The following is a 56,783-nucleotide window of genomic DNA, read 5'->3' as shown; positions in this document are numbered from 1 at the left end:
AGTGCCGGGCCAGCATTGCGCGCTGTTGCCAGATCGGTACCGCGAACGCCACGGTGACCGGGCCCAGCACGCTCATCAGCCAATGTGTGTTGCGGGCGTATTCGGCATAGGCGGTGTGCAACGGTACTGCCACTGCCAACAACAGTGCGGGCACCAGGATCAACGGCGACATCAGGTAACGCCCGGTACGCCGGTACAGCCAGCGGCTGCCCAGGTACGCCAACAGCGTCAGCGCCAGCCAGAACAGGGGCATGGGTTCAAGGCTCATGGCGCAGCCTCCAGCGGCACACCAGCTCCACGGTCAGGGCGGTCACCACCATGACCATCAGTGTGCTCACGGCAATCACCAACAGGATGCGCCAGCCTTCGTCGCGCACCAGGCTGCCGTAATCGAGCAGACTCATCAAAGCCGGGATGAAGAACAGCAGCATCTCGGCCATGAGCCAGCCGGCGCCCAATTGCAACGTAGCCGGTTTGATCACCCCGCAGGCGAACAGCAGCAACAGCAGCGCCAGGCCCATGACGCCGCCGGGGATCGGCCAGCCGAGCCAGTCGGCCAACTGGCCGCCGAACAAGAACAATGCAAGCAAGACCGCCAGCTCCACGAGCAGGCGCAAGGGCTTTTTCAATAACGCGGGTTTCATGGGGGTGTCCTCAACAGGCCTTCATTTTAAGAGCGGGCTGCCTAGGCCAGAAGCGAATTGTTAGACTTGCCTCCATTCCATAATGGAATTGTGAACATGGAATTCAAACAGCTGCGCAGCTTCATCGAAGTGGTCCACCGCGGGGGCTTCACCCAGGCCGCGCAGACCTTGCACATCAGCCAGTCTGCCGTGAGCAAACAGGTCGCCCAGCTTGAGCAAGATGTGGGCCAGCTCTTGCTCGAGCGCCAGGCTTCGCACCTGCACCTGACCGCAGCGGGGCGTATCGTGCTGGAACGGGGCGAAGCATTGCTGCGCCAACGCCAAGCGTTGCTCAGCGAACTGGACGACCTCAGCTATATGGCGCGTGGTGAACTGCGCCTGGGCTTGCCGATGCTGGGTAGCGATGCCCTGTTCGCCGGTTTGTTCGCCGAGTACCGTCGGCGACACCCGAACATTTCCATCCAGTTGCTCGAGGGGGGCAGCCGCAGCGTCGAGCAGGCTGTGCACAGCGGCGAACTGGAGCTGGGCGGCAGCCTCACGCCCAGTGACCCGGCGTTCGAATACCAGCCGTTCTGCAATGAGCCTCTGGACGCCATGTTGCCCACCGGGCATGAGCTGGCAGGCAAGCAGCAGGTGGCTCTGGGCGAGTTGGCCGCCACCCCCTTTCTGCTTTACCAACGCAGCTTCGTGCTCAATGACCGGTTGCTCAAGGCGTGCCAGCAGCAGGGTTTCACCCCGAAGGAAGGTGGCCGCAGTGGCCAAGCGGACTTTCTGGTCGCCTTGGTGGCGGCAGGCCAGGGCGTGGTGCTATTGCCACAGGTGGTAGCCAGGGCACTGGAACGCCCCGGGGTGGTGCGTCTGCCCTTGAGCGCGCCAGATTACCTGCGGTGGGACATTGCCTTCATCTGGCGGCGCGGGGCCTATTTATCACGCGCCGCCCAAGCCTGGCTGGAATTGGTGCGGACGGGGCCGGCCGGCCAGCAATGAGCCGCTCATGCCGGCCTCTTCGCGGGTGAACCCGCTTGCACAAGGCGCAGGGTTCAGGATGCCTCAGGCCTTGAGGGCCTGGGCAAACGCTGCCAACCACGGCTCGGCGTCGGCCTCTGGGGTCACGGTTTCGCTGGCATCGAGCTGCAGCATCGGTTGCACCTCACGCACACCCAGTTCGGCAAACAGCTCGCGCATCTGCTCGCCACCGCCACAGTAGGTATCGCCATAGCTGGAGTCGCCCAAGGCAATCACCGCACCTGGCAGGCCACGCCAGGCAGCGGGCAGCGTGTCACGCAGGGCGCTGTACAGCGGCATGAGGTTGTCCGGCAGCTCGCCCATGCCAGTGGTCGACGTCACCGCGAGCAAGGCATCAGGGGCGAAACCTTCGAGGTCCTGCTGGGTGGCACGGGCAGCGTGCCAGGCTTGCAAGCCTGCGGCCTTGAGCAGCGCTTCGGCATGGCGGGCGACTTCTTCGGCGGTGCCGTACACCGAGCCGGAAATAATGGCGACTTTCATCAGGAAGAGGATTCCGAAACTGACTGAAAACGTAGGATACTAGCATTCGGCGCTGGCAAAAGGCCGCCTATACCAACGTCCGCTTTTCGCTCCACGACCGAACATGATCAACGCGCAACTGCACGCTCGTCGGAATTCCAACAAGCGCACCTGAACCAAGCGCCCCAGGCACGGTCCATCCCGTTGAAGAAATCGCTACCTCCGAGTTCGATCATGCAAGCCGATGCGCTCCTGACCCAGGATGAGCTGGAATTCATCCAGAACATGCAGCATTCCCCGCAACTGAACCTGGCTGATCCCACGTCCAGCCTGCTGGTCAATGGCGACCCCGATATTCAGTCCCTGCTTACCCGCCTGGTGGCCAGCAAGCAGGTCACCTTGCAGGCACAGTTCAACAACCAGCAGATCAGCTTCCCGCTGCAGTTGGTAGAGGACGAATTCCACGCCGTACACCTGCAGATCGGCTCACCGGAAATCTACGAAGACGGCCCCGCGCAGCGCGCCTGGCGCCTGTCGATGGACCAGCCAAGCGCACTGCTGAACGCACAAGGTCACGCCAGTGGCCTGTTGGTCCGCGATATTTCCTTCAAAGGCGCGTTGGTGGAAATACGCGGCCCGTCGGAGGCCCCTGCGCGTTTTGACCTGCGCTTTGCGCCGGGCGGCATTGCGCCGATCGAACTGCACGGCAGGCTTCGCCGACGCATCGGCCCAGACCTGGCCGCCTACGACCTCAGCCGCAGCCCGGCCGATGAAATCGAGCGCTTGCGCCAATACATCCTACGGGCCCATCGCCAGGCCCATCCAGAGCTGCACGTGCAGCCGTAGACCCAGCGCTGGGCCAAACGCGCCCGATTCTTGCATGTGCACTTGCGTCGCCCACCACCCCGGGCCACGCAAACCAGGGGCCAGCTACCCGCCAGCCCCGCCGTCAGGAGATACACGATGTCTACCCCACCCGTCACCTTGATGGTGTCGCGGCGCGCCGCCCATGGCCGCTTCCAGGACTTGCTGGCCTGGCTTCACGAAGGCGAGCAGCTGGCCACCGACTTCCCCGGCTACCTGGGCTCGGGCATCCTGGCGCCACCCCACGATGGCGATGAATTCCAGATCATCTTCCGTTTCAGCGACGAACCCACTCTGCACGCATGGGAGCATTCCGCCTCGCGGCGCGCCTGGCTGCAGCGCGGCAACGGCCTGTTCGAGCGCCCCAAAGAGAGGCGCGTCAGCGGCATTGACGACTGGTTTGGCACCAATAGAGTGCAAAAACCGCCGCGCTGGAAGCAAGCCGTGGCCATCTGGCTAGCCTTTTTCCCTGTGTCGCTGCTGTTCAATGCCGTGTTCGGCCACTGGTTGGCGCCGCTGGAACTGATACCGCGCGTAATGCTTAGCACCCTGGCCCTGACGCCGGTCATGGTCTACCTGTTCATCCCCCTCTCCACCCGCCTGCTGGCCAACTGGCTGCACCCCTCGCCGCGTACCGGCGCCGCCCTGCGCAGCCGCTGAGGCCAGGCCATACAACTGCGAAACAGTTCGGGTATGCTGGGCGGCAACGACAGGACAGACAAGTTGACCGCCCGCACATGAATAGCCCAATTCTCGTTACCGGAGCCAGCCAGCGCGTCGGCCTGGCCCTGGCCCTTGAACTGGCACAGGCCGGCCATACCGTGGTCAGTGCCAGCCGCAGCCTTCAGCCGCAGCCTGCTCACCCCAATATCGTGCAGTTTCAGGCCGACTTGTGCCTGGCAGCCGACCGCCAGGCCTTGATCGACTACCTCCAGCAGCACTACGACGGGCTGCGCGCAATCATCCACAACGCCTCGCTGTGGCTCGACGACGGCCTCGATAACCTCGACACCATGTTCCGCCTGCACGTGGAGGCGCCTTACCACCTCAACCTGGCCCTGGGCGACCTGCTGGCCAAGGTCGGCAAGGCCGACATCATCCATATCTGCGACGAAACCTCCTCGCGGGGCAGCAAGAGCCATATCGGCTATGCCGCGACCAAGGCCGCCCTGCAGAACATGGTGCTGTCGTTCGCCGAGAAATATGCGCCCAAGGTACACGTCAACGGTATCCTGCCTGGCTTGTTGATCCTCAAGGAAGGGGGTGACGAAGCGTACCGTCAGCAGACCCTCAAAAAGGCCCTGCTGGAATTCGAACCCGGCGCCGCGCCACTGATCGAGACCGTGAAGTACCTGCTCGCCAGCCAGTACAGTACCGGTAGCCAGGTGGTCATCAACGGTGGCCGCCACCTGAAGAACCGCATGACCTGAGAGAACGCCCATGACTGAGCAACAACAGCTCGAACTCGAAGCCGCCGCCTTCCGGCGCCTGGTCGATCACCTGCAACAGCGCACCGATGTGCAGAACATCGACCTGATGAACCTCTCCGGCTTCTGCCGCAACTGCCTGTCCAAGTGGTACAAGGCTGCCGCCGACGAGCGCCAGGTCGACATCAGCCTGGATGACGCCCGCGAGGCGGTGTACGGCATGCCCTACGCCGAGTGGAAAGCCCAATACCAGAAAGAAGCCAGCACCGACCAGCAAGCGGCGTTTGAAAAAGGAAAACCTCGTGACTGATCTGAACACCCTGCGCGCCAGCCTGGCCAGCGGCGAACACGCGTTTGCCGACACCCTGGCGTTCATCACTGCCCACTACAGCTACCAGCCCCAGGCCTTTCGCAACGGAGGCGTGGAAAACGCCGCCGGGCAGAACGAAGGCTCGTGCAAGACCCTGGGCCTGGCTCTGCTGGAAGGCCTGAGTGACCAGGAGGCCTTGCTGGCCTTCGGTGAGCACTACCGCGATGTGGTGGCCACGCCTGAGGGCACGGACCACGGCAATATCCGTGCGTTGATCCAGCACGGCCTGGCCGGGGTCCAGTTCGCCGGCCAGCCGCTGCAACGCCTGGCCTGAACGCCAGTGGGCCGCTGAGCGGCCCACTCACCTGATGAGCCGTGTTTCCCACGGCTTTGGCACCTCGCCTCGCTGCAACCACTGCAGTGCAATCGGCCACAGGCTGTCGCGGAACCGGTCATGGAAAAACGCGAAATGGCCAATGTCATCGACCGAGATATCCACAGGCGCAATCCGCAGATGCAGCCGCTCGGCACCTTGCAGATACCCTAGCAATCGCTCTGTCGCCGCTACGGTGCCAAACGGGTCATCGGTGAGGCTGATTGCCAGCGTCGCTGCCCGCACCTGTGCAAAGGGCACCCTCTGCAACCTGCGCCCGCTGGGCCGATGCTCATAGCGCGGGGTACGGGTAGTCCAGTCATGTACGACACCGGCAGGGGTGTCTTCCATCCAGCCCAGGCGCTTGCCCGGGAAGTAACCGAATACCCGGGTCAGCAACGGCATCACCACGTGCCATTTACCGAACAGCCGCCAACGCTGATCGGCGGCGTAGTCGCGCCAGTAGGCAAACTGCGCACCGACCATTACCACCCGTCTGACCTGCCCAGCAGACGGCGCCAGCCCCACGGCGCAACCGCCGAAGCTGTGGCCAACGACATCCACGGGCTGCCCAGGAAACGCCTGGGAGGCGTAGGCCAGCATGGCTTCGAAATCCAGCTGGCCCCAGTCGCTCCAGGAGGCCTGGAAACCGCGCAGTTCAGGCGGCCGCGATTCGCCGATGCCACGGTAGTCATAGGTCAGTACGTCGCAGCCCTGGGCGAACAGGTAGTCGGCAAAGCGCGAGTAATAACGGCAGCGCACGGACGTGGCGGCGTTGATGATCACCAGCGGGCGTTGGGGGTTGGCCTGGGCATGACGCCAGTAGAAGCCGCCGAGGCTGTAGCCGTCGGCTGTGGTGTGGCGCAGAGGTGTGGCGGGCTGGGTGAGGCTGCTCATGGCGCGCTTTCCTGTTGTTGTGCGCCAACGCTAGCAAAAAAACTTTGGTCTGTACCGGCCGCTTCGCGGGGCAGGTCCGCTTCGACAGGTTTTGGCAGCGCCTACTTCCTGTGTGGGCGTGGGCTTGCCCCGCGAAGGGGCAAGCCCAGGTGCACCTTACAGCTCGATGCAGTCGAACTTCACATCGGTCGCTACGTCTTCGTCGTAGTTGACATCAGCGCGCTCGAAGCCGAACAGGTTGAGGAACTGCTTCTTGTAACCGGCGTAGTCGGTCAGCTCGAACAGGTTCTCGGTGGTCACGGCTGGCCACAGGGCCTTGCAGGCGCCTTGCACGTCGTCACGCAGCTCCCAGTCGTCCAGGCGCAGGCGGCCTTTCTCGTCGACCTCGGCAGGCTGGCCATCGGCACGGAACATACGCTCACGGAACATGCGGTCGAGCTGGTCCTGGGTACCTTCGTGAACACCCTTCTCCTGCATGATCTTGAAGACCATGGACAGGTACAGCGGCATGACCGGGATGGCCGAACTGGCCTGGGTCACCACCGACTTGAGCACCGCCACGTTGGCGCCGCCTTTCACGTCACTGGCCAGTTTCTGGTTCAGGCGCAACGCGGTTTCGTCCAGGTCCTGCTTGGCCCGGCCCAGGGCACCGTGCCAGTAGATCGGCCAGGTGATGTCGCTACCGATGTAGCTGAATGCCACGGTGCGCGCGCCTTCGGCCAGCACATCGGCGCCAGCCAGGGCGTCGATCCACAGCTGCCAGTCCTGGCCCCCCATGACGGTGACGGTGTCGGCGATTTCCTGCTCGGTGGCCGGCTCGATGCTGGCCTCGATGATGGTGTCCTTGTTGGTGTCGATGGCGGTCGACTTGTACGGCTCGCCGATCGGCTTGAGCGCAGAGCGGATCAGCTCACCGGTCTGCGGCAGCTTGCGCACGGGCGAGGCCAGCGAATAGATGACCAGGTCGACCTTGCCGCCCATTTCGTTCTTGATCAGCTCGATGACCTTGGCACGGGCTTCGTCGGAGAAGGCGTCACCATTGATCGATTTGCTGTACAGGCCTTCGGCCTTGGCGAACTTGTCGAACGCTGCAGCGTTGTACCAGCCGGCAGTACCGGCCTTGGTTTCAGTGCCTGGTTTTTCGAAGAAAACACCCAGGGTGTCGGCCTTGAAGCCGAACGCCGCAGTGATGCGTGCAGCCAGGCCGTAGCCGCTGGATGCGCCAATGACCAGGACCTTCTTGGGGCCATCCTCGCGCACGCCCAGCTTGCGGGTGGCTTCGATCTGGTCACGGACGTTGAGCTCGCAGCCCTTCGGGTGAGTCGTGGTGCAGATGAAACCGCGAACCTTAGGATGAATGATGGCCAATGTCTGTACCTCGTCAGGTTTATGCCGGGAAGCGCCGCCTTGGGCGATTCCAATTGATCAGAGGGTGAGACTACCCCCACAGGTTATCCGACACATATTACGGGGTGATTGGAGGGATGCAAAACGGCCATGGCCGGTTTCGCTGTTTGCCGCCGGGGCCGGTCGACGCACCGACCCCGCCGGGACGGCCCCCTATTCATTTGCTTTCCACATCAATCCCTAAGAAAAACAAACTTAACAAATGAGCCGAAGCCGCCGATGCTGGTAACACTGCGCCCATCCGGCGCCCACCCTGCACGGAGAACAACAAGATGAACGATGTGGTCATCGTCGCCGCAACCCGCACCGCGATTGGCAGCTTTCAAGGCGCCCTGGCCACCGTGCCCGCCGTTGACCTCGGCGCTGCGGTGATCAAGCAGTTGCTGGAGCAGACCGGACTGGCCCCGTCCCAGGTCGATGAGGTGATTCTCGGCCAAGTCCTTACCGCAGGCGCCGGACAGAACCCCGCCCGCCAGGCCGCGATCAAGGCCGGCCTGCCCTACACCGTGCCTGCGCTGACCTTGAACAAAGTGTGCGGTTCGGGCCTGAAGGCCCTGCACCTGGCAGCCCAGGCGATCCGCTGCGGCGACGCCGACGTGGTGATCGCCGGCGGCCAGGAGAACATGAGCCTGGCCCCATACGTGATGCCTTCGGCACGCACCGGCCAACGCATGGGCCACGGGCAACTGATCGACAGCATGATCACCGACGGCCTGTGGGATGCTTTCAATGACTACCACATGGGTATCACGGCAGAAAACCTGGTGGAGAAGTATGCGCTCACCCGCGAGCAGCAGGATGCTTTTGCCGCCGAATCGCAACGCAAGGCCGTTGCCGCAATCGAAGCCGGACGCTTCAAGGACGAAATCACGCCAATCGTACTGGCGCAAAAGAAAGGTGACCCCAAGGTCTTCGACCGTGATGAGCAGCCACGCCCGGACACCACCGCCGACTCCCTGGCCAAACTGCGTCCTGCGTTCAAGAAAGATGGCAGCGTCACCGCAGGCAACGCCTCCAGCCTGAACGATGGTGCGGCGGCCGTGCTGTTGATGAGCGCAAACAAAGCCCAGGCCCTGGGGCTGCCGGTGCTGGCGAAAATTGCAGCGTATGCCAGCGCGGGCGTCGACCCGGCGATCATGGGCATTGGCCCCGTATCGGCCACCGAACGTTGCCTGGCCAAGGCCGGCTGGCAACTGGCCGACCTGGACCTGATCGAGGCCAACGAGGCGTTCGCCGCACAGGCCCTGGCGGTTGGCAAGGCGCTGGAATGGGATGCTGAGCGGGTCAACGTCAACGGCGGGGCGATTGCCCTGGGCCACCCCATTGGCGCTTCGGGGTGCCGGGTGCTGGTGACCCTGCTGCACGAGATGATCAAGCGCGATGCCAAGAAAGGCCTGGCCACGCTGTGCATTGGCGGCGGTCAGGGCGTGGCATTGGCGATCGAGCGCTGATTCAGGCCTGACCTGGCCAGTATCGGCCCTGTCGTCGGCAAGCCGCGACAGGGCCGGGGCAGAACCTGCGAGGTGTCTCATTCAGAGCAGCAAGCTGCGCCCTCGGACATGACCCCACCCACGGCCTGCCGCACAATGGCACCCTGAACAACCCAGGTAACCCACAGCCATGAGCCTGCTGAAATCGGCGCTACGCGACAAAACCTTCGTCTGCGTCATGGAATTCGTACCCAAGCCCTCGGCGCAACGCTTCGCCGCCATGGAAGCAATCATGGCCCGCGGGCACCTGTGCGGCTGGCCAATGTCCCTGGCCGTCGGGGACCGCGTCAGCAGCCCGCTGGACCTTTCGCCGTTGGACGCGCTCTCCAGTTTCAGCAGCCCCTTCCCTGCCCTGCCGCACTTCTCTGGCAAGGACCGCGAACGCCACCACCTGCTTGCCCAGCTGCAACGCATGGATGCCGCCGGCCTCGATCAGCTCTTGCTATTGACCGGCGACCGTCTGCCCGGCCACCAACCCGGACAACGCCCGGTACGCTACCTGGAGTCGGTCGCTGCCCTGCAGATCGCCCGCCAGGCGTGCCCGCACTGGTTGCTCGGGGCCGCACTCAACCCTTTCAAATACCGTGAGGAAGAAGGCGGCGCGCAATATTTCAAGGCCGAGAAAAAACTCGCCGCAGGCGCTGACTTCCTGACCCTGCAATTGGGTTTCGATGCCAACAAGCACCAGGAAGCCATGCACTGGATGAGCCGCCAGGCCACGCCGAAACCGATGCTGGCATGCCTGATGAGCCTGACCCATGGCCGTGCGGCAATGCTTGACCACGTCGCCGGTGTCACCGTGACACCGTCGATGCGGGATATGCTCGAAGCCGAAACGGCGGTATCGAAGGCCTACGCCCAGGCACGCAGCGTCGACCGCCTGGCTCTGCAGATCATGGGTGTGCGGTTGATGGGGTATGCCGGGGTGCACCTGTCGGGGGTTCACGCGCTCAACCAACTGCTGGACCTGGAAGCGCGCCTTGAGTATTGGCAGGCACGTATCCATTCAATGCAGCAGTGGGCACCCGCCTGGGCTGAAAGCTGGCAGATGCCGGGCCTGCCCGCGGTAAGCTTTCATCCACCGCAGGCGGCCTGGCGCCAGGGTGAGTCCACCGTCCGTGCAAGCAGCAGGGAGAAACTGCGCTATCACCTGCTGCACGGGTTTCATGGCCTGCTGTTCAGCCGCGGCAACTGGCTGAGCCAGGCGTTCGGCTGGGCCGTGCGCCGACCATTGTGGGCCACGGCGCGGGGCGCTCGCCTGCTACATGGCCTGGAACGCAGCGTAAAACGCCCGCTGCTGGGCTGTGATACCTGCGGCCGCTGCCGCCTGGAAGACACGCTCTACATCTGCCCGGAAACCTGCCCGAAAGGCCTGGCCAATGGCCCCTGTGGCGGCACCGAGCTCAACCGCTGCGAGTTCGGCGACCGCGAATGCATCCACAGCGTCAAGTACCGCACCGCCAAGGCCGTGCAGCAAACCACGGTGCTCAGCGAGCGGCTGATCCCGTGCATCGAGGAGCAAAGCCGCCACCGCAGTTCATGGCCGCAATGGTTCGAGGCTCAGGCGCCGCACCGGCTCAGCCCGCAGCCAGCGCCTCGAACCCAGCCCGAATCTTAGCTTCGGGCAGATCATCGGCGATGAATACCATCACGCTTTCGCGCGTTTCGCCCTCGGCCCATTCGGCATCCCAGTCAAAGCCGTAGAGCTTGAGCACGCCCTGGAACACCAGACGGCGGTCTTCACCGGCAATGTTCAGCACCCCCTTGTAGCGCAAGAGTTGCTTGCCGTGGGTTTCCAGCAGCGCATTCATGAAGTCGCTGAGGCGGTCGATGTCCAGCGGGGCCTCGGTGCGCAATACCAAGGTGGAAATACGATCCGGCGTGGCGGGCTTGAGCACTGGGCGCAGGCCCGGCCTGAGGTTGGCGCCCAGGTCGGGGTTGAGATTGAAACCACGCACATCGAGCAGCTCGGCCAGGTCGATACGGCCCTGCTCGACCACGCCGATGGCTGCACGGCCATTGATGCGCCCCAGGCGCTCGCGCAGCGCTGCCACGGCGGCTGGCTCGACCAGGTCGGTCTTGCTCAGCAGCAGGCGATCGGCAAAGCCTACCTGGGCCTGGGCGATAGTCTGGGTCAGGTGCAGCTCGGCGTGAGCCGCATCGACCAGGGTGATGATGCCATCGAGGATGTAGCGGTCACGCAGGTCTTCTTCAATGAAGAAGGTCTGCGCCACCGGCGCGGGGTCGGCCAGGCCGGTGCATTCGATCACCAGGCGGTCGAACGCGATCTCGCCAGCGTCCAGGCGCTCGAGCAGCAGGTAAAGGGCGCGGGTCAGGTCGCCATGGATACTGCAGCAGACACAACCGTTGGCCAGGGTCATGACCTGCACCGGCTCGTCGCCCAGCAGTTGGCTGTCGATACCCGCCTCACTGAACTCGTTCTCGATCACGGCAATTTTCAGGCCGTGCTCGGCCTTGAGCATGTACTTGAGCAGGGTCGTCTTGCCGGCACCGAGAAAGCCGGTCAGGACGGTTACAGGGATAGGGGTGTGCACGCAGAAATTCTCCTGGGCGGAAAAACGGTGGCCTCATCGCCGACACGTCGGCTGCCACAGGTCCCCCTGGCCTCAAGGGCTGGGGAGCATCGGTGGCAGCCGGCGTGCCGGCGATGAGGCCGGGACAACCTGAAGCTAAGGGTTCAACAGCACTTAGGCCCGGACTTGCCACCGTAACGGGCTTCCTGGCGCTCGCGGAAGAACGCCTCGTAGCTCATCACCGGCTTGTCCGGGTGCTTGGTCTGCATGTGCTCGACATAGTTGTCGTAGTCGGGCATGCCGACCATCAGGCGGGCTGCCTGCCCCAGGTACTTACCCAGTCGACCCAGGTCGTTGAACATCGCAGCATTCCTCTCAAGCGTCAGGCAGGGCCTGGAACGGGGTTTCCTTGTCGGTGCGTTCCTTGCGGCCGAGGGCGGCATAGCCGACCTTGACGGCGAAGAACAGCACACTGAATACCACCACCAGGAACAGCACGGTCAGGCCGGCGTTGGTGTAGGCGTTGAAGATCACGTGCTGCATCTGCCCGATGTCCTTGGCCGGGGCCAGTACCTGTCCGGCGTCCAACGCGGTGCTGTATTTCTTGGCCAGGGCCAGGAAGCCAACCGCCGGGTTCGGGTCGAACAGTTTGATCAGGCCTGCGGTGGTGGTGCAGATCAACAGCCAAACAGCCGGCAGCAGGGTGACCCAGACGTAGCGTTGACGCTTCATCTTGATCAGCACCACGGTGCCCAGCATCAGGGCGATACCGGCCAACATCTGGTTGGAGATGCCGAACAGCGGCCACAGGGTGTTGATGCCACCCAGCGGGTCGATCACGCCCTGGTACAGCAGGTAGCCCCACAGCGCTACGCAGCCTGCGGTGCCAATCAGGTTGGCCGTCCACGACTCGGTACGTTTGAGCGCCGGTACGAAGCTGCCCAGCAGATCCTGGAGCATGAAGCGGCCGGCACGGGTACCGGCATCCACTGCGGTGAGGATGAACAGCGCCTCGAACAGGATCGCGAAGTGGTACCAGAACGCCATGGTGTTCTCACCCGGCAGCACCTGGTGCAAGATCTGGGCAATACCGACCGCCAAGGTCGGCGCACCACCGGCACGCGCCAGAATGGTGTGCTCACCGATATCGCGAGCCACGGCTTCAAGCTGCTCGGGCGTGATCAAGAAGCCCCAACTGCTGACCGTTTGCGCCACCGACGCGACGTCGGCGCCCACCACTGCGGCCGGGCTGTTCATGGCGAAGTACACGCCCGGTTCGATCACCGAGGCAGCGACCATGGCCATGATGGCGACGAACGATTCCATCAGCATGCCGCCGTAGCCGATGTAACGGGCGTTGGTTTCGTTGTCCAGCAGCTTCGGCGTGGTCCCCGAGGAGATCAGCGCGTGGAAGCCGGACACCGCGCCACAGGCGATGGTGATGAACAGGAACGGGAACAGGGTGCCCTTCCAGACCGGCCCGGTGCCATCGGTGAACTGGGTCAGCGCGGGCATTTTCAGCTCTGGCGCGATGATCAGGATGCCGATGGCCAGGCCGACGATGGTGCCGATCTTGAGGAAGGTCGACAGGTAGTCACGCGGCGCAAGGACCAGCCAGACCGGCAGCACCGCAGCGACAAAGCCATAACCCACGAGCATCCAGGTGATCTGCACGCCGGTGAAGGTGAACGCCGGGCCCCAGACCGGATCAGCGGCTATCTGGCCCCCCAGCCAGATAGACCCCAGCAACAGCACCACACCCACGATCGAGATCTCGCCGATGCGGCCCGGGCGGATATAGCGCATGTAGATGCCCATGAACATCGCGATCGGGATGGTCGCCATCACGGTGAACATACCCCATGGGCTTTCGGCCAGGGCCTTGACCACGATCAGCGCCAGCACCGCCAGGATGATGATCATGATCAGGAAGCAGCCGAACAGGGCGATGGTGCCAGGAATACGGCCCATTTCCTCGCGCACCATGTCGCCCAGCGAGCGACCGTTACGGCGTGTGGACAGGAACAGGACCATGAAGTCCTGTACCGCACCCGCCAGCACCACACCGGCGATCAGCCAGAGCGTGCCGGGCAGGTAGCCCATTTGCGCAGCGAGCACAGGCCCGACCAATGGGCCGGCGCCCGCGATGGCGGCGAAGTGGTGACCGAAAAGAATGTGCTTGTTGGTCGGGACGTAGTCCAGACCGTCGTTGTTGAGCACCGCGGGGGTGGCTCGGCGGGGGTCGAGTTGCATCACCTTGGTGGCGATGAACAGGCTGTAGTAGCGATAGGCGACCAGGTAGATGGCGACCGACGCGACCACGATCCACAAGGCATTGATCGCCTCGCCGCGACGCAGGGCAACCACACCCAGCGCGCAGGCTCCTATGACTGCCAGCGCCAGCCACGGAATGTGGCGTAGCAGGCTATTATTGTTGTTCATGGTTTACTTCCAGCTGGTGGATTGGAAAAGACCGCCCATCGAGTCTAGGGCCAGTCAAGGCGCATTGCCACACTTGCTTTGGTCTAGAGCCTCTGCGGCTAGATCGCGGTACCTGATGCACACACCCTAACTATAGTCAGGATGTCACTCGAGGATCCGCCCATGAGCGATCATGACGAACGCCGACGTTTCCAACGCATAGCCTTCGACGCCCCCACCGAACTGCGCCAGGGCGACCGCCGCTGGCCGGTCAACCTGCTCGACCTGTCGCTCAAAGGCCTGTTGATCGAGCGTCCGGAGCCCTGGGGTGCAGACCTGACCCAGGATTTCGACGCCATCATTCACCTGGATCACGCTGTGCGGGTGCAGATGCAGGTCGAACTGCGCCATGAAGAACCCACGCGGTTGGGGTTCGTCTGCCTCTACATCGATATCGAATCGATGAGCCATTTGCACCGTCTTGTGGAATTGAACGTGGCCGACAGCACCGAAATGATGCGCGAGTTGCGCGAACTCATCGAATAATGGGATCTCTTAGCTAGCTAATAGTTTTCCCACCTTTCGTTTCCTGTCTACCCAGACAGCTTTGTGGCTGGGTAGCCAGACTTTGTACACACCCCTCTAACACAGCCTCTGTCGACTTGGTACGCGATCTGCATTGTGTTCTTGCACACGCCACAAGCCTGCTTGTTCGCGCTCCGATCAAAATATTGTATACAATTGTTGTGGCAATCATTTGTCGGAAGTGTCTACAGTAGCGGCACAACAATAAACAGAGAGCCTGCTCAATGACTACGTCCCCTAGCACGTCTCCCGCCAAGCGCCCCGAGGACGAAAATCTCGGCCTTGGCGCCAACCTGGCTTATGGTCTGCAGCATGTGCTGACCATGTATGGAGGGATCGTCGCGGTACCCCTGATTCTGGGGCAGGCCGCGGGCCTGAACGGTGCCGAAATCGGTATGCTGATCGCCGCGTCGCTGTTTGCCGGTGGCCTGGCAACGCTGCTGCAAACCCTCGGCCTGCCTTTCTTCGGTTGTCAGTTGCCGCTGGTACAAGGCGTGTCGTTCGCAGGCGTGGCGACCATGGGGGCGATCCTCAGCAGTGAAGGCGGCGGTGGCTTGCCAGGTGTGCTGGGTGCGGTGATGGCGGCCTCGCTGATTGGTTTTTTGATCACGCCGGTGTTCTCGCGCATCACCAGGTTCTTCCCACCGTTGGTAACCGGCATCGTCATCACCACCATTGGCCTGACCTTGATGCCGGTGGCCGCACGCTGGGTGATGGGCGGCAACAGTGCTTCGCCAGAATTCGGCAGCGTGGCCAACATCGGCCTGGCGGCGCTGACCTTCGCCATCGTGCTGGTGCTGAGCAAACTGGGCAGCGCGACCATTTCACGGCTGTCGATTCTGCTGGCCATGGTGTTCGGTACGCTGATCGCCTGGGCGCTGGGCATGACCGACTTCAGCAAGGTTGCCGAAGGCCCGATGCTGGCCTTCCCCACGCCGTTCCACTTCGGTATGCCGACCTTCCACATCGCGGCCATTCTGTCGATGTGCATCGTGATCATGGTGACCCTGGTAGAAACGTCCGCCGACATTCTTGCCGTGGGTGAAATCATTGAAACCAAGGTCGACTCCAAGCGCCTGGGCAACGGCCTGCGCGCCGACATGGCATCGAGCATCCTGGCGCCGATCTTCGGCTCCTTCACCCAAAGCGCCTTCGCCCAGAACGTCGGCCTGGTGGCCGTGACCGGCGTCAAGAGCCGCTATGTGGTGGCCACCGGTGGCGTGATCCTGGTGGTGCTCGGCCTGTTGCCGGTCATGGGTCGAGTGATTGCCGCAGTGCCTACGCCGGTGCTGGGTGGGGCGGGCATCGTCCTGTTCGGCACCGTGGCCGCCAGCGGTATCCGCACGCTGTCGAAGGTCAACTACAAGAACAACGTCAACCTGATCATCGTTGCCGCCTCGCTGGGCTTTGGCATGATCCCGATTGCCGCACCGAACTTCTACCACCACTTCCCGAACTGGTTCGAAACCATCTTTCACTCAGGCATCAGCTCCTCGGCGATCATGGCCATCCTGCTGAACCTGATCTTCAACCACTTCACTGCTGGCAACTCAGATCAGCAGTCGGTGTTCGCCGCAGCCTACGAGCGCACGATCCAGTATTCGGACATCTCAGCACTGAGGGATGGGGACTACTTCAAGGATGGCAAGCTGTTCGATGCCGATGGCGTTGAGGTGCCCGTGCTGGAACTGGACGAACAGGGTAATGCGGCGCCCAGGCGTACGCCGGTTGCCGAGCATTGACTGCTGACTGAGGCGTGACGTGGAGGGAGCCGATGCGCATCGTCGGCTCCCTTTTTTGTTTACCTGCACCGGCGAGAGGGCCGGTAGAGACAACCCTTACTCGAACAGAGCATCCAGGGCCTGCTCCAGCCGGGTCACCGCGATCACCTGCAACCCCACCGGCGGCTCCTTCGGCGCATTGCCCTTGGGCACGATGGCCCGCTTGAAGCCATGCTTGGCCGCCTCCTTGAGGCGCTCCTGGCCACTGGGCACTGGCCGCACCTCCCCGGACAGGCCAATCTCACCAAACACCAACAGCCCGTGGGCCAGCGGCCGGTTACGCAAACTGGACATCACTGCCGCCAGCAAGGCCAGGTCCGAGGCGGTCTCGAGCACTTTCACGCCGCCGACCACGTTGAGGAACACGTCCTGGTCGTGGGTGGGAATCCCACCATGGCGGTGCAGCACCGCCAAAAGCATGGCCAGGCGATTCTGATCCAGGCCCAGGGTGACCCGCCGCGGGTTGGCCAGGTGGCTGTCATCGACCAGCGCCTGTACCTCCACCAGCATCGGCCGAGTGCCTTCCCAGGTGGCCATGACCACACTGCCGGGCACTTCTTCCTGGGTGCGGTTGAGGAAGATCGCCGATGGGTTGGACACCTCCTTCAGGCCACGGTCGGTCATCCCGAACACACCCAGCTCGTTGACCGCACCAAAGCGGTTCTTTACCGCACGCAGCAGGCGCAGACGGCCATCGGACTCGCCCTCGAAATACAACACGGTGTCGACCATGTGCTCCAGCACACGTGGCCCGGCCAGCGACCCCTCCTTGGTGACGTGGCCGACGAGGAAGATCGCTGTGCCGCTCTGCTTGGCATAACGCACCAGCAACGCCGTGCTTTCGCGCACCTGGGCTACACCGCCGGGCGCGGACTGCAACTGCTCGGTAAAGATGGTCTGGATCGAGTCGATGACCATGACCCGCGGTTTTTCCTGCCGCGCCGTGGCGATGATGGTTTCGATACAGGTTTCTGTCATCACCTTAAGCTGGTCCTGGGGCAAGCCCAGGCGCCGGGAGCGCATGGCCACCTGCTGCTGTGACTCCTCCCCCGTGACGTACAACGCCGGCATGCCCACCGCAATGTTGCACAAGGTCTGCAGCAGGATGGTCGACTTGCCGATGCCGGGGTCGCCACCAATCAGCACGACCGAGCCGTCGACCAGGCCGCCGCCCAGAACACGATCCAGTTCGGTGCTGCTGGTGGTGAACCGTGGAATCTCTTCGACACTGACTTCAGCAAGGGTCTTGATCTGCGCCTGTTGCCCGGTCCAGCCGGCACGCCCGCTGGGCGCCGCTGCGCCACCGCTTTCGATCATGGTTTCGACCAGAGTGTTCCAGGCCCCGCATTCACCACACTGGCCAGCCCATTTGGGGAAGGTCGCGCCACACTCGGTGCAGCCATACAAGCGCTTGGCCTTGGCCATGGGCAGGGTCTCCTGGAAAAAAACTGCCATGATAGCCGAGCCAGACGTGTCTCGAACGCCTCGGGATGCGACAAAACTATTCGTTCTAACCGCAGTCAGTAGCCCTGAACACAACGCATGAAGCGTTTTAGTGGCTTACACTGCGTTAACCTCACCATTTGTTACAAAGGAATCGAAACATGGGAATGATCAGTGAGTTCAAGGCCTTCGCGGTCAAGGGAAATGTCGTCGACATGGCAGTCGGTATCATTATCGGCGCCGCATTCGGCAAGATCGTCTCTTCTTTCGTCGGTGACGTGGTCATGCCGCCATTGGGGCTGCTGATCGGTGGTGTGGATTTCAGCGACCTGGCCATCACGTTGAAAGCGGCCGAAGGGGACGTCCCGGCCGTGGTACTGGCCTACGGCAAGTTCATCCAGACCGTGATCGACTTCCTGATCGTGGCCTTCGCCATCTTCATGGGCGTGAAGGCGATCAACCGCCTGAAGCGCGAGGAGGCGGTGGCACCTAGCGCCCCACCCGTACCCACCCCTGAAGAAACCCTGCTTACCGAGATTCGCGACCTGCTCAAGACGCAACAGCAGAATCGCCTGCCCTGACGGCATGCGCCGCTGCAAGCTGCAAGCAAAGCCGAACACGGCGCCTGCTTACAGCTTGCAGCGTGCGGCTACCAGTAGTTTTCCACCGCCACCTGCCCGGGCCGCTTGCTCAGGCTCAGTTGCAGGTCACGGGCCTTGAGCACCTTGCGGGTCTCATCGATCATCTCAGGGTTGCCACAGAGCATGATTCGAGAATGCTCAGGCGACAGTTCCAACCCTGCGGCCTTCTCCAGTTCGCCATTTTCGATCAACGTGGTAATGCGTGCATTCAGGGCACCTGGGTGCTGCTCACGCGTGACCACCGGTATGAACTGCAACTTGCCTGCGAACTCGGCCAGGTAGTCACGCTGCTCCAGCCCGGCGATATCATCCAGATACGCCAGCTCCTTCGCCTCGCGGACCGAGTACACCAGCTTGATGCTGTCAAAACGCTCCCAGGCCTCGAAGTCCTGCAGGATCGACATGAAAGGGGCTATGCCAGTACCGGTCGCCAACAGCCAGAGGTCGCGCCCACCGACGAAACGATCGAGGGTCAGGAACCCAAATGCCTGGCGGTCGATCAGCAGGGTATCGCCCTCGCCCAGACGGCTCAGCTCGCTGGTGAACTCCCCGCCCGGTACCACGATGGAAAAGAAGTCGAGAAACTCGTCATGTGGCGCACTGACCATCGAATAGGCACGCCACACCACACTGCCATCGGCCTTGGTCACACCAAGCCTAGCGAACTGGCCGGCCCGAAAGCGAAACCCGGCGTCACGGGTAACCCGCAGGCTGAACAGGTTCGGCGTGAGTGGCTGGACGTCGAGCAGGGTCTGGCGGGTAAATTTTTCGGCACTGGCGGTCATGACGGGCTCCATAAATTGCATGCGCCCAGTGTCGCGCAAAGTGGCGTGGATAAAAACCGCTGGTGTGTGGGGATAACGCAACATGATCGCGCATATATCATAAAAAATCATGGCATCTATAACGAAAAGACCCAACTCTGCACTCAGTCTTTTCTAAACTCATCCCGTACAGATTGGATCCGGGCCCGAGGGAAGGTGATATATGCCTCATTGGAATCACGAATACCTGCACAGCTTGACCAGCGAGCGAACACCCCAGAGAGCCTTCGACCTCGCAGTACACTTGGTGCAGGATCTAGGTATGGAATTCCTGGGACTGAAGATTCGTATCCAGCTCGCCGCTCAAGCCCCCAAGCTCTACCTCTACAGTAATTATTCGAAAGCCTGGATCGAACGCTATCAGCGCGATGAGTTCTACAAACAGGACCTCGCCGCAACCAGAAGCCACAGCTCGACCACGCCGGTGCTGTGGACCGACGAGCTGTACCGCGAAGCCCCGCAATATCGCGAACAAGCGTGCCTGCATGGCTTGCGCCACGGCTGGACACAGTCGCTGCACGATCTTCAACACAACGAAAGCCAGGTCAGTGTCGCAAGGCCCGCAGACGAGGTAAGCATCGCCGAGCTCTACGAAAAGGCCGGTCGGGTACAGTGGTTGTGCCACACGCTGCACGACATCGTTTGTCAGTACCACCTGGCCAAGCTCAGCCTGCCCCACCCGAAGATGAGCGAGCGAGAACTCGAGGTCCTTCGATGGTCAGCCGCCGGCAAGACAGCCGCCGATGTGGCCTGCATCTTGTCCCTCTCGCAAAGCACCGTGAACTTCCACATCCGCAGTGTCATCACCAAGACCAACGCCTCCAACAAAGCGGGCGCCATCGCCATTGCCATGATGCGTGGCCTGATCGATCAATAGCCATGCCTGCGACCTTCGGCAAAGCGCTGTAGAATCGCGTACCAAAGCTCATGGCGATCCGCTGTGGGCAGATCCGTACCCGAGCCAGACGCCATGCCCCTGTTGACCACCCCTTACGCCGAACTCGACCTGATCCGCCAACCGGACCAGGCCAACGACCCGCTGCAAGCCTTCGATGCCGCCGATGAGTACCTGCTCGAACAGTTGCATGCGCAGCAGTTGGCCAAAGCGAGCCGAGTTCTGGTGCTCAACGACAGCTTTGGTGCCTTGGCCGCCAGCCTGGTCGGCCACCTTTCGGTATGCAGCAGTGGTGACTCTTACCTGGCTCACCTGGCCCTCGAAAAAAACCTCGCGCGCAACGGCATGGCCTTCGACAGCGTACCTTTCGTGCCCGCCAGCGAGCAGTGGCAAGGCACCTTCGATCGGGTCCTGGTGCGGGTTCCCAAGACCTTGGCACTGCTTGAAGAACAACTGATCCGCCTGCAAGGCCACCTGGCCCCTGGCGCTCAGGTCATCGCTGCAGCAATGATCAAGCACCTGCCGCGGGCCGCCGGTGATCTGCTGGAGAAATACATCGGCCCGGTGCAGGCGTCGCTGGCGCAAAAAAAGGCGCGGCTGCTGACAGCCACCGTCGAACAGCGCCCTGCCGCACGTTCGCCCTACCCCACCCGCTACCTGCTGGACTCACCGCCACTGGAACTGCTCAACCATGCCAACGTGTTCTGCCGCGAAGGCCTGGACATCGGCACCCGCGCGTTTCTCCCGCACCTGCCCCGAAACCTGGGCAACGCACGTGTTGCCGACCTGGGGTGTGGCAATGGCGTGGTGGCCATCGCCAGTGCGCTGGTCAACCCCGATGCTCATTACACGCTGGTGGACGAATCGTACATGGCGGTGCAGTCGGCGCAGGAAAACTGGCAGGCCGCATTGGGCGACCGTGCGGTAAGCGTTTTGGCGGGTGATGGCCTGGCGGGGGTAGAAAAGCAGTCGCTGGATGTAGTGCTGTGCAACCCGCCGTTCCACCAACAGCAAGTGGTCGGCGACTTCCTCGCCTGGCGCATGTTCCAGCAAGCGCGTGAGGCGCTGGTGGTGGGCGGCGCGCTGTACATCGTCGGCAACCGTCACCTGGGTTACCACAGCAAGCTGGCAAGGCTGTTCCGGGGCGTCGAACAGGTGGCGGCGACGCCAAAGTTCGTCATTCTCAAAGCCCGCAAGTAGAGGCCGGGGCCGCGCTGCGGCCCTTCACCCCACAAGGCCGCCTACCTTCAGCGGCGGCCTTGCAGCGCCTCGGTCAATGGGTGGTGAGCCCGGCCGCGCCCATGAACAGGCGCATCACCCAGGCAGCCACACCCAGTGCCGCCACGCTCATCGCCCAGATCAGCAGCAGCCAGCCCAACCGCTGCCAGAATGGCTTTTTCTCTTCAAGGCCATGTTTGCCAGTCATCATGCGCCCCTCCTAGTGATAGCCGTCTTCGTGGGTCACCTTGCCGCGGAATACGTAGTAACTCCAGAAGGTATACCCAAGGATGAACGGCAGGATGAACAATGTGCCCACCAGCATGAAGCCTTGGCTCTGCGGCGGTGCGGCCGCCTCCCAGATCGAGATCGACGGCGGGATGATGTTTGGCCACAGGCTGATGCCCAGGCCGCTATAGCCGAGGAAGATCAACACCAAGGTGAGCAGGAACGGGGTGTAATGGGCATTGCGGGCCACGGCCTTGAGCAACCCGTAGAAGGTCACCAGCACCAGCAGCGGCACTGGCATGAACCAGATCAGGTTGGGCATGCTGAACCAGCGGTCGGCGATCTGCGGATAGGCGATCGGCGTCCACAGGCTGACTATGCCGATCACCACCAGCAGTACTAGCGCCAGCGGCTTGGCCAGGTCATGCATCTGCTGTTGCAGCGGCCCCTCGGTCTTCATGATCAACCAAGTACAACCCAGCAGGGTATAGGCAACGATCAACCCCAGGCCACTGAACAGGCTGAACGGGGTCAGCCAGTCGAGCGTGCCACCAACGAAGTGGCGGTCGACCACCTTGAAGCCTTCGATGAACGCGCCCAGTGCAACGCCCTGGAAGAACGTCGCGACCAGCGACCCCCAGATGAATGCCTTGTCCCAGATATGGCGCTTGTCGGCCTTGGCCTTGAAGCGGAACTCGAAGGCCACGCCGCGAAAGATCAAGCCGATCAGCATCAGAATCAACGGCAGGTACAGCGCCTCGAGTACCACCGAATAGGCCAACGGGAAGGCCCCGAACAGGCCGGCACCGCCGAGGATCAGCCAGGTTTCGTTACCGTCCCATACGGGGGCGACGGTGTTCATCATCACATCACGGTCCTGCTCGCCCTTGACGAAGGGGAAGAGCATGCCGATTCCCAGGTCGAAACCATCCATCACCACGTACATCATGACGCCGAAGATAATGATCACGGCCCAGATCAGCGGAAGGTCGATGCCCATGACTCAGTTCTCCTTGCTCAGGCTGGCAGTGGTGGCCTCACGGCCATCATCGGCGGCAGACAGCGGACGTGCCGGTGTGCGTTTCTGGCCGGGGCCACCCGGTGTATGCTCATCGCCCTCACCCGTCTTCGGCCCTTTGCGCACCAGGCGCATCATGTAGCCCAGGCCGGTGCCAAACAGGGCGAAGTACACCACCACGAACGCCACCAAGGTGAAGCCGAGCTGGGTGTAGCTATGGTTGGAAACCCCCTCCGAAGTGCGCATCAGGCCATAGACCACCCACGGCTGACGGCCAATCTCGGTGGTGAACCAGCCTGCCAGGATGGCAATCAGGCCGGACGGCCCCATCCACAGGGTCAGGTACAGGAACGGCCGTGAGCTGTAGAGCGTGCCGCGCTTGCGCAGCCACAGGCTCCACAGGCCGACGAAGATCATCAGGAACCCAAGCCCGACCATGACCCGGAACGACCAGAAGACAATGGTCGAGTTGGGCCGGTCCTCGGGCGGGAACTCCTTCATTGCCGGCACCTGCTTGTCCAGGCTGTGGGTGAGAATCAGGCTGCCGAGCGCCGGGATCTCAACCTTGAAGCGGGTGGTCTCGGCCTTCATGTCGGGGAGGCCGAACAGGATCAACGGGGTAGGTTCGCCAGGGACGTTTTCCCAATGGCCTTCGATAGCGGCGATTTTCACCGGCTGGTGCTTGAGCGTATTGAGGCCGTGGAAGTCGCCGATTACAGCCTGGATCGGGGCAACCACCAAAGCCATCCACATGGCCATCGAGAGCATCTTGCGCACTGCCGGGTTGTCACGCCCACGCAGCAGGTGCCATGCCGCCGAGGCCCCGACGAAGAACGCCGTGGCGACGAACGCGGCAGTGGCCATGTGCATCAACCGGTAGGGGAACGACGGGTTGAAGATCACTGCCAACCAATCCACCGGCACCACGCGGCCGTCGATGATTTCGTGGCCTTGCGGGGTTTGCATCCAGCTGTTGGACGCCAGGATCCAGAAGGTCGACACCAAGGTGCCAATGGCCACCATTACCGTGGCGAAGAAGTGCAGGCCACGGCCCACGCGGTTCCAGCCAAACAGCATGACCCCCAGGAACCCCGCCTCGAGGAAGAAGGCGGTCAGCACCTCGTAGGTGAGCAAGGGGCCTGTGACCGCACCGGCGAAGTCGGAAAAACGGCTCCAGTTGGTGCCGAACTGATAGGCCATGACCAGGCCGGAAACCACACCCATGCCGAAGTTGACGGCGAAGATCTTCGACCAGAAGTGGTAAAGGTCACGGTAGACCTGGTTGTGGCTCCTCAGCCAAAGGCCTTCGAGGACGGCCAGGTAGCTCGCCAGGCCAATGGTGATGGCCGGGAACAAAATGTGAAAGGACACGGTAAACGCAAACTGGATTCGGGCGAGATCTAGGGCCTCTAAACCGAACATAGTGCTTCCTCTTCAGATAATCCGGCGTTTGGGCCCATGGCCGTCACGCCTGCTGCCCCCACGTTAATCGAGTGCGCTGCGTTGGAATTGTTCTGTGCAATCGCAGGGAATTGGGCCCAAAGGCCTATTCGTTGCGTCTGGAACGATTGATCCAGATCAACGAATGCTAGGAAGCATAGTCGTGAATGGCCTGCCGGGCCGTGTGGTTGAATGCCGCGTGACCCGTTGTCTCACCCTCTTCAATAACGCGCGAAAAAGTGCCGAACAGGGCAAACAGTAACTGCTTGTTACAAACAGATGATAATCTTCCGGCCCCTCTACTGCGCCGAGGCCACAGCTTCCGATGTCCGATTCCACACCGCAGTTGTTGCGTCACCACCGCCCTTTCATGGCCTTCTGGCTGGCCCGTGTTTTCACCGCCAGCGGCTTTCAGATGCTGACCGTGGCCATTGGCTGGCACCTCTACCAACTCACCGGCAACGTGCTTGACCTGGGCCTGGTCGGCCTGGTCGAGTTTGCGCCACGGGTACTGTTCATGCTGCACACCGGGCATGTAGCCGACCGCTATGACCGGCGCAAGGTCGCGGCCCTGTGCCAGACGCTGCAGGGCCTGATCGCCCTGGTGCTGGCGCTGGGCAGCGCCACCGACAACGTCAGCCGCGAGCTGATCTTCGCCCTGGCTTTCCTGTTGGGTGCTACCCGCTCGTTCGAGATGCCCGCCACCCAGGCGCTGTTGCCCAACGTGGTCCCCGCCGGGCTGTTTCCACGGGCAGTGGCGGCCTCGGCCTCGGCTACCCAGGCAGCGACCATCGTCGCGCCCGCCGTGGGCGGCTTTCTGTATGCTTTCGGCAGTATCTGGGTGTATGGCCCTACGGTGGCTCTGTACGCCATTGCCTGCCTGCTGATGCTGAGCCTGGATTCGCGCCAGCAGGTTCCCCAGCGCGGGCGCGCCAACCTGGAGTCGCTGCTGGCCGGAATCCGTTTCATCCGCAGCCGACCCGATATCCTCGGAGCAATTTCGCTCGATCTGTTCGCCGTCCTGTTGGGCGGTGCCACTGCGCTGCTGCCGGTGTTCGCCAAGGACATCCTGCTCACCGGCCCCTGGGGCCTGGGCCTGCTGCGTTCGGCACCGGCAGTGGGGGCATTGCTGATGTCGGTGTGGCTGGCACGCTTCCCGGTACAGCGCAAAGTCGGCCGTACCATGTTCACCGCGGTCGGCGTCTTCGGCGTAGCGACCATCGCCTTCGGCCTGTCAACTTCGTTCTGGTTCTCGCTGGCGGTGCTGGTGGTGCTGGGCGCGGCGGACATGATCAGCATGGTGATCCGCGGGGCCTTCGTGCAACTGGAAACGCCAGACGAGATGCGTGGCCGGGTGAGCGCGGTGAACGGCCTGTTCATCGGTGCCTCGAATCAGCTCGGCGAGTTCGAATCCGGGGTGACGGCGCACTGGTTTGGCACAGTGCCAGCCGTGGTGCTCGGCGGTGTGGGCACATTGGTGGTGACGGGGGTGTGGATAAAACTGTTCCCTACGCTGGCCAAGCGGGACCGCTTGCACAACGGGTAACGTGCCGACTCGAGGGCCCTGTCGCCGAAAAGCCGCGGATGGGGCCGGATGGACGCACTCAACGTCCATTCCCCAACGGCCATAGGCCCCCGCCAGCCATGCTGGTATGATGCGCGGCTTTTTTCCTCCCCACACAAAACCACGGCAACCGGTACGGTCTGTGCTTTGCTGATGGGGTCGATACATTCACGGCGCCGGGGGCGCCTTGGGGAGCGGGCATGCTGGAAAGGCTGTTTCAACTAAGAGCACACAACACCAACGTGCGCACCGAGATTCTCGCGGGCGTCACTACCTTCCTGGCCATGGCCTATATCCTGTTCGTCAACCCGAGCATCCTCGGCGAGACCGGCATGGACAAAGGGGCGATCTTCGTCGCCACCTGCCTGGCTGCGGCCATCGGCTCAGCGACCATGGGCCTGATCGCCAACTACCCGATTGCCCTGGCGCCGGGCATGGGCCTGAACGCGTTCTTCACCTACACGGTGGTCCTGCACATGGGCCACACCTGGCAGGTCGCACTGGGTGCGGTGTTCCTCTCGGCCGTGATGTTCTTCCTGCTGTCGATTTTCCGCATCCGCGAATGGATCGTGAACAGCATCCCGCTGCCGCTTCGCTCGGCCATCGCGGCGGGCATCGGCTTGTTCCTAGCGTTCATCGCCCTGCACAACGCCGGCATCGTCGTCGATAACCCGGCCACTCTGGTGGGCTTGGGCGACCTCAAGCAGCCCGCACCGATCCTGGCCACGCTGGGCTTCTTCCTGATCGTCGGGCTCGAATCGCTGAAGGTGCGCGGTGCGGTGCTGATCGGCATTCTGGCCGTCACGGTCGCCTCAATCGTGATGGGCGTGACGCCATTCGGCGGCATCGTCTCCATGCCGCCGTCGCTGGCACCGACTTTCCTTCAGTTGGACATCGCCGGTGCCCTCGATGTGGGCCTGGTGAGCGTGATCTTTGCCTTCCTGTTCGTCGACCTGTTCGACAACTCGGGCACCCTGATCGGCGTGGCCAAACGCGCCGGGCTGATGGGCAAGGACGGCCACATGCCGAAGATGGGCCGCGCCCTGATCGCCGACAGCACCGCCGCCATGGCCGGCTCGCTGCTGGGCACCTCGACCACTACCAGCTACATCGAGTCTGCCGCAGGCGTGAGTGCCGGTGGCCGTACCGGCTTGACGGCCATCGTGGTCGCCGTGTTGTTCCTGCTGGCGTTGTTCTTCGCCCCGCTGGCCGGTAGCGTGCCAGCCTTCGCCACCGCCCCGGCGCTGCTGTTCGTCGCGGTACTGATGGCCTCGGGCCTGGCGGAAATAAACTGGGATGATGTGACTGAGGCCGCCCCCGTGGTGGTGACCGCCCTGGCCATGCCGCTGACCTATTCGATTGCCAACGGCATTGCGTTCGGCTTCATTGCCTGGACTGCTGTCAAGCTGATCTCCGGCCGCCACCGCGACCTGAACCCGGCCTTGGTGATCCTTTCCATCCTATTCGTCATCAAGCTGGGCTGGTTCAACGCATGAGTGCTGTTTTCGACCCCTCCACCTATGACGCGCAACTGGAGGCCAAGGTTGCCCGCCTGCGCGAGCTGCTGACCCCCTTTGGAGCGCCGGATCCGGCCGTTTTCGACTCGCCGCGCGAGCACTACCGCCTGCGTGCCGAGTTCCGCCTGTGGCGTGAAGACGGCCAGCGCCACTATGCGATGTTCGCCCCGGGTGAGAAGCATAAGGCCATCCTGATCGAGGACTTTCCCATCGCCAGCGAGCGCATCAATGCACTGATGCCCCGCCTGAAGGCGGCCTGGCAAGCCAGCGAGGCGCTGAGCAATCGCCTGTTCCAGGTGGAGTTTCTCACCACCCTGGCCGGCGACGCGATGGTCACGATGTGCTACCACCGCCCGCTGGACGAGGCATGGGAAGTGGCAGCGCGGCAGCTGGCCGAGGAATTGGGGGTAAGCCTGATCGGCCGCTCGAAAGGCAAGCGCCTGGTGATCGGGCGCGATTACGCGGTGGAAAAACTCGACGTGGCTGGCCGCGTATTCAGCTACCGCCAGCCGGAAGGCGCCTTCACCCAACCCAATGGCGCGGTCAACCAGAAGATGCTCAGCTGGGCGTTCGACGCCATCGGTGAGCGTGATGACGACCTGCTGGAGCTGTACTGCGGTAACGGCAACTTCACCTTGCCACTGGCTACCCGCGTACGCCAGGTGCTGGCCACGGAAATCAGCAAGACGTCGGTCAATGCCGCGCTGAGCAACCTTGACGAAAACGCTGTGGATAACGTGCGGTTGGTGCGCCTGTCGGCCGAAGAGCTGACCCAGGCGCTGAACGACGTGCGCCCGTTCCGCCGGCTGGAAGGCATCGACCTGAAAAGCTACGCGTTCGGTACCGTATTCGTCGACCCGCCGCGTGCAGGCATGGACCCTGACACCTGCGAGCTGACACGGCGCTTTGAGCGGATTCTGTATATCTCGTGCAACCCGGAAACACTGGCCGCGAATATCGAGCAATTGCAGGATACCCATCGAATCGAGCGTTGCGCGTTATTTGACCAGTTCCCCTATACCCACCACATGGAGAGTGGGGTATTGCTGGTTCGGCGCTGATCTTCAGGTTGCGGGGGGCTGCCGTGCAGCCCATTCGCCGGGAAAGGCCCTCCCACAGGATGCGCCAGCGTTGTTGAGAACGCTGGTGACCTGTGGAAGCGGCCTCAATTGACTCAGAAGTCGAAGAACACCGTCTCCCCTTCCCCCTGGATGCGGATATCGAAGCGATACGCCGTCTTCCCATCCACTTCACATCGCTTGGCAATCAACGTTTCACGGCGCTGCGGCTGCTCGATCAGGTTGAGCACTGGGCACTGGGCGTTGGCCTGTGCCTCGTCATCGAAATACAGACGCGTGTGCAGGTGGATGTTGATGCCGCGTGCAAACAAGCTGAGGTTGATGTGCGGCGCCATGGGCACACCGGCAGCGTTCTTCACCACGCCGGGTTTGACCGTATGCACGGTCCATTCACCGGCATCGAAGGTGGTGGCGGTGCGGCCGAAGCTGTTGAAGGCGTTTTCCAGGTTGTAGGCGTCCTGGTAGTGGCCATCCGCGTCGGCCTGCCAGATCTCAAGGAATGAATCGCGCACCAGGTGGCCGTTGCCGTCATACACGTGGCCGATCAACACAATGTGCTCGCCTGGTGCGTCCGGCTTGGCCAGGCGGTTCCAGATTTCCTGATCTCGGGTCGGGTTGCCGGCCGCTTCCAAGGCCAGGCCGATGTGCACGTAGGGGCCAGCAGTCTGCGAAGGCGTTTCGGGCAGCAGTTCGATTGGCATGGCGAGGGTCCTCAGCAGTTCTCGAAGTGTGTCTTGCGCTGGCCGCGCAGCACGATGTCGAAGCGATAAGCCAAGCAGTCCATGGGGTTGGCGCTGCCCATGTCGAGCTTGGCGATCAGTTGCTGCACCGCTTCAGGGTTGGCGATCGACTTGACGATCGGGCACATCGGGATCAGCGGATCACCCTCGAAATACAGCTGGGTAATCAGCTTGGTGGCGATCGACGGGCCGCTGATGGCGAAGTGGATATGTGCCGGGCGCCAGTCGTTGGGGCCATTGCGCCAAGGGTACGGGCCGGGCTTGATGGTACGGAAGCTGTAGTGGCCGTCGCGGTCGGTCAGGCAGCGGCCGACACCGCCAAAATTCGGGTCAAGCGGTGCCAGGTAGCGGTCGTTCTTGTGCCGGTAGCGTCCACCGGCATTGGCCTGCCACATTTCAACCAGGGTGTTGGGCACCGGTTTACCGTATTGATCGACCACACGACCGGCAACGATGATGCGTTCACCGATCGGCAGGCCACCGTTGTTGAAATTAAGCAGCAGGTCATGGTCATGGGCACCGAAGCCCAAGTGGGAAAAGTCGGGGCCGGTGGTTTCGCTGATCGACTGCGGGATGCTGACCAGTGCCTGGCGCGGCGAGCGGGCAATGGACGTCTTGTAGTCGGGGGTCAGCGCCTTGGGGTGCCAATTGCGATCACGGATCACGAAGCGGCTGTTGTCCTGGGCGGGCATGCCGTTTTCCTCTCTTGGAATTATCAGAACGCCTGTGCGTGGCAGGCGGACTTGCAGTTTCAGATAGGTCGCGGGGGATGAATATTGAAATCAGCCGCTCTATACATAACCAAATGGTTATGTATTAGTACGTTTGCCCGTGGTGATCTAATCTTTGTCTTCATGTTTCACGCCCTGGAGAGCATTTCATGGAATGGCGAAAAGGCCGGCGCAGCGACAACGTAGTCGATGCCCGTGGCGAAGGTGGCGGCGGCGGTATGCGCTTTGGTGGCGGTAAAGGGCTCGGGCTCGGCGCCATTTTGCTCATCGTCGGCATCGGCTGGCTCACCGGCCAGGATCCGCTGCAGATACTTGGCCAGCTCGCCGGCCAGATGGAGCAACAGCAACAGGCACCCAGTGGTGCAGGCAACAAGGCACCCGCAGCCAACGACGAGCAGGCGCAGTTCGTCGCCTCGATCCTGGGCGATACCGAAGACACGTGGAAGGCCTTGTTCTCCCAGGCTGGCAAGCAGTACCGCGACCCCAAGCTGGTGCTGTTCAGTGGCCAGGTCAATTCCGCTTGCGGCTTCGCTTCGGCGGCGGTCGGCCCGTTCTACTGCCCGGCGGACCAGCGGGTTTACCTGGACATGTCGTTCTTCCGTGAAATGGAAACCCGTTTCGCCGCCGCCGGTGATTTCGCCCAGGCCTACGTGATCGCCCACGAAATCGGCCACCACGTGCAGACGTTGCTCGGCGTCTCGGCCAAGGTCGACGCGGCCCGCCGCAACGGCCAACGCCTGGAGGGTGACAATGGCCTGTTGGTGCGCCAGGAACTGCAAGCCGACTGCCTGGCCGGTGTGTGGGCCTATCAGGCGCAGCAACGCCTCAACTGGCTTGAGCCGGGGGATGTCGAGGAAGCGTTGAATGCGGCCAATGCCATTGGTGATGACCGCCTGCAGCAGCAGGGCCAGGGGCGCGTGGTGCCTGACTCCTTCACCCATGGCACCTCGGCTCAGCGGGTACGTTGGTTCAAGGCTGGGTTCGCCAAAGGTGAAGTGAACAGTTGCGACACCTTCAGTGCACGCAGCTTGTAAGGGTATCTGCAAGTTCGGCAAGCGGCGGAACCCGCAAAAGCAAACGTTTGTACAGGGCGAAAAATTGCTGAAAAAGCGTTTCAGCTTCACCCCTGCTTGCCGATAACCCCTGCACGATTCAGCGGGCATCCAGAATAACAACGCTTCGCGATCGAAGATCAAGTAAGCGAAATCATTTCTGGAGAGCGTGCATGAACAGCTGGTTCGCCAATATCAGCGTAAACCTCAAACTCGGCCTGGGCTTCGGCCTGGTGCTGATCCTTACCGCCCTGCTGGCCCTGACCGGCTGGACTAGCCTGGGCAGCCTTATCGCCCGCAGCAACTGGATGGGCGACATCGGTCAGCTCAACAAAGACCTGACCGACCTGCGTGTGGCGCGCCTGCAGTACATGATCGCCGACGGCGACGATGCCGCAGCGGCCAACACGCAGGCCAAGCTCGACATTTTCAGCAAACAGCAGGAGTACCTGGCCGGCACCTTCAAGAGCCCAGAGAACGTCAAGCTGCTGAACGCGCTGGGACAAACCCTCAGCGACTACCGGGTTTCGCTTAACAAGATGCGTGCCGGCTATCAGAGCTCACGGGCCGCCCTTGGCGTGATGAGTGCGTCGGCAGGCAAGGCTGACGAGGCCATGGAAAGCCTCAGCCAGGATGTCATGGGCCGCCCCGAGCCGGACAGCGTGCGCCTGGCGCAATACCAGCTGATCAGTAAAGTGCGCCAACAGCTGCTGTTGGTGCGCATCGACGTGCGTGGCTACATCGCCGACAACTCGGCCGCCAACGAACAAGCGGCATTGCGCCAGCTCGAAGCGGCGTTGGTCGAAATCGACAACCTCAAGCGCCAGTTGCCGGCCGAAACCACACGCGTGGAGCAATTTGAGCAGTCGGTACAGGCCTACCTCCAGGCCGTGCGTCAGTTCCGCGATGCAATCGCCGATATCACCGTCGCCCGTGCGGAAATGACCGTGCAGGGCAGCGACATCGTCAAGCGCAGCGATGCGCTGTACGACATCCAGCTGGAGCGTCGCAACGCCGAAAGCAGCCAGGCCCGTAATCTGCAGATCATCGCCACGCTGCTGGCGCTGCTGGCCGGGGTACTGGCGGCGGTCATCATCACCCGGCAAATCACCCGGCCACTGCGCGAGACCCTGCACGCGGTGGAGCAGATCGCCAGTGGTGACCTCACCCACGACATGCGCGTGACCCGCCGCGATGAAATCGGCGTGCTGCAGCAAGGCATCGCCCGTATGGGCACGACCCTGCGCGAGCTGATCAGCGGCATCCGCGACGGCGTCACTCAAATCGCCAGCGCTGCCGAAGAGCTGTCGGCGGTAACCGAGCAAACCAGTGCCGGTGCCAACAGCCAGAAGGTCGAAACCGACCAGGTCGCCACGGCCATGCACGAAATGGCCGCGACCGTTCAGGAAGTGGCGCGTAACGCCGAACAGGCTTCGCATGCGGCGACCGGTGCCGACGAAGAGGCGCGCGCAGGTGATCGCGTGGTTGGCGAAGCAATCAGCCAGATAGAGCGCCTGGCAGAAGAAGTGCACCGCTCAACCGAAGCCATGAGCCTGTTACAGCAGGAGAGCCAGAAGATCGGCAGCGTGATGGATGTGATCAAGTCGGTGGCCGATCAGACCAACCTGCTGGCGCTCAACGCCGCGATCGAGGCGGCCCGTGCCGGTGAGGCGGGCCGTGGATTTGCCGTGGTCGCCGACGAAGTCCGTGGCCTGGCCCAGCGTACGCAAAAGTCCACCGAGGAGATCGAAGAGCTGGTTGCCAGCCTTCAGCACGGTACTCAGCAGGTGGCCAACGCCATGCAGGGTAGCCGCACGCTGACCGACAACAGTGTGGAACTGGCACGCAAGGCCGGGGCTTCGCTGGAGAACATCACTGGCACGGTGTCGAGTATCCAGTCGATGAACCAGCAGATTGCCGCAGCGGCCGAACAGCAGAGTGCGGTGGCTGAAGAGATCAGCCGCAGCATTCTGAATGTGCGAGATGTGTCCGAGCAGACGGCGACGGCCAGTGATGAAACGGCAGCTTCGAGTGTCGAACTGGCGCGCCTGGGCGGGCACTTGCAGACGTTGGTCAGCCAGTTCCGGGTGTGAATTCCACATGCTGTTAGCGCCTGATCTCGCGCCACACAAGCTCGATGTGGGAGCGGGCTTGCCCCGCGAAGCAGGCAACGCGGTGGTCGGCCCCGGCACACCGATTCCACAGCAAGTGCGTCAACGTATAGACGGTTGAGCAAGTTGCTCCCAAAGGTACCCCACTGCCCCCTGGGCGTGCGGGGTACTTTTGGGAGCCGGCATGCCGGCGACAAAGCCAAAAAGCTGAAAACAGGCTACTTAACGACCACCCCCACTCCGCGCCCGCGCGGATCAGAAGCCGTTTCCAGCTTCGCCCCGTCCACCCGGATGGCCTGGATATCGCCCATCTCCCAACCCTGATCCTCCAGCACATAGCCCATCTTCTTCAGGTCATCCGCCACCGCCCCGGTGAGCGGTGCATAGCTGTCGAAATAGACGGTGTCCTTGGGCTGCAACTGATGATGCACACGCTGCGCCGCCACGGCCTTATCCAGCGGCATACCGTAGTCGTACAGGTTGTTCATCACCTGGAAGATCGAGGTGAAGATCCGCGACCCGCCCGGGGTACCGATCACCAGCACCACCTTGCCATCGCGGGTCATCAGGCTCGGGCTCATGGACGACAGCATGCGCTTGCCTGGCTCGATGGCATTGGCGTCACCGCCGACCACGCCAAAGGCGTTGGCGGCGCCAGGCTTGGCACTGAAGTCGTCCATCTCGTCGTTGAGCAGGAAGCCGGCGCCCTTGACCACCACCCCGCTGCCGTAGTCGAGGTTGAGGGTGTAAGTGTTGCTCACCGCATTGCCTTGCTTGTCGACGATCGAGAAGTGAGTGGTCTGGTGCGGCTCCAGCCCCGGCTTGACCTTGTCGGTGTCAGAGATGGCGTTCGGGTTGACCTGGCTTGCCCGCTTGGCCAGGTAGTCCTTGGCAATCAGTTGGTCAACCGGCACCTTGGTAAAGGCAGGGTCACCGAGGTAGTCGGCGCGGTCGGCGAACACACGCTTCTCGATTTCAGCCAGCAGGTGGATGTATTGCGCCGAGTTGTGCGCCACCCCCTTGAAGTCCGCCGCACGCTCTTCCTTGATGCCCAGTAGCTGGGCCAGGGCCACGCCACCGGAGCTTGGCGGTGGCGCGGTGTACACCACATTGCCGCGCCAGCTCAGGGCCATCGGTTCACGCCATACGGCCTTGTAGTCCCGAAGGTCTTGCTGGGTGATCAGGCCCTTGTCAGCCTGCATCTGGGCTACCAGCAGCTCAGCGGTCTTGCCCTGGTAGAACTCGCTCACCCCTTTATCGGCAATGCGCTCAAGGGTCTGCGCCAGTTCTGGCTGCTTGAATGCCTCGCCCACTTTCATGTTGCCGAAATAGTCGTTGAAGTTGGTCGCGGTCTTGAACATGCCTTGGGCATCGTTGCGGTACTGGTACTGCTTCTCGGCCACCTTGAAACCGTTTTTCGCATAGCCGATGGCCGGGGTCAGCAACTCGCTCCAGGGCAACTTGCCAAACTTCTGGTGCGCTTCCCACAGCCCCATCACGGTGCCGGGCACGCCTGCGGCGCGAACACCCACCAGGCTGAGGTTCTCGATGACCTCACCCTTGTCATCCAGGTACATGGTACGGGTTGCCGCTTTGGGCGCGACTTCACGGTAGTCGAGGAAGTAGGGTTTGCCGTCGACGAACAGGGTCATGAAACCGCCGCCACCAATGTTGCCGGCTTCCGGGTAGGTCACCGCCAGCGTAAAGGCGGTTGCCACTGCCGCGTCCACGGCGTTGCCGCCTTTCTTCAGAATGTCAGCGGCTACCTGTGCGCCATATTGATCGGGCGCGGCCACCGCACCACCTTCCAGCGTTACCGCATAAGCCGAAGAACAGCTCAGGATTGCGGCCCCGAGCGCCAAGGGCTGAAACAGGACAATACGCATGACACTTCCTTGGTGTTGTTTTTGTTGATCACTCAGTAAGGCCCAAGCGCGTCGACTGTGCAATCACACGGAGGAAGTTTCGCCGCCCGTGGGCAGGATTTGTCGCGTTCAGGCAACTCAGCAGGCGTACATCGCCAGCTTGCGCTGGATGAAATCGAGGAAACATTGGATACGCAGGGCCAATTGCGTGTTGCGGTAATAAACAGCGTGGATCGGCTGGCGGTAACCGTTGTTGGCATCGCTCAACAGCACGTGCAGGCGGCCGGCGCGGATGTCTTCGTGGGTCATGAAGTGCGAGAGGCTGACGATGCCCTCCCCGGCCAATGCCAGTTGGCGCAGGGTTTCGCCGCTAGAGGCAATCAGCGCCGGGCGGATCGGCCAACGGTCACCCTGGGCGTGGCGCAGTGGCCACTGGTTGAGTGACTCAGGCTGGCTGAAACCGAGCAGGCAATGGTTGTTCAGGTCTTCAACCTGCTGCGGCGTGCCATGGCGCTCCAGATAGGCGGGGCTGGCCAGGACCTGGACCGGGCTGCAGCCGAGTGAACGGGCATGCAGGCTGGAGTCAGCCAGTTCACCGATACGGATCGCCACATCGGTACTCTGCTCCAGCAGGTCGATGATCAGGTCATCGGTGTTGAGCTCCAACTCGATGCCGGGGTACTGCCGGCGGAACTCACCGATCCAGGGCAGGATGGCATGCAGCATGAAAGGCGCCGCGGCATTGATGCGCAGGCGCCCGGATGGGGTCTGGCGGTTCATCGACAGGCGCTCTTCCATGTCGTCCATCTGCTCAAGCACCCGGCGTGAGCGTTCGAGGAAGAAGCGGCCTTCTTCGGTCAAGTCCATGCGCCGAGTGGTGCGGTTGACCAAGGTGGTGCCGAGCTTGGCCTCCAGGCGTGACAAGGTGCGGCTGACCGCCGACGGCGTCTGGCCCATCTGCTCGGCGGCAGCAGAGATCGAGCCGCAATCGATCACGGCAACGAATACCTGCAGTTCTTCGGATCGGGTTTTCACACAGAAGGCCTTGGAGGGAAGATGCCCAGATTGATAGCTGTTGCGCGAAGCCCGCGCAAGGGGGCCGCCATGCAGCCCCTGGCAACGGCGCTTACTGAGCCTTGCCGAAGACCTGATTCAAATGCGCTTCATACGCCGCCAGCGCCGCCGGCACATCCGGGCGTTTCATCACATCCACCGCAAGGAAGGTCGGCAGGCCGGCCATGCCGAGGAACTGGTTGGCCTTGTGGAACGGGAAGTAGACCGCATCCACGCCTTTGCCCTCGAAGAAATCGCTCGGGTCGTCGAAGGCCTGTTGTGGGGCATTCCAGGTCAGCGACAGCATGTACTGCTTGCCCTGCACCAGGCCACCGCTGCCGTATTTCTGCGAGGCATCCGAACGGGTACGGCCGTCGTTGGCGTAGAGGCTGCCGTGGCCGGCGGTGAAGACTTCGTCGATGTACTTTTTAACGGTCCAGGGCGCGCCCATCCACCAGCCTGGCATCTGGTAGATCACCACATCGGCCCAGAGGTATTTCTCGACCTCGGCCTGGACGTCATAGCCACCGTCGATGAAGGTTTGCTGCACATCGAAACCGGCGCGATCCAAATGCGCAAGGGCGGCGTCGTGCAGGGTCTGATTGAGGCGGCCATCGGAGTGGGCGAACTGTTTACCGCCATTGAGCAGAAGAATCTTTTTCATGCTGACCTCGGGGTCGAGTCAAATGGAATGACCGGCAGATTAGAGGCCCGCTGGCACGGGAAACAGCAGCCATGGGTCAAAATACAATTGATCCATAGTCACGAATGCTCAGGTAATTATTGCCTTAGAATCGTTTCATCATCCATCACCGAATAGCGACCCATGAGCGAGCAGCACGCTTTTATCCTCAAGGCCAAGACCCGTCCGGAAATGGCGGAGGCTTTCGAAACCCTGTTCCGTGCCTACGTCGAACCGAGTCGCCAGGAACCAGGCTGTATCGAATACCACATGCTGCGCGACAAGGCAGACCCCAGCCTGTTCGTGTTCTTCGAGGTGTGGGCCAGCAAGGCAGCCCTGGACGTGCATTCGGCCTTGCCACACATGGTCGAGTTCTTCGAAAAGCGCATGGACTACCTGGAGCGTGACTTCGATATCCAGGCTATCGAGATGCTCAGCGCATCCTCTGCTAGCCGTTGATCAGCAGATGGCCGCCGAGTACGGCCATGCCGATGAAGAAGCAGCGCTTGAACAGGGCAGCACTGATGCGCTGGCGCAACCACTGGCCCGCCAGCATGCCCAGCAGCGCTGGCGCCAGCATCAGCAATGAAGCCCCCAGTGCCTGGCTCCCCAGGGCATCCTGCCCGGCCAGGCCCAGAGCCAACGCCACGGTCGAGACGGTGAACGACAGGCCCAGCGCCTGGATCAGTTCATCGCGGCTCAGGCCCAGGCTCTGCAGGTAAGGCACTGCGGGCATCACGAACACGCCCGTGACGGCTGTGACCAGCCCGGTCAGCAGCCCGCACAGCGGCCCCAGCCAGCCTTCCCGCCCTGGGGCCAGCCGCAACCCCGGTCCGAGCAGCCCATAGGCCGCATACACCAGCAACGCCGCACCCAATGCATGCGCCGCCCATAGGCCGCTGTTGATTCCAAGCCAGGCACTGCCAACCAATGTGCCAACGAAGATTGCCGCCAACGTCGGCCCAAGACGCCGCAAGAGCGCCAGCAGATGCCCGCCAGCGGCCAGTTGCCAGAGGTTGGTGAGGGTTGACGGCACGATAAGCAAGGCTGCAGCCTGCGCCGGAGGCATAGCCAGGCCAAGCAACCCCATGGCGACGGTAGGCAGGCCAAGGCCAATCACACCTTTGACCGTGCCGGCCAGGATGAAGGTGACAACCACCAGCAGCGAAAGCGCTGGGCCAATATTCTGGTAGAAAGCAAGTATGGTATCCATGCCGGTATGATGGCGCGCCAGCGGCCGGCTGAAAATCTGCCATCTCCTTACCCAGACTATCGCCAGGACAGAGGCTGATGCATTTCGACCTGATAGACCTTACGCTTTTCCAGCACACCCTGGAGTGCGGCAATATCACCGCCGGCGCCCGCCACAGCCACCTGTCGCTACCGGCTGCCAGTGCGCGAATCCGCGCCATGGAGGCCTCCTTGGGCACGCCTTTGCTGGAGCGCAATCGCCGTGGCGTGCAACCGACACCTGCCGGGCAGGCATTGCTCCAGCATGCCAGGCTGATCGGCCAGCAGGTCGAACGCCTGCAGTTCGATCTCGCCCAATATGCCCAGGGCCAACAGGGCCAAGTGCGCCTGTTGTGCAATACGGCGGCGCTGGCCGAATACTTGCCGGAGCTGCTGGCCAGGTACCTCGCCGACAACCCCGGCGTCAGTGTCGATGTCCAGGAACTGCCGAGCCTGCGGATCGTGCATTCGATCACCCAGGGCATGGCCGACCTGGGCATCATCTCCACTGCAGCCCCCAGCACGCACCTGCAGACGCTGCCGTTTCGCGACGACCCGCTGGTGTTGGTCATGCCGCTGGACCACCCTCTCAGCTCGGCGTCAGCGCCCAATTTTGTCGACAGCCTTGCCCATGGCCATGTGGGGTTGGGGGCGAACAGCGCCCTGGCGCTGTATCTGGAGGAGCAGGCCCTGCACGAGGGCCGGCGCATGCGCGTGCGGGTCCGCGCGGAGGGCTTTGACGGGGTGATCCGTATGGTCGCCGGGGGCGCCGGGGTGGGCGTAGTGCCGCTGGCAGCGGTGAAGCGCTGGGAAGACCTGTTGCCGATGCATTGGGTCGCGCTGCGCGAGGAGTGGGCCAATCGCCGGTTGCTGTTATGCGCGCGGGATTTCACGGTGCTGCCTGGGTATGCGGCCGGGTTGGTCGAGCGATTGGTAAACGCCTGAATGGGTAAGCCCGCGAAGAGGCCCGCACAAGCGGCACACGTTTGAGGCCTCTACCCGTCGCCGCGTCATTTCTTCACCGCATAGCGCGACCAGGCACCTGAACGTCGACCCCAGGCAACTGCGGCTCAGCCAATCCCCCTATGGTGGCGAGTCACTCAGCCAGTCATCAGGAGTTGTGCCATGTCCGATTTCATCACCGTCCTGCGCGAAACCTGCCCGACGCCGGTCGTGGACGCCACCAAGTGGAAGCGCATTGGCGGCGATCCGCACACCGTCAACCTCAACGCTTACCTGTCGGCCGACGGCAGCAAGATCATGGGCACCTGGATCTGCACGCCGGGCAAGTTCGAGGTCAATTACGAGAAGTGGGAGTTCTGCCACTTCCTCGACGGCTACTGCATCATTACCCCGGAAGGTGAAGAGCCGAAGCACCTGAAGGCGGGTGATGTGTTCGTGATCGAACCGGGGATGAAAGGGACCTGGGAAGTGGTCGAGACGGTGCGTAAATACTTTGTCTTTGCCTGATTAGTAAGCTGCTCCAACTATGCCCCTGTTTGATTTGCGACGGTTCCTACAGGGGCATAAGTTTTTCTGAGCATGCCGTTTACATTAAGTATCAGCCCACCAATTTGTCATTAAACCGCTGGAATACTGTCACATCTTTTGACACTTCCACGCAAGTTATCCCCTTAAGTGTAGTCCTTTTCTGAATTCCCCGTCTCTGCCCCTGAAGGCATTGCCCTCGCCCCATGACAGCCTTACGCTCCTGTCGCCGGCTTTTCGCCGGGCAGCATTACCCACTCAAATCACTTGCCAGGGAGCGGTAGGCATGGCTTTCGACGCTTATATTCATATCGACAATATTCCAGGTGAAGCACTGGATGAAAAGCACAACAACTGGATTGAAATACTCGGCTATGACTTCGGAATCAGCCAGAGCACATCCGCCACTGCAAGTTCCGTAGGCGGCGCAACTTCCGGCCGCACCTCAGTGACCAACTTCACATTCACCAAAAGCCTCGACAGCGCCAGCTGCAAACTACTGGAAGCCAGCTGCACCGGCCAGCATCTCAAGGAAGTGAAGCTGGCGCTCTGCCGTGCCGGTGGCGACAAATTGAAATACTACGAAATCATTCTCGAAGAAGTGATCATTGCCGAATACTCACAGGGCGTCGACACGGGTATCCCTCTGGAAGTGGTGCAACTCAATTACGGCAGAATAAAAACCATTTACATCCAACAGCGGCGCGTTGATGGTAGCGGCGGCGGCAATATTTCCGGTGGCTGGGACCGTATCGGCAATAAAAAATACGCGTGAGGGCATGGTCATGTCTGAGGCGCGGGCGTTTCTGAATCTCAAGCTGCAAAACTATCACCGGCTCAAAGCTGATCTGGCGCTCAGCGGCCATTCACTGGAAAAATTTGATGTACTTAATGCCCACATCGCCAACACAGTGGTCAGAAAAGGCGAATTGATCATTATCGGCGACTCCACAACGGCCTCATGTACCAGTCAGGAAGCCTGGATGATGGCGCAAGCAGCCAAGGTGCACGTAGGGCTACTGCACAATGGTCAGGGTGTGGATAACTTTTTCCTGGATAACTTCGAGACACTGAAAAGCGTGATCGCGCATGCGTCCATGGGCGCGGGAGTGGTCGGTGAAGGGTGGAGCAAGCATCTGAGGGCTATCGAGGCCACCTTGATGGAAATCGAAAAGTTGCATCAACAGCATCTCGGATCAGGGACCATGGTGGCTCGCGATCAGTTCTATGCCAAGCGTGCCGCCTAGTTCATGAAGTTGGATGAGCAGTTGAACAAGCTGGCTGCTTACGGCTCTGGGCTGAAAAATAGAACCTCCATCAAAAGGACGCTGGGGATATCCACCAAGCGCTTTTTGCACACGGGCGAGATAGCAGGGTATGCAAATAAAGTTGCCGGTGTAGCCAAGGCAGCCAGTTTGATAAAGCAAGGTGCTTACGTGGGAGTAGCGCTTGAAGTCGCAGGAACAGGACTTGAAATCCACAAGGCTTGTACGCTCGGCCGTGAAGCGGATTGCGAGAGGGCGAAATATGTTGGAGGAGGTTCACTAATGGGAGGGCTGGCGGGCGGAAGTGCTGGTGGATATGTGGCTGGGACAGTTCTAGCACCTGCAATATGTGCCGCGATCGGTTTATCAACGGCAGGTACGGGTGGGATGATTTGCGCAGTAGTAATTGGTGGTGCTGGAGCAACCATTGGCGGCAAAATTGGAGAAGAGCAAGGGGAATTCTACGGCGAGCTTCTGTATCGGGAGTTTTCAAAGTGAATATTATTGATAAAGGGTTAATCCCGGCAGTCATCATCAACCTGATCATCGTCACAATGACAGCACAGTGTTTTATCGCCGCCCGGCGGACCGAGTATTTTGAGTCACTATTCCCTAACAGTCAGTACATCAAAAAAAATAGAGCGACTTACGAGCGAGCCGGGCTGATCGGAAAACTGATGCGCACAGGAACAATTTCAACAGTGCTAGCACTCCCATCAATTTTCACGCATAAAAATCTTGTAGAGCAACAAGAAATTGATTCTTTCCCCAAGAAAACCAAGACTCTACTAGTGACACTATGGGCCCTACATATAACTCTCTTCTCATCCCTTGTAGTAACTCACTACCTGTAATTTCACTCTTTAACGTGTAGCTCATTGCAAATATAAAATCATTTTCCGCCGCAGAAAGAAAAAACACCGCAGTACGGGCCCCCTCCCCTCTGGTGCGCAGTTACAGAGGGGAGGCTGCCCGGCCCGCGATGAAGTCCACCTTGCTCGTCAATCTTTCTTGCGGTAACCCTCGACGATTGCCGAGAAGTCCTTGCCACCCTCGCCCCGCAGGCTCATGGCCTGGTACAGCTGCTGGGCCACGGCCCCCATGATCACCGGCTGATGCGCCTGGCGCGCAGCCTCGGTGGCCAGCCCCAGGTCCTTGAGCATCAGCTCTGCACCAAAGCCACCGGTGTATCCGCGCGAAGACGGCGCGGTTTCAATGATGCCCGGCCACGGGTTGTAGGTATCGGAGCTCCAGCAACGCCCGGTCGAGCTGTTGATGATGCCGGCCAGCACTTTGGTGTCGATGCCCAGTGCATTGCCCAGCGCCATGGCTTCGGACACGCCGATCATCGAAATACCCAAGAGCAGGTTGTTGCAGATCTTGGCGATCTGGCCAGTGCCGACCTCACCGCAGTGCACGATATTGCGGCCCATCTGCTCCAGTACCGGCTTGAGGGTGGCAAACAACTCGGCGCTGGCCCCCACCATGAAGGTCAGGGTGCCCGCCGCCGCTCCGCCGGTGCCACCAGACACCGGCGCGTCACCGAGATCAACGCCCTTGGCCGCTGCAGCCTTGGACACCTCGCGGGCGGTCTGCGGGTCGATGGTACTGCAGTCCACGGTCGGTGTGCCCGGGCGCACGCCCGCCAGCACGCCGTCCTCGTTCAGGTACACGCTGCGCACATGGGCGGCCGCCGGCAGCATGGTGATCACCAGCTCGCTGCTGGCCGCCGCCTCCTTGGGCGAGGCGCTGATCTGCCCACCCAGCTCGGCAAGTTCGGCCAACACGGTCTTGTTCAGGTCGAACAGGTTCAACTGGTGCCCGGCCTTGATCAGGTTACGGGCCATGGGTGCGCCCATGTTGCCCAAGCCGATGAATGCAATTTGCATGGCAGTCTCCTTAGCGCAGGCTGATGGTGGTGTTCACACCGTCATTGACGCTGTCGTCATCGAACCAGCGGGCGGTGACGGTCTTGGTCTGAGTGTAGAACTGCACCACTTGCTTGCCGTACGGGCCAAGGTCGCCGAGCTTGGAGCCACGGGAGCCGGTGAAGCTGAAGAACGGCACCGGTACCGGGATCGGAATGTTGATACCGACCTGGCCGATGTCGATCTCGCTCTGGAACTTGCGTGCTGCTGCGCCGCTCTGGGTGAACAGGCCGGTACCGTTGCCGAACGGGTTGGCGTTGACCAGGGCGATGGCCTCGTCGAGGGTATCGACTTCCAGGGTCACCAGGACCGGCCCGAAGATTTCCTGGGTGTAGATCTGCATGTCGGTCTTCACACCGGAGAACAAGGTCGGGCCGACAAAGTTGCCGTGCTCGTAGCCAGGCACCTTCACGTCGCGGCCGTCGAGCTCAAGCGTGGCGCCTTCTTTGATACCGCTTTCGATCAAACCCAGCACGCGCTCCTTGGCACGCTTGGAAACCACCGGGCCGACATCGGTGCCAGGCTCACTGCCGGCGTTGACCTTGAGCTTGCTCGCCGCTGCCTTGATATCTGGCAGCCATTCACGCGCCTTGCCCACCAGCACGGCCACGGAGGTCGCCATGCAACGCTGCCCCGCAGCGCCGAATGCGGCCCCGACCAGGGCATTGATGGTTTGCGTACGGTTGGCGTCGGGCAGTACCACTGCGTGGTTTTTCGCGCCCATCATCGACTGCACGCGTTTGCCGTGCTGGCTGCCCAGGTTGTAAACGTGGGTGCCGACTTCGGTGGAGCCGACGAAGGAAATCGCCTTGATGTCCGGGTGGGTGCAGATCGCGTCCACCACTTGCTTGCCGCCATGCACCACGTTGAGCACCCCAGCCGGCACCCCGGCTTCCAGCGCCAGCTCAACCAGCATCATGGTCGACAGCGGGTCCTGTTCGGACGGCTTGAGGACGAAGGTATTGCCGCAGACGATGGCCATCGGGAACATCCACAGCGGGATCATCGCCGGGAAGTTGAACGGGGTGATTCCGGCGCATACGCCGATAGGTTGGCGCAGGGTGTAGGTGTCGACACCACCAGCCACGTTCTCGGCAAACTCGCCCATCTGCAGGGTGCCGATGGAGGCCGCGTGTTCGACCACTTCCAGGCCGCGGAAGATGTCGCCTTCGGCATCGGCGATGGTTTTGCCCTGCTCGGCACTGAGGGTTTGGGCGATGCGCTTGGTGTGTTCGCGGATCAGTGCCTGCAGCTTGAGCATGATGCGCATGCGGGCGCCGATCGGGGTGTCGCGCCAGGTCTTGAAGGCGCGCTGGGCAGCGTCCACGGCGTCATTCACTTCTTCGACAGTGGCGAACGGCACACGCGCCAGCACCTGCTGAGTAGCAGGGTTGACGATGTCGCGCCATTGCGTGGTTTTCGACTCGACCCACTGGCCATCGATCAGCAGTTTGACCTGCTCGACCTTGGTCTGGTCGGGGGATTGTGGTGCGTTCATCTGCGTTCTCCTTGGAATTATTGTCAGGACGAGATCGCCAGCGCCGTGCAAACGCGAGGTGGCGTCGTGGGGCTTTTTTCGAGTATAGATGTGCAAACATCCAACAAGAACGCACAAAAAAACCGGATCAACATGCAAAAAGACCTGACCTCCCTCAGCTCGCTGAACTGGGACGACCTGAAGTTCTTCCTGGAAGTGGCGCGCACCCGCAAGGCCAGCAGCGCGGCGAAACGCCTGAGCGTCGATTACACGACGGTGTCGCGGCGCATCAGTTCGCTGGAAGGTGCGTTGGGCACCTTGCTGTTCGAGAAATCGCGCACCAATGGCTTTGTGCTGACCGCCGAGGGGCAGCGCTTGCTGGGTTACGCGGAGTCGATCGAAAGCACTCTGCACATGGCCTGCGAGCAGGTGTCCGGCTCAGGGGTGGCGCTGTCGGGGCACGTGCGCATGGGCTGCACCGAGGGGTTTGGCAGCTTCTTCGTCACCCCGCAGCTGAGCCATTTCGTCGATGCGTATCCGGCGATCTCGGTGGACATCCTGCCGCTGCCGCACTTCATCAGCCTGTCCAAGCGTGAGGCCGATATCGTCATCGCCCTGGAACGACCAGAGCATGGGCCTTATGTGTGTTGCAAGCTGTGTGACTACCGCTTGCGCTTATACGCGACCCAGGATTACCTGCAATGCCACGCACCGATTCGCCAAGTGAGCGACCTGGTAGGCCACCCGTTCATCAGTTACGTGGATGACCTGGCGTTCAGTTCCGAGCTGCTGTACCTGGCCAACCTGATTCCCAATGCCAGCGCGCACCTGCGCAGCACCAGTGTGATTGCCCAGTACACCGCTGCCTTGCAAGGGCGTGGGTTGGCGATCTTGCCGTGTTTTCTGGCAGCGCAGGACCCAAGGTTGGTGACGGTGCTGCCAGAGGAGATCGAGGTGACGCGGCAGTTCTGGATGTACTGCCGGGAAGACCTGCGCAAGCTGAAGCGGATTACCTTGTTGTGGGATTACATCCGCGGGGTGACCGAGGCGAATGCGCCGTTGTTGATGGGGGAAACCCGCGAGATGCACTTTGCCCAGACGTGACGGGGCTGCTTTGCAGCCCACCGGGCGTGGGTGTTATCAGTAAGAAGCCACCACGATCGACACGCGTCGATTCTCGGTTCTTCCAGCAGGGGTGCGGTTGTCTGCCACCGGCTGGGTGCTGCCCAACCCGCGGGTGTGGATGTTCTGTGCCGGCATGCCGATACCGACCAGTGACCTGGCCACGCTCTGCGCCCGGCGCTCGGACAGTTGCTGGTTGTACGCCGCCTTGCCCGACGCGTCAGCATGCCCATCGACACGTACACCTTGGATACCGACACTCAGCAATGCCCTGCCGATACGCTCGACAATCGCCTGGCTCTGGCCGTTGAGGCTGTCCAAGTCACTGCCGAACAATACTTTGCCCGACAAGTCGAACGCCCAACCGTCCTCGGTGGGGGCAAAGCCTTCACGCTTGAGCACGGCAATCTGTTCGGCTGTCAGCCCCTTGGGGGGTGTGGACTGGCATCCGCTCAGCATCAGTAATGCCAGCAGCACGGCTACCAAGGGAAAACGCAAACGCTGTATCACGGTTCAACTCCTGTTCTTGATTTCAGCGGCGGACCGTTCCGTCTGCGCCGCTTGCCATCGGCCACGGTGCTTGCGCTTGGCCTGGTACATCGCCGCGTCAGCGGCATTGAGAAGACTGGCGGGGTCGCCGCCGTCATCGGGGTAATAGGCAATACCCACGCTCAGCGATGTGGTGACACTGCCACCGCTGTCGAGCTGCATGGGCAATTTCATGCTGGTAACGATTTTTTCGGCGATGCGTACAGCATCGTCGCGCGACTGAAGCGGTGTCAGCAGCACGGCAAACTCGTCACCGCCCAGGCGCGCAACGAGGTCGTGCTCACGCAGTTGCGCCCGCACGCGGGCGGCAACGTTGATCAGCACCTCGTCACCGATGGCATGGCCAAGGCTGTCATTGATCTGCTTGAAATGGTCGCTGTCGAGAAACAGCAGCGCCAGGTGCTCCTGCTGCCGGGCGGCGTTGCGCAGGCTGCGGTTCAAGCGGCCTTCGAAGAACGCACGGTTGGGCAGGCCGGTGAGGCTGTCGTGGCTGGCCTGGTGCGCCAGGGCGGCATTCTCGTTCTGCAGGTGGCTGTGCCAGACCTCCAGCTCATCGAGCAAGGCATTGAAGTCATTACCCAGCTCGTTCAACTCGGCAATTGGCGCTTGCGGTACACGTCGATCGAAGCTGCGCTCCCGGCGCGCGGCGTGGGCGACGCTGGCCAGGCTGCGCAGGGGACGGACAATATTGCCCAACAGCCGCCTTGAAAAGTAGAGGGCGACAATGGCGCTGAGGACCGTGCAGAACAGGATGCCCCCCAGGCCACTGAGCAGGAACAGCAACAGGCTGCGGCCTTGGCCGATCAGCTCGATGTGCCCGACTTTCTGTTGCTGGTGCATGACCGGCAAGTTGATCGGCTCATCCAGCAACGCCGTTGCCACACGCGCTTCCAGGTGCCCAAGCATGCCGTCATCGCTACGTTGCCAATGTGCAAGCTGCTCGCCGTCATTGTTGAAGACCTTGGCGTCGGCGACTTCTTCGGTACTGGCAATCAATTGCAAAGACTCATTGGCCGCGGCGCTGTCACCGAACACAACGGCTGCTTCGACGGTGTAGTTGATCGACCGGGCGATCAGGTGCAGGTTGTGGTTGGCGTAGGCGCGTAATGCCACTACCCCCAGCACGGTCAGCGAGATACCGACCAGGCCGACCGCCAGCAGGGCTACGCTGAGGTGACCGCGCCCCAGCACCGAGCGCAGGGTCGGGCGAATGCCATGCTTGTCGACAGCGCTCATGGCTGCACCGCCCGGCGCCGCGACAATTGCAGCACGCTGGGGTGGATGCGCACACCGGAGCGCGCCACGGAGTCGAGGTTGACCTCGAATGCCACCTGTTGGTCGCTGACCCGCAGGCAGAACAGGCTGCCTACCGTACACGGGTCGTCAGCTTCACTGATGCTCAACACCGGCAGACCGCTGACGGCCTGGAACAGGCGATCGCGCTGGCCAGGGTCGAGCTTGCCGATGTACACGGCATCACACGCCTGGGCGAGCTGCGGATCATCAGCAAGCAGGCGCCGCACCTGCAGCGGCTGGCCGGAGTTCTGCACGTTGCCTTTGATCAGGTCGTCGGCGTATTCGGTAGGGCCGACCAGGCACAGGCGCAACGGCACGGGCTGGTCCGGCCAGCGCGCATAACTCAGGATCCCAAGCACCACCTGAGTCACCGCCTTGGCCCGCTGCGGGGCCTGCATCGAGGTCGCCGACCCCTCCGCACGGGCGGGGCCGGCCAATAGCAGCAGGGCAGCCAGCAACAGCGAAAGCGCACATCCTGTCAACCGCCCCCCGGCCCCTGTCATGTGAACTGTCTCTCAAATCCTGCTTGAACTGGCCGCAACGATAGCACAAGGCCGCCTCTGCAACGATGCCGGTGGGTGCGCCAGCGTCAGACCTGCTCGAGCATCAACCCGGAAATCCGCCGCACCTTGCGTGCCACGGCCTCCTCGAAAATCCCTTGGCGTGGTTCGATCAGGCTGAAGCAGTGCTTGGCCCGGGTGATGCCGGTGTACACCAGTTCCTTGGTCAACACCGGGTTGAGTGCGTCTGGTAATACCAGGGCGGTGTGGCTGAATTCCGAGCCCTGGGACTTGTGCACGGTCATGGCGAACACTGTTTCCACTTCGTTGAGGCGGCTGGGCAGCACGAAACGTACCCCGCCGCTCCCGTCATTGCGCGGGAAGGCCACACGCAGCAGCGGCTCACCCTGCTCATCCGGCAGGCGTAGGGCGATGCCGATGTCACCGTTCATCAGCCCGAGACCGTAGTCGTTACGTGTCACCAACACCGGGCGCCCTTCGTACCAGGGCTGCTGGGTATCGATCAGCCCGGCATTGTGCAACACCCGCGCCACGCGCTCATTCAGGCCCTCGACACCCCAAGCCCCCTTGCGCACCGCGCACAGCAGCTGGAAATCCTCGAAACTGTGCAGCACCTTGCCAGCCCATTGTTCCCAACGGGGGTCGTCAAAGGGCGTGTCGCGGGACGGGCGGTGGCGGCCGATGGCGCGCAGGTAACTGCGGTAGCCCTGCGGGCCTTCGCTGCCAAGGTTCAGGCCGTCGAGGATCAGGCGGTCGAACGCCCGGTCATGCTCGTTGCGCAGAGCCAGGCCGAATACATCGGCCGGCGGCATGCTCAACAGGTCACGTGCCGCCTGAACCTGCTGGCGGTTGACCAGCCGAGCGAGCTGGCCAATGCCGCTGCCTTCGCCAAACCGCCGCGAGAAGCGCAACATCACGACTTGCTGAGCCAGCGGGTTGCGCAGCGCATCGCCTGCCTTGAGGCCACTGCCCGCCAACGACTGGCCGCCGATGTGCTCGAGCCAGGCCTGGGTCGCAGGCGTATAGCACCCTTCTTCGGCATCCCGGCACAGGTCGCCCAGCACCGCGCCGGCCTCGACCGAGGCCAGCTGGTCCTTGTCGCCGAGCAGAATCAGGCGGGCCTTCGGCGGCAGGGCATCAAGCAGGTTGGCCATCATCTCGAGGTCGATCATCGAGGCCTCGTCGACCACCAGCACGTCCAGTGGCAACGGGTTGCCGGCGTGGTGACGAAAATGCCGCGAGCCAGGTCGGCTACCGAGCAGCCGGTGCACAGTGCTGACATCGGTGGGGATCTGCCCACGCACTGGATCGCTGACCTGCAAGCGTTCGACCTGTTGGCCGATGGATTCAGTGAGGCGCGCGGCAGCCTTGCCGGTGGGTGCGGCCAGGCGAATGCGCAAGGGCCTGCCCTGCTCCACCGCGGGTGCCTGCAACAAGGCCAGCAAGCGCACCACAGTCGTGGTCTTGCCGGTACCAGGGCCGCCCGTGATGATGCTAAAGCCCGCACGGGTAGCCAGGGCGCAGGCAAGTTTCTGCCAATCGACCTGGCCCGCCAGCGCCCCGTCGTCGAACAACTGCGCCAGGCGTGCCGGCAGGTCCGGCGGCGAAGCGTCGTGCTGGCTGAGCCGTTGGCGCAGGGTTTCGTCAATCTGCCGCTCGTAACTCCAGTAGCGGCGCAGGTACAGACGCTCGCCGCTGATGACCAAGGGGCGCGACTGCTGGCCAGGCGTATTGCCAGCAGCGACCAGCGGGCTGGCAGCAATGCGTTGGTGCCAGGTGCGCAGGTCGAGGTCGGCGAGCAGTTGCGAGGGCAACAGCAAGGGGCCGGTGAGCGCATCGCCTTCGGGGGGCAACGACAGGGCAAAGTCCGGCTCGGCGAGGGTCTGCTGCAGGTCCAGGCAGACATGCCCATGGCCAAGTTGATGGCTGGCCAAGGCTGCAGCCAGCAGCAACAACGGGTCGCTGCCAGGCGCGCGCTCTTCGAGAAAGGACACGAACGCTCGGTCCAGGGCGCGCAACCAGCCTCGCTCGACCCAGCGGTCGAGCAACTGCAGCAGGTCACCGCTGCTGCGCTGGGGGGCAAGCGTGAGCAGATGCTCGGCGTGCAGCGGGGTGGGCAAGAGGTCGTCAAGGGTGCGGCTCATGGCGCAACTCCGGCAAACAGGTCCTGCTGTTCGGGCTCGTGAACCCCTCGGAACAGCGCGTCGAGTGCCTCGATCAGGGCACGCGGGGGCTTGGCAAAGTACACCCCATGGCCACGGCTACTGGCGCCGCGCAGGAAGATGAACAGCGCACCGCCGACATCGCGGTCGTAATCGTAATCCGGCAGGCGGGCGCGCAACTGGCGATGCAAGGCCAGCAGGTACAGCACGTACTGCAAGTCGTAGCGGTGCTCGAGGATCGCCTTTTCCATGGCCAGTGCGTCATAGGCCTGGGTATCCGGGCCAAGCCAATTGGACTTGTAGTCGGCCACGTAGTACCGGCCGTCCAGCTCGAATGCCAGGTCGATGAAACCTTTGAACATGCCGTTGAGCAGGGTCGGCTGGGCGGCTGGGCGGGCGGCACCGGAATGGGTATGGCGCGCCACCAGTCGATCGAGTTGCTCGGCGTCTACCTGATGGCTGGCGAACCAGAACTCCATTTCGATCTGGTAGTGCTGCAAGTGCGCCAGGGTCACGCTGGTGTCGTTGGCCACCAAGGGCTCATTGAGCAACTGGTGCAGCCATTGACTGAGGGTCGGAATCCAGCCAGTCCAATCCCGGCGGTTGCAGCGCTGGCCCACAGTGCGTTCGATCAGGATGGGGTTGCCGGCCACTTCGGCGAAGCCTTCGCGACCGGCCCATTCGAGCAGACCGTGGAGGAACGTGCCGGGGTTCGGCCCCCGCGGGAAGCGATGGATATCGCCACCGTCGGCAGGTGCTTCACGCACCAGCTGGGCTTCGACAACTTCGTCGTCGAGCAGTTGTTGAGCTTGGGAGCTGTCAGCGCTCAGGGTCAGCTCACCGACCCGCAAAGCACTGTAGGACGCGATCCACCAGTGTTCGGCCGCTGCACGCCGAGGCTTGCGTGCCGGTAGCAGTTCACGCGTGGCATGGGGCGGCGCGTAGCGCTGCTCGTCGGCTTCCGGCAAGCCGGAGCAAGCAATGTGCGGGCAGCCGGCCAGCAGGCTTTGCAACCACTGCCCGAGCTGCGCAGAACGTTGCAGTGGCGCGCCGCCCCCCAGCAGGTATCCAAGGGACGAACGGTGCAACTGCGAGTTTTTCTGGTTGCCGCGCTTGAGATCGGCAACACCCAGCCAACAGGCGTACTGGGCACGCGTGAGTGCGACATAGAGCAGGCGCAGGTCTTCGGCCAGGCGCTCGTCGTCCGCCAGGGCTATCTGCGCCTGGTCGGGGGTCAGGGTAAGTTGCACATGGCCTTGGCTGTCGTGCCAGGCCAGCGGCAGTCGGCTGCCGTCCACCGGTTTGCTGGTGCAGATGAACGGCAGGTAGACCAACGGATACTCAAGGCCCTTGGACTTGTGGATGGTCACCACCTTGACCAATTGCTCATCGCTTTCCAGGCGCAGGATCTGCTCTTCGCCGGCCTGGGCCGAGCTGGCCAGGTGCTCGGCCAGGTGACGGATCAACGCCTGTTCGCCGTCCAGCTCCCCCGCCGCCTGCTGCAGCAGTTCGGCCAGGTGCAGCAGGTTGGTCAGTACCCGTTCGCCATCGCTGCGCGCGATAAGGCTGCGCGGCAGCTGGAAGTCGTGCAGCAGGTGCCGCAACATCGGCAACACACCTTGGCGCTGCCAGGTGTCACGGTAACCGCGAAAACGCATCACCCAGCCTTCCCACACCCGCTCGTCCTGGTTCAGCTGGTTCAGTTCGGCCAGCGACAGGTTCAGTGTAAGGCTGGCCAGGGCGGCCTTGAGCAGTCGTTCAGAGTCAGGTTCGGCGCAGGCCTTGAGCCAGGCCAGCAGGTCATGGGCCTCCTGGGCCGCGAACACCGAGTCCTTGTCGGACAGATAAACGCTGCGCACGTCGCGGGCCGCCAGTTCGGCGCGTACCAGCTGCGCCTCGTGACCGTCCCGTACCAGGATGGCAATGTCCGAGGGCAGGCAGGGCCGCAGCTTGCCTTGCTCATCGCAGAACCCGCTGACGCCTCGTTGGCCGCCATTGAGCAGTGCGACGATGTGGCTGGCGCAACTGGCTGCCAGGTGCTGCCGGTACAGGGTGCTGGAGATGGGTTCGTCGCTTTCCAGTTGCCAGCATTGCAGGGCTGCAGTGGCCTGGCCGTCGATCAGCAGCCGTTCACTGCGCCCCTTGGCGCGGACCTCGATAAACGGCAAGGGGTTGTCGTCCGCTTCACGGAACAGAAATGCCCCCCGTCCTTGCTCCCGTGTCTCGGCCTGCAGGAACACGCGGTTGACTGCGGCCACCATCGCCTGGCTGGACCGGTAGTTGGTGTCGAGGCTGTGCAGGCGGCCAGCGGTGGCACGTCGGGCCGACAGGTAGGTGTAGATGTCAGCGCCCCGGAAGGCGTAGATCGCCTGTTTGGGGTCGCCGATCATGAACAGGCCGGTTTCCGGGGAGTTTTCGCTGATGCGGTAGATCCGCTCGAAAATGCCGTACTGGACGGGATCGGTGTCTTGAAACTCGTCGATCAGCGCGACCGGGAACTGTTCGCGAATCAGGCTGGCCAGGCGCTCGCCTGCTTCGCTGCCCAGGGCATGCTGCAGGCGTAGCAGCATATCGTCGAAGCCCATCTCGGCACGTCGTCGCTTTTCCACCTCGAATCGTGCAGCAACCCAGGCAGCAGCGTGCTCGAGCACAGATGCATCCGGGCTGGCCAGGGCTTGCAGCTGTTGTGGCAGCTCCTGCATGGCCTGAAGGGCCGGGTGTGCAGGTGGCTCGCCAACCTTCCAAGCTTCGGCCATGCCAGCTGGGGTCAGGCGCGTGAAGCCCGTGCCCAAGTCGAGCTCCACCACCTGCTCATCGCTTGCCCAGGCCCGTAGCTTGTCGAACCAAGGTTCGAAGAAGCGTGCCTGCAGCTTGCGCCCATCGGCCTGCTTGGCGGCCACTGCATCACGGCAGAGTTGCTGTAACTCGTCAGCCCACTGCAGCCAAGGCGCTTTCAGCTGGCACAACTGTTCGACGCGCTGTTGCAGGGCGGCATCGATCAGCGCTTGCGGCGTTTGTTCCTCCTGCTGGGGGCGTACGCGGCCAAACAGTGGCCGAAGCCGCGGCAACAGCGCGTCGGGGCTGCCCCAATGGGTACGCACCCAGGCCAGGGCATCGCCGCGCATGCCATAACAGAAGCGCCGCCAGTAGTCGCGCATGACCTCGGCAAGCAGGTCGCTGTGGTCGGTTTCCAGGCTTTGGGTGAACAGGCTGCCGCTGTCGAAAGCGTGCTCGCGGAGCATGCGCTGGCACCAGCCGTGGATGGTCGACACGGCCGCTTCGTCCATCCACTGCACGGCGACTTCCAGGCGGTTGGCGCAGCGTGGCCACTGCGTTTGCGGATAATCGTCGCGTAGCTGGTGCAGCAACGGGTCCGCTTGCTGCAGTTCGCCGCGAAAGAAACGCGCGGCCTCGGCCAGGCGGGCGCGAATACGTTCGCGCAGTTCCTTGGTGGCGGCATCGGTGAAAGTCACCACGAGAATCTGCGGTGGCAGCAATTCGCGACCGAAGCCCTGCTCAGCACCGTGGCCCAGGATCAGGCGCAAGTAGAGTGCGGAGATGGTGAAGGTCTTGCCGGTGCCTGCACTGGCTTCGATCAGTTGGCTGCCATGCAACGGAAAACTCAGTGCCAGGGGACGGACCTGGGTCATGCGCCACTCTCCGGATTGCCCAGGGTCTGCCAGGCTGCGCTGTATAACGGCCGGTACAGGGTTTCGCACCAGCCTTCAAAGGTTTCGTCGGCGCTGAGGGCCGCGAAGTCACGGAACTGACGGGCCAGGGCCAGGCTCTCGCTGCGTTCGCCGAAATGGCTGCGGCCATCACCTTCATAGGCGCGAATGGCGGCGGCCAGTGCCTTGTCGGGGTCATCCTGGCCCAGCCAGGCAAAGGCTGTCTTGGCCGCAACAGGCAGTGGCGCGTTCATCGCTGCCTGGCGCGCCACCAGCAGGTGGCCGAGCTGCTCGGCGGCCTGGCCCTGGGGCAGTGGCCCAAGCAACAGGGTGATGTCGCTGGCCAACAGTGCGCTGTGCAGCGGATAACCCGCAGCGCAGGCGGCAAGGTGCATGACCCAGCTGGTGATCAGACGGTGCCACTTGAGGTTGTTGCGCCCGGCACTGATGGTGTTTGGCACCGTGGTGATACTCAGCAGGCTTTGATCCTCCGCCTGATAAACGCGGCCAAGCCAGCCTTCCAGACGCTGGCTGCCGTGCTCGAAATGGATTGGCAGGGTACCGTCGACTACCGTGGCCCAGCGCTGCAACAACTGCCGATGGCGCTGCAGCAAGTCGGGCAGTGGCTGGATCAGCTCGGCTTGCAGAAGCTCACCGAAGCCAGCCAGGGGCAACATGCCACAGGCCTGCAGCCGGCGCGCCTGGGCGTGCAACGCACGCTCGGCGTTTTCCGGGTCGGCCAAGGCGGCGCCCAGCAGGCTTTCGCTAGCACTGTAGCGTTGCAACGCATCAAGGACGAAGGGTTCCTCATCTGGCGTTGGCGCTTCCAGTGCCTCGAAAAATACTTTCAAGCGCTGGCTAAAGAAGTGCCGCACGGGGTGACGCAAAAAATCCTGCAGCTGCGTCAGGGTCAGGGCCTCGTCGCTGCTATAGGGAGGCAAGCCTGCTTCCGGCTGCACGCCCTCATGGTCATGCTGGTGCAGTAACTGCCATTCGTGGGCATAGCTGAACAGCGCGCTCCCCTTCTGGAAATAACGTGGGCTGAAGGGCTGCAGCGGGTGCTCTTGCGTCAACGCATGCAGTAACTGCTCACCCGGTTGCTGATCTTCATCTGCACCGGCCAGACGCCAACCGGCGGCCAGGTGATCGCGCAGCTGGCCAATGAGCACGGACGCCGGGCGTTCACTGTTATCGCGAATGCTCCGGCCAACCCAACTGACATACAGCTGGTCACGTGCAGAGAGCAGCGCCTCGAGCAACAGGTAACGGTCATCTTCGCGACGCGAGCGATCGCCAGGGCGGTAGTCACTTGCCATCAGGTCGAAATCCAGCGGCTGTTGGGCACGTGGATAATCGCCATCGTTCATGCCCAGCAGACACACCACCCGGAATGGAATGGCGCGCATCGGCATGAGCGTGCAGAAGTTCACCGAGCCGGCAAGAAAACGTTGGGACAATTTGCCCTGGTCAAGGCCCGACAGCCAGGCCTCGCGAATTACCGTGAGTGGCAACAGGTCTTGCAGGCCAACGGTCTCGCACACTTCCAGCCAGCTGTCGCGAAGATCTTGCAGTTGCATCAGCAGAAACTCGTCGTGCTCATCCTCAGCGAGGAAGAACACCTGCAACAGCGCGTTCAGGCGCTCACCCCACTGGGCAGCGGTCGCCGGCTGGGACAACGCCTCGTTCGCCACCTCAAGGGCATCGAGCAACGCCACCAGTGGGCCGATCAGCGCGGCGTCCAGGCCCCCAATTTCGTCATAGGGTTCAATACCGTCACACCCCTCACCTGCACCCACGGCATAACCGAGCAGCATGCGCCGCAGGCCAAACCGCCAGCTGTTCTGCTCCAAGCCTTCGGGCAATCCGAGGGTGGCGCGCTGATCGGCATTCAGGCCCCAGCGGATACCAGCGCCTTCGATCCAGCGGTGCAGCGTCGGCAGATCGCTCTCGCGGATTGCAAAGCGCGCACGGACGGCCGGGACGTCGAGCAAATCGAGCACCTCACTGACCGCAAAGCGGCTTTCTGGCAGCTTGAGCAGGTGCTCCAGGGCAATCAGCAGCGGGTCGCGGCCGCGCTGACCTTGGTCGGTCAGGGTGAACGGAATGTAGCGCGGATCGTTGCGCTGCAACTGGCCGAACACGGCCCGGATGTGAGGGGCGTAGGTGTCGATGGCCGGCAGCATCACGATGACGTCGCGCGGACGCAATGTCGGGTCGGCGCTGAACCGGGCGAGCAACTGATCGTGGAGGATTTCTACCTCGCGTTGCGGGCTGTGGGCAATCTGGAAACGCACGGAGCGATCCTTGGCCACATCGATAGCAGGCCACAGCGCACGGGTTTCGGCGAGCGGGCGGAGTTCGAGGATATCGTCCTGCAGTTGGCTGAGCAGGGTGCTGGGCTGGCCTGCACTGAACAGGTCAATCCGCCCTTCGCTGAAGACGCCTTGGTAACTGCCGGGGTCGTCATAGCTGTCGAGCAGGTTGATGTAGTCGCGGCCTTGCTTGCCCCAGGCGGCCAGCAAGGGATGTGCATGTTGATGCAACGACTCGTCGTCCAGTTGCACAGGCATGCCTTGCTTGCGCTGTTGGCGTTTGTACTGGTGCCGCAGCAAATCCTTGTCGGCAACGATGTCGGCCCAGTGATGCCGGCAAGGGTTGTGCACGCACAGTAGCACCTGGCTGAAACGCGCAAGCCCAGCGAGTGCCTCCAGCGCTTGGGCGGGCAAGGAAGATATACCGAATACGATCACTCGAGCTGGCAAGCCCGGGGGCGCCTGCTCCAGGCTGTTGATACGTTCGATGAAGCGCTGGTGCACCCCTGCCCGGCTCTGGGCCATGCCTTGTTCGCCGACATCTTCGAGCAAGGCTCGCCACAACTCAGCTTGCCAGCGATTACCTGGAGCCAGGGGTTTGCGTTCGCCACGAGCGGTATTGAGGATATGTTCACCGGCGGCCCAATCCTTGAGCCAGTCGGCCCGATAGACCTGGTACTGGTCGAACAGGTCGGCCAGGCGCTCTGCCAATTGGTAGCGTTTGCGCAGGTCACCGTCATCGGTGAGGAAGCGCCGCAGTGGTTCAAAGTGAGGACGCTCGATCAGCGCCGGCAGCAAGCGCATGAGCCGCCAGGTCAGGGGAGCCTTGTCGAGCAGGGATACCTCGGGGATTTCGTCCCGGCCTAGCACCCGCCGGTACAGCTGCCACATGAAGCTACCGGGCAATTGCACCTCGATGGCGGCAGCGATACCGCAGCCGCCTTGGTCATCTTCGAGGGGGTCTTCGGCCAGGGCCAACTTCAACCACTGGGCAATGCCGTTGCTCTGCACCAGCGCGATTTCGTTTTCCAACGGTGCCAGCGGATAGCGCCGCATCCAACTCACCACCAGGCTACGCAAGTCATCCAAGCGGTTGCCGTGGACGATCATGAAACCGGGATGGAGTGAGGTGGTGTAGGCCATTGAAAGTTCTCTGGACGCGCTGAGCTGAGGGGAACGATATCACGGCTGGCTGCCGAGACCGCCGTTTGCCAAAGCCAGAAAAGACAAAACCCCTACCTGCTCGCGCAGATAGGGGTTTTGCGAAATGAATCTTGACGATGACCTACTCTCACATGGGGAAACCCCACACTACCATCGGCGATGCATCGTTTCACTACTGAGTTCGGGATGGGATCAGGTGGTTCCAATGCTCTATGGTCGTCAAGAAATTCTGTTGCCAGAATGTCCAGCTGGACAGCCTAGCGAATTCGGATATGCGATATT

General features: G+C 62.3%; 51 protein-coding genes, 1 rRNA gene and 1 pseudogene (1 of these 53 running past the window's edge). 25 read left to right on the top strand and 28 right to left on the bottom strand.

The window, feature by feature from the left end:
- Both L6D80_RS09305 and L6D80_RS09300 read right to left on the bottom strand, forming a co-directional pair.
- Positions 1-268 carry the start of an LrgB family protein gene (locus L6D80_RS09305; protein ID WP_176515654.1) on the bottom strand. It extends 419 nt beyond the left edge of the window, so the window shows 268 of its 687 coding nt (coding positions 1-268); the start codon lies at positions 266-268; the stop codon falls past the left edge of the window.
- Positions 258-644 (bottom strand): CidA/LrgA family protein, encoded by a 387-nt coding sequence (locus L6D80_RS09300; RefSeq protein WP_054899168.1) that lies wholly within the window; start codon positions 642-644, stop codon positions 258-260. The genes L6D80_RS09305 and L6D80_RS09300 overlap by 11 nt, the downstream gene beginning before the upstream one ends.
- Before the next feature lie 96 nt (positions 645-740).
- Between L6D80_RS09300 and L6D80_RS09295 the strand changes: the two genes are divergently transcribed.
- A complete protein-coding gene (locus L6D80_RS09295) occupies positions 741-1,631 on the top strand; it encodes a LysR family transcriptional regulator (RefSeq protein ID WP_176515652.1) in 891 nt (296 codons plus the stop codon).
- A 63-nt stretch (positions 1,632-1,694) separates the two neighbouring features.
- On the opposite strand, the gene L6D80_RS09290 is transcribed toward L6D80_RS09295, so the two are convergent.
- Positions 1,695-2,150 carry a flavodoxin gene (locus L6D80_RS09290; protein WP_054899166.1) on the bottom strand — a complete coding sequence of 152 codons (456 nt, stop codon included), beginning with the start codon at positions 2,148-2,150 and terminating at the stop codon, positions 1,695-1,697.
- Positions 2,151-2,363: 213 nt separating this feature from the next.
- Here L6D80_RS09290 and L6D80_RS09285 point away from each other — a divergent pair, with 213 nt between their 5' ends.
- From L6D80_RS09285 to L6D80_RS09265, 5 genes are all read left to right on the top strand, one after another.
- Entirely contained in the window at positions 2,364-2,975 is a 612-nt protein-coding gene (locus L6D80_RS09285) for a PilZ domain-containing protein (protein WP_176515650.1), read from the top strand.
- A gap of 117 nt (positions 2,976-3,092) precedes the next feature.
- Positions 3,093-3,653 (top strand): putative antibiotic biosynthesis monooxygenase, encoded by a 561-nt coding sequence (locus tag L6D80_RS09280; protein WP_054899164.1) that lies wholly within the window; start codon positions 3,093-3,095, stop codon positions 3,651-3,653.
- A gap of 77 nt (positions 3,654-3,730) precedes the next feature.
- Positions 3,731-4,423, top strand: a complete 693-nt coding sequence (gene folM / locus L6D80_RS09275) for a dihydromonapterin reductase (protein ID WP_054899163.1) — start codon at positions 3,731-3,733, stop codon at positions 4,421-4,423.
- 10 nt (positions 4,424-4,433) lie between these two features.
- The gene (locus L6D80_RS09270) at positions 4,434-4,730 is read left to right on the top strand and encodes a DUF1244 domain-containing protein (RefSeq protein ID WP_176515648.1); all 297 of its coding nucleotides are present in this window, start codon (positions 4,434-4,436) and stop codon (positions 4,728-4,730) included.
- Complete coding sequence (locus L6D80_RS09265; RefSeq protein WP_054899161.1) at positions 4,723-5,064, top strand: HopJ type III effector protein; 342 nt, start codon at positions 4,723-4,725, stop codon at positions 5,062-5,064. Before L6D80_RS09270 ends, L6D80_RS09265 begins: the two co-directional genes overlap by 8 nt.
- 27 nt (positions 5,065-5,091) lie before the next feature.
- Here the strand turns inward: L6D80_RS09265 and L6D80_RS09260 are convergent, their stop codons facing one another.
- Both L6D80_RS09260 and fabV read right to left on the bottom strand, forming a co-directional pair.
- The gene (locus L6D80_RS09260; protein ID WP_176515646.1) at positions 5,092-6,000 is read right to left on the bottom strand and encodes an alpha/beta hydrolase family protein; all 909 of its coding nucleotides are present in this window, start codon (positions 5,998-6,000) and stop codon (positions 5,092-5,094) included.
- 156 nt (positions 6,001-6,156) lie between these two features.
- Complete coding sequence (gene fabV / locus L6D80_RS09255) at positions 6,157-7,368, bottom strand: enoyl-ACP reductase FabV (protein ID WP_054899159.1); 1,212 nt, start codon at positions 7,366-7,368, stop codon at positions 6,157-6,159.
- A 311-nt stretch (positions 7,369-7,679) separates the two neighbouring features.
- On the opposite strand from fabV, the gene L6D80_RS09250 reads away from it, so the two are divergent.
- Together L6D80_RS09250 and L6D80_RS09245 are read left to right on the top strand one after the other, a co-directional pair.
- On the top strand, positions 7,680-8,858 hold the full coding sequence (locus L6D80_RS09250; protein ID WP_176515644.1) for an acetyl-CoA C-acetyltransferase: 1,179 nt from the start codon (positions 7,680-7,682) through the stop codon (positions 8,856-8,858).
- Between the two features lie 169 nt (positions 8,859-9,027).
- Positions 9,028-10,515 carry a methylenetetrahydrofolate reductase C-terminal domain-containing protein gene (locus L6D80_RS09245; protein ID WP_176515642.1) on the top strand — a complete coding sequence of 496 codons (1,488 nt, stop codon included), beginning with the start codon at positions 9,028-9,030 and terminating at the stop codon, positions 10,513-10,515.
- On the opposite strand, the gene yjiA is transcribed toward L6D80_RS09245, so the two are convergent.
- The 3 genes from yjiA to L6D80_RS09230 all read right to left on the bottom strand — a co-directional run bounded on the left by yjiA (position 10,475) and on the right by L6D80_RS09230 (position 13,873).
- Positions 10,475-11,452 (bottom strand): GTPase, encoded by a 978-nt coding sequence (gene yjiA / locus L6D80_RS09240; protein WP_054899156.1) that lies wholly within the window; start codon positions 11,450-11,452, stop codon positions 10,475-10,477. The two genes, L6D80_RS09245 and yjiA, sit on opposite strands and share 41 nt — an antisense overlap.
- Positions 11,453-11,595: 143 nt before the next feature.
- Entirely contained in the window at positions 11,596-11,793 is a 198-nt protein-coding gene (locus L6D80_RS09235; RefSeq protein WP_008094130.1) for a YbdD/YjiX family protein, read from the bottom strand.
- 13 nt (positions 11,794-11,806) lie between these two features.
- Positions 11,807-13,873, bottom strand: a complete 2,067-nt coding sequence (locus L6D80_RS09230) for a carbon starvation CstA family protein (RefSeq protein WP_054899155.1) — start codon at positions 13,871-13,873, stop codon at positions 11,807-11,809.
- 162 nt (positions 13,874-14,035) lie between these two features.
- Between L6D80_RS09230 and L6D80_RS09225 the strand changes: the two genes are divergently transcribed.
- Both L6D80_RS09225 and L6D80_RS09220 read left to right on the top strand, forming a co-directional pair.
- Positions 14,036-14,398, top strand: coding sequence for a PilZ domain-containing protein (locus tag L6D80_RS09225; protein ID WP_054899154.1), 363 nt, complete (start codon positions 14,036-14,038; stop codon positions 14,396-14,398).
- A gap of 263 nt (positions 14,399-14,661) precedes the next feature.
- On the top strand, positions 14,662-16,179 hold the full coding sequence (locus L6D80_RS09220) for a nucleobase:cation symporter-2 family protein (RefSeq protein WP_176515640.1): 1,518 nt from the start codon (positions 14,662-14,664) through the stop codon (positions 16,177-16,179).
- 96 nt (positions 16,180-16,275) lie between these two features.
- On the opposite strand, the gene radA is transcribed toward L6D80_RS09220, so the two are convergent.
- A complete protein-coding gene (gene radA, locus L6D80_RS09215; protein WP_054899152.1) occupies positions 16,276-17,643 on the bottom strand; it encodes a DNA repair protein RadA in 1,368 nt (455 codons plus the stop codon).
- A 179-nt stretch (positions 17,644-17,822) separates the two neighbouring features.
- Here radA and mscL point away from each other — a divergent pair, with 179 nt between their 5' ends.
- Complete coding sequence (mscL, locus tag L6D80_RS09210; RefSeq protein WP_176515638.1) at positions 17,823-18,242, top strand: large-conductance mechanosensitive channel protein MscL; 420 nt, start codon at positions 17,823-17,825, stop codon at positions 18,240-18,242.
- A gap of 68 nt (positions 18,243-18,310) precedes the next feature.
- On the opposite strand, the gene L6D80_RS09205 is transcribed toward mscL, so the two are convergent.
- On the bottom strand, positions 18,311-19,087 hold the full coding sequence (locus L6D80_RS09205; RefSeq protein WP_054899150.1) for a ferredoxin--NADP reductase: 777 nt from the start codon (positions 19,085-19,087) through the stop codon (positions 18,311-18,313).
- Between the two features lie 202 nt (positions 19,088-19,289).
- Between L6D80_RS09205 and L6D80_RS09200 the strand changes: the two genes are divergently transcribed.
- Together L6D80_RS09200 and L6D80_RS09195 are read left to right on the top strand one after the other, a co-directional pair.
- Positions 19,290-20,003 (top strand): autoinducer binding domain-containing protein, encoded by a 714-nt coding sequence (locus L6D80_RS09200; protein WP_176515636.1) that lies wholly within the window; start codon positions 19,290-19,292, stop codon positions 20,001-20,003.
- 93 nt (positions 20,004-20,096) lie between these two features.
- On the top strand, positions 20,097-21,221 hold the full coding sequence (locus L6D80_RS09195; RefSeq protein WP_176515634.1) for a methyltransferase: 1,125 nt from the start codon (positions 20,097-20,099) through the stop codon (positions 21,219-21,221).
- Between the two features lie 73 nt (positions 21,222-21,294).
- Here L6D80_RS09195 and L6D80_RS09190 read toward each other — a convergent pair whose 3' ends face one another.
- The 3 genes from L6D80_RS09190 to L6D80_RS09180 are packed head-to-tail and all read right to left on the bottom strand — an operon-like array spanning position 21,295 to position 23,907.
- Positions 21,295-21,450, bottom strand: a complete 156-nt coding sequence (locus tag L6D80_RS09190; protein ID WP_054899147.1) for a DUF2474 domain-containing protein — start codon at positions 21,448-21,450, stop codon at positions 21,295-21,297.
- A gap of 9 nt (positions 21,451-21,459) precedes the next feature.
- Positions 21,460-22,467, bottom strand: a complete 1,008-nt coding sequence (gene cydB, locus L6D80_RS09185; RefSeq protein WP_054899146.1) for a cytochrome d ubiquinol oxidase subunit II — start codon at positions 22,465-22,467, stop codon at positions 21,460-21,462.
- 3 nt (positions 22,468-22,470) lie between these two features.
- A complete protein-coding gene (locus L6D80_RS09180; protein ID WP_054899145.1) occupies positions 22,471-23,907 on the bottom strand; it encodes a cytochrome ubiquinol oxidase subunit I in 1,437 nt (478 codons plus the stop codon).
- Between the two features lie 343 nt (positions 23,908-24,250).
- On the opposite strand from L6D80_RS09180, the gene L6D80_RS09175 reads away from it, so the two are divergent.
- The 3 genes from L6D80_RS09175 (at position 24,251) to trmA (ending at position 28,067) form a co-directional block, all read left to right on the top strand.
- Positions 24,251-25,471 carry an MFS transporter gene (locus tag L6D80_RS09175; protein WP_054899144.1) on the top strand — a complete coding sequence of 407 codons (1,221 nt, stop codon included), beginning with the start codon at positions 24,251-24,253 and terminating at the stop codon, positions 25,469-25,471.
- 218 nt (positions 25,472-25,689) lie between these two features.
- On the top strand, positions 25,690-26,985 hold the full coding sequence (locus L6D80_RS09170; RefSeq protein WP_054899143.1) for an NCS2 family permease: 1,296 nt from the start codon (positions 25,690-25,692) through the stop codon (positions 26,983-26,985).
- Positions 26,982-28,067, top strand: a complete 1,086-nt coding sequence (trmA, locus tag L6D80_RS09165) for a tRNA (uridine(54)-C5)-methyltransferase TrmA (protein ID WP_176515632.1) — start codon at positions 26,982-26,984, stop codon at positions 28,065-28,067. Before L6D80_RS09170 ends, trmA begins: the two co-directional genes overlap by 4 nt.
- A 113-nt stretch (positions 28,068-28,180) precedes the next feature.
- Here trmA and pcaG read toward each other — a convergent pair whose 3' ends face one another.
- On the bottom strand, positions 28,181-28,786 hold the full coding sequence (gene pcaG, locus L6D80_RS09160) for a protocatechuate 3,4-dioxygenase subunit alpha (RefSeq protein WP_054899141.1): 606 nt from the start codon (positions 28,784-28,786) through the stop codon (positions 28,181-28,183).
- A gap of 11 nt (positions 28,787-28,797) precedes the next feature.
- Positions 28,798-29,517, bottom strand: a complete 720-nt coding sequence (pcaH, locus tag L6D80_RS09155) for a protocatechuate 3,4-dioxygenase subunit beta (protein WP_176515630.1) — start codon at positions 29,515-29,517, stop codon at positions 28,798-28,800.
- Positions 29,518-29,705: 188 nt separating this feature from the next.
- On the opposite strand from pcaH, the gene ypfJ reads away from it, so the two are divergent.
- Positions 29,706-30,590, top strand: a complete 885-nt coding sequence (gene ypfJ / locus L6D80_RS09150) for a KPN_02809 family neutral zinc metallopeptidase (protein WP_054899139.1) — start codon at positions 29,706-29,708, stop codon at positions 30,588-30,590.
- 191 nt (positions 30,591-30,781) lie between these two features.
- Positions 30,782-32,701: a methyl-accepting chemotaxis protein gene (locus L6D80_RS09145; RefSeq protein ID WP_176515628.1), complete on the top strand. Its 1,920-nt coding sequence runs from the start codon at positions 30,782-30,784 to the stop codon at positions 32,699-32,701.
- A 236-nt stretch (positions 32,702-32,937) separates the two neighbouring features.
- On the opposite strand, the gene ggt is transcribed toward L6D80_RS09145, so the two are convergent.
- From ggt to mdaB, 3 genes are all read right to left on the bottom strand, one after another.
- On the bottom strand, positions 32,938-34,605 hold the full coding sequence (gene ggt / locus L6D80_RS09140) for a gamma-glutamyltransferase (RefSeq protein WP_176515626.1): 1,668 nt from the start codon (positions 34,603-34,605) through the stop codon (positions 32,938-32,940).
- A 117-nt stretch (positions 34,606-34,722) separates the two neighbouring features.
- Positions 34,723-35,619: a LysR family transcriptional regulator gene (locus L6D80_RS09135; RefSeq protein ID WP_176515624.1), complete on the bottom strand. Its 897-nt coding sequence runs from the start codon at positions 35,617-35,619 to the stop codon at positions 34,723-34,725.
- Positions 35,620-35,710: 91 nt separating this feature from the next.
- Positions 35,711-36,301 carry an NADPH:quinone oxidoreductase MdaB gene (gene mdaB / locus L6D80_RS09130; protein WP_054899135.1) on the bottom strand — a complete coding sequence of 197 codons (591 nt, stop codon included), beginning with the start codon at positions 36,299-36,301 and terminating at the stop codon, positions 35,711-35,713.
- A gap of 162 nt (positions 36,302-36,463) precedes the next feature.
- Here mdaB and L6D80_RS09125 point away from each other — a divergent pair, with 162 nt between their 5' ends.
- Positions 36,464-36,778: a putative quinol monooxygenase gene (locus L6D80_RS09125; RefSeq protein WP_054899134.1), complete on the top strand. Its 315-nt coding sequence runs from the start codon at positions 36,464-36,466 to the stop codon at positions 36,776-36,778.
- Here L6D80_RS09125 and L6D80_RS09120 read toward each other — a convergent pair.
- Complete coding sequence (locus L6D80_RS09120) at positions 36,768-37,532, bottom strand: sulfite exporter TauE/SafE family protein (RefSeq protein WP_176515622.1); 765 nt, start codon at positions 37,530-37,532, stop codon at positions 36,768-36,770. The genes L6D80_RS09125 and L6D80_RS09120 overlap by 11 nt on opposite strands.
- Positions 37,533-37,609: 77 nt before the next feature.
- On the opposite strand from L6D80_RS09120, the gene L6D80_RS09115 reads away from it, so the two are divergent.
- The 5 genes and pseudogenes from L6D80_RS09115 (at position 37,610) to L6D80_RS09095 (ending at position 41,156) form a co-directional block, all read left to right on the top strand.
- Positions 37,610-38,494: a LysR family transcriptional regulator gene (locus L6D80_RS09115; protein WP_176515620.1), complete on the top strand. Its 885-nt coding sequence runs from the start codon at positions 37,610-37,612 to the stop codon at positions 38,492-38,494.
- 180 nt (positions 38,495-38,674) lie between these two features.
- A complete protein-coding gene (locus L6D80_RS09110; protein WP_003258412.1) occupies positions 38,675-39,019 on the top strand; it encodes a cupin domain-containing protein in 345 nt (114 codons plus the stop codon).
- A 304-nt stretch (positions 39,020-39,323) separates the two neighbouring features.
- A complete protein-coding gene (locus L6D80_RS09105) occupies positions 39,324-39,812 on the top strand; it encodes an Hcp family type VI secretion system effector (protein WP_176515618.1) in 489 nt (162 codons plus the stop codon).
- Positions 39,813-39,822: 10 nt separating this feature from the next.
- Positions 39,823-40,800 (top strand): annotated as a pseudogene (locus tag L6D80_RS09100) (hypothetical protein).
- Positions 40,797-41,156 (top strand): hypothetical protein, encoded by a 360-nt coding sequence (locus tag L6D80_RS09095; protein ID WP_223849185.1) that lies wholly within the window; start codon positions 40,797-40,799, stop codon positions 41,154-41,156. Before L6D80_RS09100 ends, L6D80_RS09095 begins: the two are co-directional and overlap by 4 nt.
- 147 nt (positions 41,157-41,303) lie before the next feature.
- On the opposite strand, the gene mmsB is transcribed toward L6D80_RS09095, so the two are convergent.
- Both mmsB and L6D80_RS09085 read right to left on the bottom strand, forming a co-directional pair.
- Positions 41,304-42,191, bottom strand: coding sequence for a 3-hydroxyisobutyrate dehydrogenase (mmsB, locus tag L6D80_RS09090; protein WP_054899131.1), 888 nt, complete (start codon positions 42,189-42,191; stop codon positions 41,304-41,306).
- A 10-nt stretch (positions 42,192-42,201) separates the two neighbouring features.
- Positions 42,202-43,728 (bottom strand): CoA-acylating methylmalonate-semialdehyde dehydrogenase, encoded by a 1,527-nt coding sequence (locus L6D80_RS09085; protein WP_176515616.1) that lies wholly within the window; start codon positions 43,726-43,728, stop codon positions 42,202-42,204.
- 132 nt (positions 43,729-43,860) lie between these two features.
- On the opposite strand from L6D80_RS09085, the gene L6D80_RS09080 reads away from it, so the two are divergent.
- The gene (locus L6D80_RS09080; RefSeq protein WP_054899129.1) at positions 43,861-44,811 is read left to right on the top strand and encodes a LysR family transcriptional regulator; all 951 of its coding nucleotides are present in this window, start codon (positions 43,861-43,863) and stop codon (positions 44,809-44,811) included.
- 36 nt (positions 44,812-44,847) lie between these two features.
- Here the strand turns inward: L6D80_RS09080 and yfiB are convergent, their stop codons facing one another.
- The 7 genes from yfiB to rrf form a co-directional block, all read right to left on the bottom strand.
- The gene (gene yfiB / locus L6D80_RS09075; protein ID WP_176515614.1) at positions 44,848-45,339 is read right to left on the bottom strand and encodes an outer membrane lipoprotein YfiB; all 492 of its coding nucleotides are present in this window, start codon (positions 45,337-45,339) and stop codon (positions 44,848-44,850) included.
- Positions 45,340-45,342: 3 nt separating this feature from the next.
- Positions 45,343-46,614 (bottom strand): diguanylate cyclase DgcN/YfiN, encoded by a 1,272-nt coding sequence (gene dgcN, locus L6D80_RS09070; RefSeq protein WP_176515612.1) that lies wholly within the window; start codon positions 46,612-46,614, stop codon positions 45,343-45,345.
- Positions 46,611-47,177 carry a regulatory sequestration protein YfiR gene (gene yfiR, locus L6D80_RS09065; RefSeq protein ID WP_054899126.1) on the bottom strand — a complete coding sequence of 189 codons (567 nt, stop codon included), beginning with the start codon at positions 47,175-47,177 and terminating at the stop codon, positions 46,611-46,613. The genes dgcN and yfiR overlap by 4 nt, the downstream gene beginning before the upstream one ends.
- An 86-nt stretch (positions 47,178-47,263) precedes the next feature.
- Entirely contained in the window at positions 47,264-49,339 is a 2,076-nt protein-coding gene (recD, locus tag L6D80_RS09060) for an exodeoxyribonuclease V subunit alpha (RefSeq protein ID WP_176515602.1), read from the bottom strand.
- On the bottom strand, positions 49,336-53,007 hold the full coding sequence (gene recB, locus L6D80_RS09055; RefSeq protein WP_176515600.1) for an exodeoxyribonuclease V subunit beta: 3,672 nt from the start codon (positions 53,005-53,007) through the stop codon (positions 49,336-49,338). The genes recD and recB overlap by 4 nt, the downstream gene beginning before the upstream one ends.
- Positions 53,004-56,480, bottom strand: coding sequence for an exodeoxyribonuclease V subunit gamma (gene recC, locus L6D80_RS09050; protein WP_176515598.1), 3,477 nt, complete (start codon positions 56,478-56,480; stop codon positions 53,004-53,006). Before recC ends, recB begins: the two co-directional genes overlap by 4 nt.
- 129 nt (positions 56,481-56,609) lie before the next feature.
- A 5S ribosomal RNA gene (gene rrf, locus L6D80_RS09045) occupies positions 56,610-56,725 on the bottom strand.
- Positions 56,726-56,783 lie beyond the last annotated feature (58 nt).

It is taken from the genome of Pseudomonas ceruminis (genome assembly GCF_021602025.1).
Classification (GTDB): Bacteria; Pseudomonadota; Gammaproteobacteria; order Pseudomonadales; family Pseudomonadaceae; genus Aquipseudomonas; species Aquipseudomonas ceruminis.
Note: the sequence above shows the minus strand (reverse complement) of the source record. Positions and strands in the feature narration are given on the sequence as shown.

Coding starts and splice junctions, on each gene's coding strand:
- L6D80_RS09300 (WP_054899168.1), bottom strand. CDS start 644: ATGAAACCCGCGTTATTGAAAAAGCCCTTGCGCCTGCTCGTGGAGCTG.
- L6D80_RS09295 (WP_176515652.1), top strand. CDS start 741: ATGGAATTCAAACAGCTGCGCAGCTTCATCGAAGTGGTCCACCGCGGG.
- L6D80_RS09290 (WP_054899166.1), bottom strand. CDS start 2,150: ATGAAAGTCGCCATTATTTCCGGCTCGGTGTACGGCACCGCCGAAGAA.
- L6D80_RS09285 (WP_176515650.1), top strand. CDS start 2,364: ATGCAAGCCGATGCGCTCCTGACCCAGGATGAGCTGGAATTCATCCAG.
- L6D80_RS09280 (WP_054899164.1), top strand. CDS start 3,093: ATGTCTACCCCACCCGTCACCTTGATGGTGTCGCGGCGCGCCGCCCAT.
- folM (WP_054899163.1), top strand. CDS start 3,731: ATGAATAGCCCAATTCTCGTTACCGGAGCCAGCCAGCGCGTCGGCCTG.
- L6D80_RS09270 (WP_176515648.1), top strand. CDS start 4,434: ATGACTGAGCAACAACAGCTCGAACTCGAAGCCGCCGCCTTCCGGCGC.
- L6D80_RS09260 (WP_176515646.1), bottom strand. CDS start 6,000: ATGAGCAGCCTCACCCAGCCCGCCACACCTCTGCGCCACACCACAGCC.
- L6D80_RS09250 (WP_176515644.1), top strand. CDS start 7,680: ATGAACGATGTGGTCATCGTCGCCGCAACCCGCACCGCGATTGGCAGC.
- L6D80_RS09245 (WP_176515642.1), top strand. CDS start 9,028: ATGAGCCTGCTGAAATCGGCGCTACGCGACAAAACCTTCGTCTGCGTC.
- L6D80_RS09235 (WP_008094130.1), bottom strand. CDS start 11,793: ATGTTCAACGACCTGGGTCGACTGGGTAAGTACCTGGGGCAGGCAGCC.
- L6D80_RS09230 (WP_054899155.1), bottom strand. CDS start 13,873: ATGAACAACAATAATAGCCTGCTACGCCACATTCCGTGGCTGGCGCTG.
- L6D80_RS09225 (WP_054899154.1), top strand. CDS start 14,036: ATGAGCGATCATGACGAACGCCGACGTTTCCAACGCATAGCCTTCGAC.
- L6D80_RS09220 (WP_176515640.1), top strand. CDS start 14,662: ATGACTACGTCCCCTAGCACGTCTCCCGCCAAGCGCCCCGAGGACGAA.
- radA (WP_054899152.1), bottom strand. CDS start 17,643: ATGGCCAAGGCCAAGCGCTTGTATGGCTGCACCGAGTGTGGCGCGACC.
- mscL (WP_176515638.1), top strand. CDS start 17,823: ATGGGAATGATCAGTGAGTTCAAGGCCTTCGCGGTCAAGGGAAATGTC.
- L6D80_RS09205 (WP_054899150.1), bottom strand. CDS start 19,087: ATGACCGCCAGTGCCGAAAAATTTACCCGCCAGACCCTGCTCGACGTC.
- L6D80_RS09200 (WP_176515636.1), top strand. CDS start 19,290: ATGCCTCATTGGAATCACGAATACCTGCACAGCTTGACCAGCGAGCGA.
- L6D80_RS09195 (WP_176515634.1), top strand. CDS start 20,097: ATGCCCCTGTTGACCACCCCTTACGCCGAACTCGACCTGATCCGCCAA.
- L6D80_RS09190 (WP_054899147.1), bottom strand. CDS start 21,450: ATGATGACTGGCAAACATGGCCTTGAAGAGAAAAAGCCATTCTGGCAG.
- cydB (WP_054899146.1), bottom strand. CDS start 22,467: ATGGGCATCGACCTTCCGCTGATCTGGGCCGTGATCATTATCTTCGGC.
- L6D80_RS09180 (WP_054899145.1), bottom strand. CDS start 23,907: ATGTTCGGTTTAGAGGCCCTAGATCTCGCCCGAATCCAGTTTGCGTTT.
- L6D80_RS09175 (WP_054899144.1), top strand. CDS start 24,251: ATGTCCGATTCCACACCGCAGTTGTTGCGTCACCACCGCCCTTTCATG.
- L6D80_RS09170 (WP_054899143.1), top strand. CDS start 25,690: ATGCTGGAAAGGCTGTTTCAACTAAGAGCACACAACACCAACGTGCGC.
- trmA (WP_176515632.1), top strand. CDS start 26,982: ATGAGTGCTGTTTTCGACCCCTCCACCTATGACGCGCAACTGGAGGCC.
- pcaG (WP_054899141.1), bottom strand. CDS start 28,786: ATGCCAATCGAACTGCTGCCCGAAACGCCTTCGCAGACTGCTGGCCCC.
- pcaH (WP_176515630.1), bottom strand. CDS start 29,517: ATGCCCGCCCAGGACAACAGCCGCTTCGTGATCCGTGATCGCAATTGG.
- ypfJ (WP_054899139.1), top strand. CDS start 29,706: ATGGAATGGCGAAAAGGCCGGCGCAGCGACAACGTAGTCGATGCCCGT.
- L6D80_RS09145 (WP_176515628.1), top strand. CDS start 30,782: ATGAACAGCTGGTTCGCCAATATCAGCGTAAACCTCAAACTCGGCCTG.
- ggt (WP_176515626.1), bottom strand. CDS start 34,605: ATGCGTATTGTCCTGTTTCAGCCCTTGGCGCTCGGGGCCGCAATCCTG.
- mdaB (WP_054899135.1), bottom strand. CDS start 36,301: ATGAAAAAGATTCTTCTGCTCAATGGCGGTAAACAGTTCGCCCACTCC.
- L6D80_RS09125 (WP_054899134.1), top strand. CDS start 36,464: ATGAGCGAGCAGCACGCTTTTATCCTCAAGGCCAAGACCCGTCCGGAA.
- L6D80_RS09120 (WP_176515622.1), bottom strand. CDS start 37,532: ATGGATACCATACTTGCTTTCTACCAGAATATTGGCCCAGCGCTTTCG.
- L6D80_RS09115 (WP_176515620.1), top strand. CDS start 37,610: ATGCATTTCGACCTGATAGACCTTACGCTTTTCCAGCACACCCTGGAG.
- L6D80_RS09110 (WP_003258412.1), top strand. CDS start 38,675: ATGTCCGATTTCATCACCGTCCTGCGCGAAACCTGCCCGACGCCGGTC.
- L6D80_RS09105 (WP_176515618.1), top strand. CDS start 39,324: ATGGCTTTCGACGCTTATATTCATATCGACAATATTCCAGGTGAAGCA.
- mmsB (WP_054899131.1), bottom strand. CDS start 42,191: ATGCAAATTGCATTCATCGGCTTGGGCAACATGGGCGCACCCATGGCC.
- L6D80_RS09085 (WP_176515616.1), bottom strand. CDS start 43,728: ATGAACGCACCACAATCCCCCGACCAGACCAAGGTCGAGCAGGTCAAA.
- L6D80_RS09080 (WP_054899129.1), top strand. CDS start 43,861: ATGCAAAAAGACCTGACCTCCCTCAGCTCGCTGAACTGGGACGACCTG.
- dgcN (WP_176515612.1), bottom strand. CDS start 46,614: ATGAGCGCTGTCGACAAGCATGGCATTCGCCCGACCCTGCGCTCGGTG.
- yfiR (WP_054899126.1), bottom strand. CDS start 47,177: ATGACAGGGGCCGGGGGGCGGTTGACAGGATGTGCGCTTTCGCTGTTG.
- recD (WP_176515602.1), bottom strand. CDS start 49,339: ATGAGCCGCACCCTTGACGACCTCTTGCCCACCCCGCTGCACGCCGAG.
- recB (WP_176515600.1), bottom strand. CDS start 53,007: ATGACCCAGGTCCGTCCCCTGGCACTGAGTTTTCCGTTGCATGGCAGC.
- recC (WP_176515598.1), bottom strand. CDS start 56,480: ATGGCCTACACCACCTCACTCCATCCCGGTTTCATGATCGTCCACGGC.